Source organism: Aeromonas sp. QDB39, from assembly GCF_027707585.1.
Lineage (GTDB): Bacteria > Pseudomonadota > Gammaproteobacteria > Enterobacterales > Aeromonadaceae > Aeromonas > Aeromonas hydrophila.
In genome coordinates, this window is sequence record NZ_JAPCIV010000016.1 from 57,477 (window position 1) to 115,147 (window position 57,671).

Here is a 57,671-nt window from a genome sequence, read left to right on the forward strand (position 1 = left end):
GTAGACCAGCTTGCCCTCATCATCCCAGTAAGGCTCGATGGAGATGACATCCCGGGCCGGGATATCGGGATAGCGGGCCGAGTCGAGGAAGCGGGCGATCTCCCACTGCACATACATGGGCACCGGCTTTTGCCGATAGAGGGCCGCGCAGCAGGCGGCCAGCGCCTCGTTCATGGGGCCGGGCTCGGCCAGTTCATCCGGGTTGCCCGAGGCGTTGGGGCGGTTGCCAAAGGCAAAGGCGATGACGCAGTGGGCCTGGTCGATGGCGACCCGGGACGGGGTCATGTTGAAGCAGGCCTCCTCGATGAAGGGGGCCAGCTGGCGGGCCGTCTGCTCGTCGTGCAGCTCGGCGCTCAAGCGGTCGGTCAGGGTGGTGCGAAAATCCCCCGCACTCCCCTGGCTGTCATTGCTGCTGTTGCAGCCGGCGAGGGTGGCGACCAGGGGGGTACTCAACAGCCCCAGGGTGACTCTGCGTCTGTGCTTGTCCATAACGACTCCTTTGTTGATGTCCAGGGCAGAAAATCAACCCGTTGGAGTCCATACCGTACGGAAAAAACAGGGGGATAAAAGTCAGAAAGGGAGGCAGAGGGGCGCAACGTGCAGCACCTCACACTTCCCGGGCCATTCGCAAGCAAGCCCTTTTGATTCAATTGCTTGGCGTATCAGAAAAACAGGGAGCAGGGGGAAACCCGCCTGCGCCCCGTCACTGCCGCACCATCAGCCGCGGATATGGTCGATAAAGGCGTCGATCTGTTCGCGGCCGCAGGCCGGGTTCATGAAGACCGCCTTCTCCCCGGCGATGTAGGAGTACTTGCCGCGAGCGTCATAGTCGGAGTGAGCGATGGCCTCCACCCAGTTGGTGTAGAGCCCCACCTTGCCGCGCCCGGTAAACAGGCTGCGGTGGTAGTCGGTGTTGCGCTGCAAGCGCGCCTTGTAGGCCGCATCCGGGCTGCGCGCCAGCTCGAAGGCGAACTCGGCGTCGGGGTCCTGCACCCACTCGGGGTTGTAGATCTTGAAGCCCACGCTCGGCCCCTGGTTCTCTTGGGCCACCAGCTTGACGTTGCCGAGCTGGCTTAACCGGAAACGGAAGTAGTTGGCGTTTTGCAGGCAGTGGGCCAGCACGGTGCGATAGCCCTCCACCCCCAGGTAGTTGAGCGCCGCATAGGCACCGAACAGGCCGCTCGCCCCGCGGGAGCACTCGATGGTGGACTGCAGGTGGGTCTGGCCCTGAATGTCCCGCTCAAAATAGGAGAAGTTCTCCGGGTCGTTCTCCATCGCCTTGAGGTCATCCTGCTCCTTGATCATCACCAGGCTGGAGGTATAGGGCACATAGCCCCACTTCTGGAAGTCGACGGTGAAGGAGTCGGCGTATTTGAGCTCGGCAAAGCGGCTCACGTTGCGCTCGATCCCCGCCAGGGTGGCGCTGTTGATGGCCAGCGGGTTGGCGGCAAAGTCGTAGTCCAGGAAGAAGATCATCGACCAGCCGATGGCGGCATCCACGTGGATGTGCGGCTTGACCGCCACCTCGAACCGCTCGCAGAGCCGATCCCGCAGCTCGACCACGGGTTTCACCTGGTCCACCCCGAAGGTATCGGTAGTACCCATGGTGAGCATGATGGTGGGCACCACGTGCTTGAGAGCGAAGCAGGCGGTCAGGGTACGTTCCAGGTGGTCGAGATCGATGTCGTTGTTCTCGCCGACCTGGATGCGGATGGTCTTGTTCTCGATGTCGACCCCGAGCAGGGAGAGGTTGGTGATGTTGGAGTAGTGGCCGCCCTGGGAGTTGATGATGCGGTAATCCTGATAGTGGCCGAGCCCCTTGTGCTTGGCCTCCGGCAGGCTCTTGCGGATGCCGAGCAGGTAGCCATAGAGGTTACAGAAGGTCCCCCCCTGGGTGAAGATGCCGGTGGCGCGGGCCGGATCGTAACCCGCCAGCAGCGCTATCTGGCGCACCACCTTCTTCTCCAGCTCCTCGGCCACCCCGGCATACTCGGAGTAGACCAGATTGGGGTTGGCGAGGATCCCCATCTGGGCGCCGTAGATGGCGGGATCCGCCGACATGGTGATGACGTTCTCGACGCTGGAGGGGTTCTCCCAGTCTTTGGACAGGGCGCCGGCAAACAGCAGCTCGGCCATGGGCTCGCCCGGGGTGCGCATGGTGGCCGGCACCGGCATGGTCTCGCACAAGTCGGCGAGGCGGGCGCGGCCATCAGGCCAGGCATTGAGCCGCGCCGCCGGGGCCAGACCGCGGGCGCGAAACTCGTTGAGGGTGGCAAAACCGGGTTCACGGAAGACCGGCCAGAGATCGGGGTTGCGCGAGAAGAAGTTGGCTTTGACTGTGGCAAAACGACGTTCGAATTCGGGGTGGATGGCGTTGACGCCTTCATCTTTCAAATAGACCAAGTCACTCATTTTTATACCATTAGTACAGCAAATGTGCAGTCCTTATACCCCCGGGTCGCCGTTTGAAACAGCGACAATATCTAATGGCCTCCCCTACTTTTTGTCATGCATGAGGGCGGACGGCGGCTGGCAAAAAGGCGCCTTTCGGGCGCCTCTTTTGATTTTGTGATCCACCCGCCCCATCGGCGAGAAAAGCGTCAGCGCAGCGCCGCCAGCAACCAGCGAGAGAGCTCCTCCAGCTCGGTCTCCCGGGCCGCAAACTCGCTGCGCCACTGGCGCAGCAGGTCGTCGAGGGCATCGGCGCGGTAGGCCGTGCCGGGCAGCCGCGCGGCCAGCGCATCGAGCGGTGCCGGATCCAGGCTGTCGCTGAAGATCTGCGCCCGCCCGATCACCCCTTTCTCCACGTCAAAATGCAGCTCCACCCCGCCCCAGCCGAAGCGCTCGTCCAGCTGATGGCTAAAGGCGGGGGCATGGCCGAAGTTCCACTCCCAGCTGTGCTGGCGGGCGAAGGTGTCGGCAAAGCCGGGCAGATCGGGCATCTGCTCGGGAGAGATATGCTCGGGCTGCACCCGTTCGCCGTAGTGGCTGAAGAAGGCCTCCTGCAGCGCCTCGCTCACCTGTTGGTGATCGATGCCCGGCAGCAGCTCGCAGAGGTTGGCCACCCGGCTGCGCACCGAGCTGATGCCCTTGGCCGCCAGCTTCTTGGGGTCGGGATTGAGGTAGTTGGCGAGCCGGCCGAGGTCGGCGTCCAGCAGCAGGGTGCCGTGGTGAAAGCCGCGATCATGGGTCTCCCGATAGGCCGAGCCCGACACCTTGCGCTCCCCGTCCTGAGTCGCCACCAGCAGATCGTTGCGCCCGGAGGCGAAAGCCTCGACCCCGAGCCGCGTGAGCGCGTCCAGCACGATGGCGGTGGAGATGCTCTTGTCATACTCCGGCTTGCCCGCCATGAAGGTGAAGCAGCTGTTGCCAAGGTCGTGAAACACGGCGCCGCCGCCGCTGCTGCGCCTGGCCAGGGTAACCCCGTCCTCCTCCATGCGGCGGGTGTTGCACTCCTTCCAGGGATTCTGGGCCCGGCCGATCACCACGGTATTGGCGTTGCGCCACAGGAACAGCACCCGCTGGTTCGGATCCATCTGGCGGAAGATGCACTCCTCCACCGCCAGGTTGAACAGGGGGTCGTGAGAGTCGGACAGCAACAAACTCAATCGGGACATGAGAAGGCCTCATCGGGATGGAAGAGTCGCTATCATAACACCGGGGTCGACAGGATCCGGCCCCCCTTCTGCCTGTTTCGGCTCGTTACTGACTGATAACGCAACAAATGAAAGATCGACACAATCTGACAGCAACATAAATGTATCCGTTGATACGGCGACACAGGCTGACGCATTGCGCTGAAAATTAAGTAATCACTCACTGATATTGAGGTAAACGGCTGGCAAATACGATTAAAATGCGACCGTTTTTATTGGTCATATGGCTCCGTAATTATTCGCATAATTGCCAAAAATACCGAGCAGGAAAGCCAAATGTGATGAGTGACACAGAAATCTTTTTTTCTGTCACACATCCCCCATTCCAGCGCCCTTTCGCCCCCTTGCGGGCAACAAGGAATTGTTTGACTCTAGGACTGACCCCCGTCTCCCGAGAGGAATGAGTATGAGTGTCGTAAATTCCTCCCTTCATCGCCTGCTCCGGTATCTGCCCATGCTTGGTTCAGCGATGTTTTGCACCCTTTTCTCCCTGCCATCCAAGGCGGTGGACAAGATAGTGGTGCAACTGCCCTGGCAACATCAGTTCCAGTTTGCCGGTTATTACGCGGCCCAGGCCAGAGGCTTCTATCGAGATGCCGGGCTGGATGTCACCTTGCGACCCGCCGTCACCGGCACCAATGTGGTCAACGAGGTGATGTCGGGCAATGCCCAGTACGGGGTCAGCGGCAGCGATCTGCTGCTGGCGCGCGCCAGTGGCCAGCCGGTCGTGGTGCTGGCTTCCATGCTGCAGCATTCCCCGCTGGTGCTGCTCACCCTGGAGCGGCCCGACATTCGCCAACCGGCGGATCTGGCAGGCAAACGGCTGATGCTGGAGCCCGGCTCCCAGGAGCTGCAGATCTACCTCAATCGCCATGCCCCGCCGGGCAGCTGGAGCAAGCTGCCCTATGAACAGGGGCTGAAGGCGCTGCTCGCCGGCCAGGTGGACGCCATCAGTGCCTACAGCACCACCGAGCCCTTCTATCTGGCCCGGATGGGGATCCCCTATCGGGTGTTCTCCCCCCGCAGCATCGACTTCGATTTCTACGGTGACAACCTGTTCACCTCGGAGCGCGAGCTGAACAACCGGCCGGAGCGGGTCTACGCCTTTCAGCAGGCGAGCCTCAAGGGGTGGCGCTATGCCATGGAAAACCCGGCCGAGATGATCAACTGGATCATGGAACAGTACCCAAGCGGTTATGGCCGCGAGCAGCTGGAGTTCGAAGCCAGTGCCACCCGGGAGCTGATGCAGCCAGATCTGGTCGAGCCCGGCTACATGCAGCCGGAGCGCTGGCAGCAGATCGCCAGAAGTTACCTCGAAGCTGGCCTGCTCTCGGCCCTGCCAGACCTCGAGCACTTCCTCTACAACCCGGATCGGGAGCGGATCCGCCAGCAGCGCCAGCTGCTCGACAAGAGCGTGGCGGTGGCCATGCTGGTGACCTTCTCCCTGCTGACCCTGCTCGGCATCTTCTGCTACCTCTACCTGCGCCTGCGCCAGGAGGCGCGCGACCGCCAGCGGCTCACCCGCGAGCTGGCCCAGAGCGAGCAGCACTACCGCTTCGTGGCGGAGAACAGCGCTGACGTCATCTGGACCATGGACACCGCCACCCTGCGCTTTCGCTACGTCAGCCCTGCCATTCTGCCGCTCAGCGGTTACGAGGCGATCGACGTGCTGACCCTCCCCATCAGGCAGCTTATTCCGGAAACATCCAGAAAACAGCTGCGCGCCGAGCTGAGCGGTTCCCTCGCCGCCTGGCAACGCGGCGACCACGAGCAGACCCGCTGCGTCATTCGTACCCAGCTGCGTCACAAAGAGGGACATCTGGTGGCCACCGAAACGGTCACCACCCTGCACGGCAACGAGCAGGGGGAGCCGGAGGCGATTCTGGGGGTGACCCGCGACATCACCGAGCGGGCCGCCCGCGAGGAGATGATGCGCCGGCTCGCCTTCTATTATCCCCTCACCAACCTGCCCAACCGCCGGCTGCTGCAGCAACGGTTGAAGGAGGCCATGGAGAGCGAAGCGCAGCTGGCTCTGCTGTTCATCGATCTCGACCACTTCAAGCCGATCAACGACACCTTCGGCCACGAGACCGGCGACGTGCTGCTCAACATGGTGGCGGAACGGATGCGCCACTGCGTGCGGGAGCGGGATCTGGTGGCACGGCTGGGAGGGGACGAATTCGTGATCCTGCTGCCCGACACCGGGGACGAGGCGCTGGCGGTGGCCGACCATCTGCACCAGAGCCTGCGCCATCCGTTTCGCATCGACGAGGAGCAGGAGCTGCGCATCTCCAGCAGCATAGGGGTGGCCCTCTATCCGGAGCACGGTACCGACCCCAAGACCCTGATGCACCACGCCGATCAGGCCATGTACCAGGCCAAGGGCAGAGGGCGGGGCCGGGTCTGTCTGTTCACCGCCGGGCTCGATCCGGAGCAGGGCTCGCTGGTGTGGCAGAGCAGCCACGAATGCGGCCATCCCCGCATCGATGCCGAGCATCGTCAGCTGTTCGTGCTGACCAACCGGCTGCTGGAACACATGAAGGATCACCAGGAGCACCCGGCCCTGTTCCTGGAGTGCATGGAGAGCCTGTTCGACGTGGCCCGCCACCACTTCGCCTTTGAAGAGCAGATGCTGGCCGAACTCGGCTACCCGGAGCTGGCCAGCCACCAGCAAGACCACCAGCTGTTGCTGCAAAAAGCCAGCCAGCTGATGACCGCCGCCAGGGCGGGCACCTTGGGCAACGACGAGTTGCTCAACTTCATCATTCAGGAGCTGGTTGTCGGCCACATGAGCCAGGCCGATCGGCGCTACTTCCCGCTGATGAAAGGACGCTGACCCAGCGCCCCAGCCACCTGAACGAGTGAAACGAGAAGGGCCACCGAGGTGGCCCTTCTGTCATTGTGTGCCCGGCTGGTCTGCCGCGATCGCGACCCCAGGGCGCGACATCAGGCTGTAGTAGAGCAGCGGGATCACCACCAGGGTGAGCAGGGTGGAGACCAGGATCCCGAAAATCAGGCTGATGGCCAGCCCGTTGAAGATGGGATCATCGAGGATGAACAGGGCCCCGATCATGGCCGCCAGCGCGGTCAGCAGGATGGGTTTGGCCCGCACCTGTGCCGCTTCGATCACCGCCTGTTCGAACACCACGCCGCTCGCCCGCTGCTGCTCAATAAAGTCCACCAGCAGGATGCTGTTGCGTACGATGATCCCGGCGAGCGCGATCATCCCGATCATCGAGGTGGCGGTAAACTGGGCCCCCAGCAGGGCGTGGCCCGGCATCACCCCGATGAGGGTGAGCGGAATGGACGCCATGATGATGAGCGGCACCAGATAGGAGCGGAACTGGGCCACCACCAGCAGGTAGATGAGGATCATCCCCACCCCGTAGGCTAGCCCCATGTCGCGGAAGGTCTCATAGGTGATTTTCCACTCCCCGTCCCACAACAGCGCCACCTCTCCCAGCTTGTCGGGCTGCTGTACGTAATACTGGGGCAGCTCGATATCGGCGCCAGCGCTAAACATGCCGTAGAGCGGGCTGTCGGTATGGCCGCCCATGTCGGCCACCACCATCACCATGGGCTGCATGTTCTTGTGCATGATATAGCCGGGGGCCAGCTCGTCACGGCGGCTCACCAGCTCGGACACCCGGATGAGCTGGCCGCTCTGGCTGCGCACCTTGAGGGCCAGCACGCCCGCCAGATCCCGCTTGTCGCCGGGGGCCAGTTCGATGCGCACTGGCACCGGATACTTGGCGCCGTGCCCCTGCAGCCAGCTGGCATCCTGATAGCCCACCCCGCCATTGAGGGTGTTCACCAGCTCCCCGAGATCGACCCCGAAGCGGGCCGCCTTGCTGCGGTCCACCACCAGCCGCCACTTGGGTTGTGGGTCGGTCAGATAGATATCCACATCCACCAGATCCTCGGTGGCCACAAAGCGGGCCTGTACGGCGCGAGCGGCTGCCTCACGGGCGGCCTGAGTCGGGCCATACACTTCCGCAACGATGGGTGACCAGACCGGCGGGCCGGGCGGCACCTCCACCACTTTCAGGTTGCCCCCTGCCGCACTGGCGATGGCCTGCAGCGGCGCCCACACCGACTGGGCAATCTGGTGGCTGCTGCGATGGCGCTCATGCTTGTCCACCAGATTGACCTGAATATCCCCCACATTGGCGCCGCTGCGAATGAAGTAGTGACGCACCAGCCCGTTGAAGTTGATGGGGGCCGCGGTGCCGGCGTAGATCTGGTAATCCTTCACCTCGGGCACCTTGGCAAGCTCCCGCCCGACCGCCAGCAGGGTGCGCTCGGTCTGCTCCAGGGTCGCCCCCTCCGGCATGTCGAGCACCAGCTGGAATTCCGACTTGTTGTCGAAGGGGAGCATCTTGAGCACTACCCACTGCACCATGGGCATGGCGGCGGCGCCCGCGACCAGCAGCAGGATGGCCAGCCAGAGCTTGTGTCTCGCTCTCCTGGCGCCAGCGCCCATCAGGAAAGGGGTCATCAGCCGCTGAAAGAGGCCGGCCTTGGCCTCACCGTGGGCAACATGTCCCTCCTTCTTGAGCAGGTGGCTCGCCAGCCAGGGGGAAAAGATAAAGGCCACCAGCAGGGAGATCAGCATCCCCATGCTGGCATTGATGGGGATGGGGCTCATGTAGGGGCCCATCAGGCCGCTGACAAAGGCCATCGGCAGCAGGGCCGCGATCACCGTCAGGGTCGCCAGTATGGTCGGCCCGCCTACCTCGTCCACCGCTCCCGGAATAAGATCATTGAGGGCTCCCTTGCCCAGTCCGCGATGGCGGTGGATGTTCTCCACCACCACGATGGCGTCATCCACCAGAATGCCGATGGAGAAGATCAGCGCAAACAACGACACCCGGTTGAGGGTAAAACCCCACGCCCAGCTGGCAAACAGGGTCAGCGCCAGGGTGATGACGATGGCAACGCCCACTACCAGCGCCTCGCGCCAGCCCATGCTCACCAGCACCAGCAGCAGCACCGCCGTGGTGGCAAAAATCAGCTTGCCGATCAGGGTGTTGGATTTGGTCTCGGCGGTAACGCCGTAGTCACGGGTCACCGTCACCTCGACCCCAGCAGGAATGAGTCGATTCTTGAGGCTCTCGACCCGCGCCTCAACCCGCTTGGCCACCTCGACCGCGTTCTGGCCGGGCTGCTTGCCGATGGCCAGGGTCACCGCCGGATAACTGGCTTGCCCCTGCCCCATCCAGCTGCGCTGCACCGGGGTCTCCTCCCCAAGCGACACGCTCGCCACATCACCGAGATAGACCGGCTTGTCCCCCTGCAGCCCCACCACCAGCTCGCGGGCTTCTTGTTCACTTTGCAGGAACTGCCCCACCTGCACCTTGATCTCCCGGTTGTCCTGCACCACGGCCTGCTCGCTACCCACCTGATTGGCGGCGGCAAGCCGCTGGCTCAGCTCGCCCCAGCTGATGCCGTGGGCGCTGAGGGCCGCCGGATCCGGCATCACCCGCAGCACGGCACGCTGGCTGCCCAGGCTATAGATGTCGCGGGTACCGGGCAGTCGCTTGAACTCGGTCTCCAGCTCGTGGGCAACCCGGGTCAGCTCGGCGGCGCCCAGTTGCTTTTGCCACTCCTTGCTCCAGAGCGTCAGACTGACGATGGGGACATCGTCGATCCCCCGGGGTTTTACCAGTGGCTGGCCGACCCCGATCCCCTGTGGCAGCCAATCGCGGTTGGAGTCGAGCTGGTTGTTGAGATCGACGATGGCCTGTTCGCGGCTCACCCCTACCTTGAACACCACCACCAGCAGGGCGCCATCGGGGCGAGAGAACGAGTAGAGGGTATCGACCCCCTTGATCTGGGAGACCACCTGCTCGGCAGGGGTGGTGACGAGAGACTCCACCTCTGCCGGCGTGGCGCCCGGGAAGGGGATATAGACATCGGCGAAGGTGACATCGATCTGCGGCTCCTCCTCCTTGGGGGTCACCAGCACCGCAAACAGACCGAGCAGCAGCCCCACCAGCGCCAGCAGCGGGGTGATGGCCGAGCCCTGAAACAGCGCCGCCAGCCGACCGGCAGGCCCCATCCTCTCCTTGTTGCCGTTCAGCTCGCTACTCATGGGCCACCGCCTGCTGGCGAGCCCAGCCATCCGCCGCTACCTGATCGCCACTCTGGACACCCGCCAGAATGTCGCACTGCGCCCCCTGACAGTGACCCACCCGCACCGGCGTCAGCGCCCAGCCATCCCCCTGTTTGAGGTAGAGACCGCTGAACTCACCCTGCCTGAGCAGGGCCTGCTCCGGCACCTGCAACTGCTGACGCTCACCCTGCTTGAGCTGCACCTTGAGCCACATGCCGGGCAGCACACCCGCGGTTTGCGGTGGCAGGTCGAGGCGCAGCCTGAAGGCATGGCTCTGGCTGTCGGCATAGTTGAAGCGGGTCAGTTTGAGGGGGGTAACGGTGTTGCCATCCGGCAGCAGCACCTGCACATCCGCTGGCTGACTGGCGAGTGCGAGCGCAGATTGGGGCAGATCTACCTCCACCCGCAGCGCATCAAGGGAAAAGCCGGAGAGCAGCGGCGTGCCGGGTGCCACCGTCTCCCCCAACTCCACCAGCCGCTTGGTCACCACCCCGGCGTAGGGGGCCAGAATGCGGGTATAGCCGTAGGCCTCGCGGGCCTGAGTGAGGGCTGCGTCGGCAGCGTTTACCTCGGCGCGAGCGGCGCGATCGGTCGCCTGGGCATTGTCGAGCTGGGCGCGGGTGATCACCCCTTTGGCGATCAGCGCCTGAAAGCGGGCAAGCTGGCGCTCTGCCTCCACCTGCTGGGCCTGTGCCCGCGCCAGTCGCGCCTGGGCACCCGTGACGGCGGCAAACTGCTCCTTGCCGCTGATCTCCAGCAGGGGCTGCCCGGCGACGACTTCATCGTTCACATCCACCAGCATGCGGGAGACCCGGCCGCTGGTCTGGGCCGCCACCGTCCCCTGATGGATGGCACTGACGGTGCCATCCAGGGTAAGCCAGTCGGTCACCTGACGGGGAACCAGGGTCAGGGTCGCATCACCAGTCGCCTCGGCAGACCATGTCATCGGAGAGACAAGAGCGGAGGTCATGGCCAGCATGGTGGCCCCCAGCACGCGGATCTGTTCCATGATATTCCTCCTTCCCCGACAGCAGGGGCAATCCGTTCAGGCCGAGCGGGGGTGGCAGCGCTTCTCCCGCACCTTCACCCAAACCCGATCAACAAGCAAAATCCCGGCCACCATGGCAGCGACAAACAACAGTACCATGGGCTGGCCGCTGGAAATGAGACTCAAGCCTGGCCCCGGGCAGATCCCCGCCAGCCCCCAGCCAATGCCGAACAGGGCCGAACCCCCGATGAGGCGGCGGTCCAGTTTGGGGGCCGGTACGCTGGCCATGGGTTCCCCCAGCAGGCTGCGCTTGAGCGGTTTGACCAGCAGGAAGTAACCCGGCATGAACGCCAGCAGTGCCCCGCCCATGACGAACGCCAGACTGGGATCCCAGTGACCCGCCAGGTCGAGAAACCCGATGACCCGGGCCGGATCTATCATGCCGGAGATGGCAAGACCCAGACCAAACAGCAGACCCGCGAGCAAACTTGTCAACAATGCCATGATGATCAACCTGTTATAAAACGTGGTGGGTGAGAAAGACGGTGATGAAGCCGGCCGCCATAAAGGTGAGAGTGGCGACGATGGAGCGCAGGGAGAGACGCCCCATGCCGCAGATGCCGTGGCCGCTGGTGCAACCATTGCCAAGGCGGGTGCCGATGCCGACCAGCAGCCCGGCCAGCAGCACCAGCGGCCAGCCGGGCAGCGTGCTGAATGCCGGCATGCTGGCCCAACCCAGGCTCAGCGCCAGCCAGGCCCCCGCCCCCAATCCCAGCAAGAAGAGCAGCCGCCAGGGCGCCCTGTGTTGCAGCGCACCGGCCAGAATGCCGCTGATCCCGGCCACCCGGCCGTTGAACAACATCAGGATCAGGGCCGCGAGCCCCACCAGCATGCCGCCGCCCAGAGAGAGCAACCATTGGCTTTCCATCATCGAGATTCCTTATTTTCTGAGTGACAAAAATGGGTTTGCAGCGCCGCCAGCACATCGACGGCCGCCTCGCTCACCAGCGAGTAGTAGATCTGCTGGGAGACCTTGCGCGAGCGGATAAGGCCCTGGCGCTTCAATACCGACAGTTGCTGGGAGAAGGCGGATTGGCCGAGCTGGCTGTGGGCCAGCAACTCCCCGACCCCCTTCTCCCCCTCCACCAGCTGGCAGAGCACCAGCAGCCGCTCGGGATGAGCCAGCGCCTTGAGCAGGGAGGCGGCGGCTGTCGCGTGTCTGTTCATTTCGTTGAATTGGCTCATGGGAGTAAATTAGCAATTGTTGATATTTAGTTCTATTGTATAAAGCGACACTAAATTAGCAATGTCTAAATTAAATAGGGAGAAGGTCATGACGGTAGATAACGGAGTCAGAGTCGTCGCGGGCTGCATGTTGCTGCTCTCGCTGCTGCTCACCGCCTGGGTACACCCTGGCTTTGTCTGGCTGAGCGTCTTTGTCGGGGTCAATCTGATCCAGAGCGCCTTCACCGGTTTCTGTCCGGCCGCGATGCTCCTCAAGCGGCTGGGGCTGAAATAGCGTGACGGGTAACGAGGGGGAGAGCAGAAGGTGGAACGAGGGCGGTGAGGGTGCTCACCGCGCTTTCATCGTCCTGGCGGTAGCCAGCCGACCCCGATTATTGACAAACTTGTATCTAAATGTTGCTGAAAGGGTGATGAGGCTTTACCTCACCGCTCTGGATGAGTACCATCAGGCCGTCAATCAACAGCGGAGACCATCAGTGGGCAACTCATCAAGTGACAGTTGTAGACCGACCCTCGTCGTCGGTACCCGGGTCGCGAGCTAGCCGCAGGTCTTCCTCTGCCGCATGCTCGCAGCCCTGCGAGAAGCGGAAATCCACTCCCCTCTTCTCTTTTTTACACTTGACGTCAGGTGACCTGGCTTTGCCATGACACCTTGCCTGCATAGTTTCTGCTTCCCACAAGGAGGCTGCTATGCGTTTTATTTCAACTTTGTCCGTATCCAACCGGGCTCACCCCCTGCTGAGCAGACTGGGCCGCGGCTTGCTGCCGCTCTGGTTGCGCGGCAAACGGCGCCAGCACCACTACCGGCTGCAGATCCGTTGCGAGGATCGGGCCGACATGGAGCAGGTGCTGGATCTGGTGAACCACACCCTGCAGCCGGCGGGCCTGCAACCCCTGCAGTCCCTGCGACCCGGCCGCAGCGGCGGGCGGGAGCTGGTGCTCAACCTGCACTGCACCCCGCCCCAGCGTCGCTATCTGGTGCAGTTCGTGCATCAGGTGGGGGTACATCACCCGGTTCGCTGGGAGCTGCATCCCCGCCGCGACCCCGAACTCGTGCTCAATTGATCGTGCACGACTGATATCCGGGGCCAGCCATGCTGGCCCCTTTCAATCCGTTTCACCGCCCTGCCCGCCATCCTGGATGGACGGGCCGGGCGCCTCGTGCGTGTTTTTCGTCAATTCATGGCCTGCACGCACGGGGCCGTTGGCGGGGGGACCGTCCCCTCGCCCGCCTTCAGAAAGGCCATCGGCAACAGAAGGAGTACGCCATGAGAATGTGGCAGCAATTCGACATGATCTCTCTGCTCGACACCCTGGCCAGCCTGCTGCTGGCCTTCGTGCTGGGCAGCCTGGTGGGGCTGGAGCGCCAGTATCGCCAGCGCACCGCGGGCCTGCGCACCAACGTGCTGGTGGCGGTGGGCGCGGCCCTGTTCGTCAACCTGGCCCAGCGCATCTATGACCTGCACGGCGGTACCTATGGGGTGGTGCACGTGGTGGCCTACATCGTCTCCGGTATCGGCTTTCTCGGCGCCGGCGTCATAATGCGCGAGTCCGGCAACATCCGCGGCATCAACACCGCGGCCACCCTGTGGGGCGTGGCGGCGGTTGGCGCCGCCAGCGGGGCCGGACTGGCCATGGAGGCGATCCTCGGCGCCTTGTTCGTGCTGGCCGCCAACACCCTGCTGCGCCCGCTGGTCAACCAGATCAACCGCCGTCCGGTGGACAACACCGACACCGAGGTGACCTACCGGGTCACCGCCCTCACCCAGCGCGAGTACCAGAAGGAGGTGCTGCACTGGCTGGAAGAGATGCTGGAGCAGGCCAACTATCCCTTGAGCGAACTCGACATCGAGCCCTTCGGCGAGCGGGATCTGGAAATTTCGGCGGTGCTGCTGGCCACCTCCATCGATGGCGACGAGCTCGACGCCCTGATGGTGAAGCTCGGCATCCACCCCCACATCAAGCAGGTGTTCTGGCGCGCCAGTACCACCGACTGACACCAGACTCTGCCATTGAAAAAGCAAAAGCCCCGCCATTGCCGGCGGGGCTTTTGCTTTTCAGCATGCGGGGAGATCAGGCGACCCGGGCAGCCCGCTGACTGCGCCAGCGAATACGCGGATTGATCACCTGAGCTGTCTGGGGCGGCGGGTTGCCCGCAATAAGCTTTTGCATCAGTTCGAAGGTCGCCCGAGCCAGGGCCGGGCAATCTTGGGCCACCGAGTCGATGTGCATGGGGATGCAGTCGAGCAGGTCGTGATCGTCGAAGGTGCACAGCCGCATGCCCGTCTCCATCAGCCCCGCCTCGTTGAGGTAGCGCAGCACCCCCTCCAGCAGGGTGAAGGAGGCAGTGAAGAGCCCCTTGGGCGGCGCACCGAGCTCGGCCACCAGCTCGGCCATCAACTGATAGCCCGAGCTTGGCTGGTAGTCGCGGTGGCGCACCCGGGTCGGGTCCGCCTCCAGCCCGGCGCGGTGCAGCCCCAGCTGATAGCCCGCCAGCCGGTGGCGGCTGGGGGAGAGATCCAGCAGGCCGCCGAAGTAGTAGATCTCCTCGCCGCACTGGCCGGCCATCTCCTGCACCAGCTCGGCGGTGGCCTTGCAGGCATCGGAGATCACCATGGGCAGACGCGACTCGCCGATGTGACGGTCGAGCTGCACCACCGGCAGGCGGTCGTGAATGCGGGCATAGATATCGTCGCTATGGCCGCTGGAGGCGACAATCAACCCGTCCACCTGGCGGCTGATGAGGTTGTCCACCACCCGCTGCTCCAGGGTGGGGTCATCCTCGGAGCAGGCGATGAGCAGCTGGATCCCGGTCTCCCGGCAGTGCGCCTCGAGGGCGCGGGCGATACTGGCAAAGCCGAAGTTGGTAAGGTCGGGGATCACCAGCCCCCAGGTGTAACTGCGGGTCTCGCGCAGAGCGCGGGCATGAAAGCTCGGCTGGTAGTGGCACTCGTCCGCCACCGCCTGGATCCGCTTGCGGGTGTCGTCGGCGATGCGGTACTCCGCACTCTTGCCGTTGAGCACCAGACTGGCGGTCGCCTTGGACACCCCCACCAACTCGGCTATCTGAGCAATTGTGATCCGTTTCTTCTTCTCCACCTGGCCTCCCGGCAAACTGACACCGGGCTATTGTACTAGGCAGGCCGCCAGCGGCCAGTGATCGAGGCAAATTTTGCCGCCCGCGACCGGTTTGCCCGGCGCAAGCTGCGGCCCCGGTCCCGGGAAGTAGCGCGCCGACAGGGTATGGCGGCCGCCATCGACGAAACACTCGAGGCTGGATCGATCGCACAAGACGGTGATGCTGCCGCCCTGCCAGGGGCAGCATCGCTCCTCCCACTCTCCGCTCTGCCAGTTCAGGCGGCGCAGCACCAGGCGCCCCGGCCGCCAGCACAGCTCGGCCACGGCGCCAAACCAGAGGCTCCCCTCGCCGCACAGCGCCAGATCGAGCCAGGCCGAATCGATGGCCAGCCCCGGAAACTCACCGAGCTCCCCCTCAAAGCGGGTCTGCTCCCCCTTCAGTGCCGCCAGCTCAGCCACCGGCCGCTGGCTGAGCCAGTCGCCTTGCCAGAACAGCTCCCGCGGGCAGCTCATCTGGTGCAGCCAGCCATAGGGAATGGTGGGCTGACTCATCTCGTTCTCTTCGGGCAGTCCCAGCCAGCCGAACAGCAAGCGCCGCCCCTGGTTGTCCTGAGTGGTCTGCGGCGCATAGAACTCGAAGCCCCGGTCCAACTCGTGGAAAGCCCCGTGGGCGAAGCGCTCGCCGTCGAAGTCACCCGCCAGCCAGCCGCACTGGTAGAGGTTGCGATAATCCTCTCCCCGGGGGGCAATCCCCTGCGGACAGCTGATCAGCACATGACGATCTGCCAGGGGGAAGAGGTCCGGACACTCCCACATGTAACCAAACTCATCGAGCCCTCCGCGCCCACTGCCGGCGATGGGGCCCACCAGCGTCCAGGCATCCAGCGCGTCGCCGCGATAGAGCAGCACTTCGCCCTTGTCATCCAGGGTGCGGGCCCCCAGCACCATCAGCCACTGCCGGCCGTCGTGCCACACCTTGGGGTCGCGCACATGGCCGCTGTAGCCTTCAGGCAATTCCAGCACATGCCCCAGCTTGGCAAAGCCCCCCTCATCGTCGGCACGGGCCAGACACTGATAGGCGGTACGGCTGCCGTCCGGGTATTTGACGTTGCCGGTGTAGATGAGGGTCAGGCGCCCCTGCTCATCGCTCACCGCCGAGCCCGAGTAGCAGCCGTGGCTCTCATAGGTCTCGGTGGGCAGCAGCGCCACTGGTTCGTGCTGCCAGTGCAGCAGATCGGTGGAGGTGACATGACCCCAGCTTTTGTTGCGGTGCTCGCAACCGAGCGGGTTCCACTGATAGAAGAGGTGGTAGCGCCCGCCGTGCTCGATAAAGCCGTTGGGATCGTTGAGCAGCCCCACCGGGGCTGCCAGGTGCCAGCGCGGCCGATGGGGATCGGCCGCCGCCTTGAGCTGTCCGGCCAGCAACGACCGGACAATCTGGTTGAGAAGATCGCTTTCCTTCATCACTCCACCTTGTACTTGAGCAGGTAGGAGGCGGCGAAGGCGGCGCCAAAGGCGATCACCAGCCCGACGATGTAGTGGATGAGGCTCATGGGCTGGACAATGGCCATGCCGGGAATACCGGTCAGCCCCACCGCCGTCATGCCCACCTTGGCCGCCACCGCGTAGGCGCCGCCGCAAGCCCCGCCAAACAGGCCGGCCAGGAAGGGTTTGATGTAGCGCAGGTTGACCCCGAAGATCGCCGCTTCGGTGATGCCGAGCAGGCAGGACATGGCCGCCGGCACCGTGATGGCCTTGATCTTCACATCCCGAGTCTTGAAGTAGACCGCGAGGCAAGCCCCGCCCTGGGCCACGTTGGCCATGGCCCAGATGGGCAGCAGGAAGTTGACGCCGATCTGCGGATTGGCCAGCAGCCCTGCCTCGATGGCGTGGAAGCTGTGGTGGATGCCGGTGATGACGATAAGCGAGTAAGTGCCGCCGAACACCAGCCCCGCCAGCCAGCCGGCCTGCTCATAGAGGGCGCTCAGGCCGAACGAGATGCCATCCCCCAGCACCCGCCCGGCGGGGCCGATGAAGAGCAGCGCCACGAAGCCGGTGATGATGACGGTCAAAAACGGGGTGAGGATGAGATCGAGTGCATCGGGGATGCGCTTGCGCAGCTGCTTCTCCAGGTGCGACATGAACCAGACCGCCAACAGCACTGGGAAGACGGTTCCCTGGTAGCCGATCATGGCCACGTCCAGCCCGAAGAAGTCCATGGTCTTGAAGCCACCGGCCACCCCCCAGGCGTTGGTCAGCGCCGGGTGGGTAAGAATGCCGCCGAGGGTCGCACCCAGATAGGGATTGCCGCCAAACTCCCGCGCCGCCGTAAAGCCGATGAGGATCGGCAAAATGATGAAGGCTGCCGAGCTGAACATGTCGAGCATGACGAACAGGGCACTGTCGGCGTTGACCCAGCCATAGGTGCGCACCATGCCGAGCAGCCCCATCAGCAGGCCCGAGGCGACGATGGCCGGAATGATCGGCACGAAGATATTGGAGAGGGTCCGCGCCAGCCGCTGGGCCACATTGAGCTTGGCCGTCGCCATGTCGGTCAGCTCCGCCTTGCTGGCGGTGCCGGTCCCGGTCAGCGCCACGAACTCCGCATAGACCTTGTTGACCAGGCCGGTGCCGAAGATCACCTGGATCTGGCCCGCGTTGCTGAAGCACCCCTTGACCCCCTCCAGCTTGTCGATGGCGGCCTTGTTCACCTTGCTGTCGTCCGCCAGCACCAGCCGCAGCCGGGTGGCGCAGTGGGCGGCGCTGACGATGTTCTCCCTGCCCCCGAGCAGGGGCACCAGATCCTTGGCTATCGCACTGATATTCATATTCTTCCTCTTATGACCCGCCGCGCTGGCGGGCCCTTGTCACATGAGAGTAGGGGCTGTCGAGCCGGGCTTCTAGCCGCAGCTCAACAGCCGTCTGCGCCTGATCGCAAAAATTCATCCAGTTCGGAGCAGGTCGGCAGCGCCGTCATCGCCCCCTTGGCGGTGGTGGCAAGCGCCCCGCAGCCGTGGGCCTGCGCCAGGATAGCGGGCAGCTCGGCCAGCGTCGGCAGCGACGAACGCCCAGCCAAGGCCGCCAGCAGACCAGCGACGAAGGCGTCTCCCGCCCCCGTGGTGTCGAGCGGGGTCACTTTCGGCCCTACCCACTCCAGCTGCTCGCCACCCAGACGGGCCACCACGCCAGCCGCCCCCCGGGTCACCAGCACCAGCGCCGGCCCCGCCATGGTGGCGAGCCCCGCCGCCAGATCATCCAGACCGCTCAGCAGTTGCAGCTCCTCCACCGACAGCTTGACCACGTCCGCCCGCGCGATGGCTTCGCGCACCAGCGGCAGCATCTCGGCCGGGTTGCCCCACACCTCGGGCCTCAGGTTGGGGTCGAAGCAGACCCGCCCCCCGGCCGCCTTGATGGCCGCCATGGCCTGCAGGCAACTGGTGCGCACCGGTTCGTTGGCGAGCGCGATGGAGCAGGTCAGCAGCCACTGACCGGCGTCGAAGCGGGGCAACTCATTCGGGGTGAGGAACTGGTCGGCGCTGGGACGCACCATGAAGGTGAAGCTGCGCTCCCCCTCTTCATCCAGTGCCACCAGCACGGTAGAGGTGCGATGGTCAGGATCGAGCCGCAGCGCAGCGATATCCACCCCCTCCCCGCTCAGGGTGTCGGCCATAAAGCGGCCAAACGGATCACCGCCGACCCGGCCGATAAAGGCCGCATCGCCACCAAGCCGAGCCACACCGACCGCCACATTGGCAGGCGCACCACCCGGACACTGGAGGTAGTGCCTCTCCCCTTCCGGGATCAAGTCCACCACCGCATCCCCCATTACCCACACACGATTCGTCACCTTGCTACTCCACTGCTGCATCGGATCGACTGCCAAACCCGGACTCTGTTCTGTTAGCTGGCATTATCAGCTAAACCGTTTTAGCTAACCAACAGATCCCGGCACCAGCTGCCATTTTTGTGATCGGGATAACGAACTAGAACCAGGTTTCCATCTGCACGCCAAAGTTCCACTCACCGCCGGCGGTGAAGTTGCTCTGGCCCATGGCATCGTTACTGGCGTAGTGGTCGAGCTCGGAAGACCAGTCCATCCAGGTGGCGAATACCCGCAGCTCGGGCCGCTCGAAGAAACCGGCGGTCTGCGCCTTGAAGGTGGGGGCGAAGGTGAGCTTGGTGAAGTCGCCGCTCACCGCCTGGCGACCCTTGTAGCCCTTGGGATCCAGGTCCATGTACTGCCAGGTGGCCTCGTAGACCAGCTCGACGTTCTGGCTCAGCACCTGGGCCAGCCGGCCATTGAGGGTCACCCAGCGGTATTCGTCCCCCTTCACGTAGCGATCCTTGCTCTGCTCGGCCAGCAGGGCCGGGGCGATACGCCAGCGCGGGGCAAGATCGGTGGCACCAAACACGGCGACCCGCACCGCATCGGCGTCCGGCAGCAGCTCGCTGTCGGAGCCCAGCCCCTTGAGTTCGGCACCCAGGCCATGACCATACAGCACGGCCGCCTTGGAGAAGCCGGGGTTGATGCCAAAGAAGCTGTCGGCGTGGTAGGCCAGCAGGGTGTGCGCCCCCTTGTTCGCCGCTTCACTGCCGGCGCCGCCATCGTTGATGCGGGTCTCGTTGTCCTTGGCAGAGAGGCCGTTCACCATCCACTGCCAGTTGCCAACGCGGTTGTTCATGGTGAGGATGTAGCTCTCGATGTCGGAGAGGCCGCTGGCGCTGATGTCGCCGTAGTCGCGCCCATAGAGAGAGAAGTTGGCCTTCCAGCTGTCGGCCAGCTGCACGTCGTAGACACCGCCGCCGGTACCGGCCAGGAACACCACGTCCGAGTCGAGCCAGTGGATGTCGAAGTTGTCCCGGTCAAAGCGCTTGCCCGCCCACAGCACCGCATTCTTGAAGGGGCCGTCGAAGCTCGCCAGATTGCCGATCTCGGCAAAGACCTGACGGGTGTTGAGGCTCGAATCGCTGGCGGTCCAGTCGTTGCTGGTCTCCACCCCGTCTGCCAGCATCAGCTTGTAGCGGGCCCAGCTGCCATCGGCGAAGGTCTGGGTCTTCAGCAGATTGGCCTCCATGTAGGTGTCATCCTCGTTGCCAAGGCGACCCACGGCGCCGCCCACCGAGCCGGCCGGGGTGATGTAGGGGCCGCCGCGGCCCCCGTTGCCATTGCCGTTGACCAAGAGGCCCGAGCGGGCATAGCCGTGGAACTCGAAGCCCTGGGCCCCGGCGGTCTGCTTGTCCACCTTCTCGCTCTGGGCCTTGGCCACCACGGCCGTTTCGCGGGCTTCGTTTGCCTTGCTCTGGGCCTCATCGGCCCGCGCTTCGGCGGCGGTGGCGCGCGCCTCGGCTGCCTGCACCCGCGCCTCCAGCGCCGCCAGACGGGCCTCGATACCGCCCTCCGCCGCCCACAGCGGGCTGCTCATCCCCAATCCCAGCGCTACCGCCAGCGCCAACTTGTTCTTGCACATCGTCATCGTCCTCACCTGTCATCTGTTGCCCGGTCGGGCCTGTTGTTATCGACGACGAGAGCATAGCTAAACCAGTTTAGCTAACTCAATACGTCAGCTAAACCGTTTCAGCTACAGTGTGAGCGGGATAACATTCGTACAGCAGGAATTGGCGGAAGTTGTGAGGAAGATCCCTCATCGGGATCCACTCAATAAGCGGGGATCTTGCTAAAACAGAGGCAAAAAAAGAGCCGGCACAGGGCCGGCTCTTTATATCTGGGTCGCGAAAATCAGCTGGTCAGATCGTCGAAGAAGCGTTTCACCCCTTCGAAGAAGCCTTCCGATTTCGGCTTGTGGGTCTTGGCGGCGGCGCCGCTGAAGGACTCGTCCAGCTGGCGCAGCAGCTCTTTCTGGGACTCGGTCAGCTTGACCGGGGTCTCCACCACCACCTTGCACATCAGATCCCCCACCTGGCCGGAGCGCACGGACTTCACGCCCTTGCCCCGCATGCGGAACATCTTGCCGGTCTGGGTTTCCGGGGTGACCTTGAGCTTGACCCGGCCATCCAGGGTCGGCACTTCGATCTCGCCACCCAGTGCTGCCGCGGTAAAGCTGATGGGCACTTCGCAGTAGAGGTTGTTGCCGTCACGCACGAAGATCTCGTGCTCCTTGACGTGCACCTGTACGTACAGATCGCCCGCTGGTGCGCCGGCTTCCCCCGCTTCCCCTTCGCCGGAGAGACGGATGCGATCGCCGGTGTCGACACCAGCCGGGATCTTGACCGACAGAGTCTTGGTCTTCTGGTAGCGACCCTCGCCATGGCACTTGCGGCACGGATCCTTGATGATCTTGCCGCGACCGTGGCAGTGCGGGCACGCCTGCTGCACCGCGAAGAAGCCCTGACGCATCTGCACCTGGCCGGAGCCGTGGCAGGTAGGGCAGGTCTGGGCCGAGCTGCCGGTGTGGGCACCGGAGCCGTTACAGACTTCACAGTGGACCAGGGTCGGCACCTTGATCTCCTTGGAGACCCCGCGTACCGCCTCTTCCAGCGTCAGCTCCATGGTGTAGCGCAGGTCGGAGCCACGGGCCGGGCCACGACGGCCGCCGCCACGGCTGCCACCAAAAATATCGCCAAACACGTCGCCGAAGATGTCGCCGAAATCGGCGCCGCCGCCAAAGCCGCCGTGGCCACCGCCACCCTGGCTCTGATCCACGCCGGCGTGACCGTACTGGTCATAGCGGGCACGCAGATTGGCATCGGTCAGGATCTCGTAAGCTTCCTTGACCTCTTTGAACTTCTCTTCGGCCCCGGCATCGCCCTGATTGCGGTCAGGGTGATACTTCATGGCCAGACGCTTGTACGCCTTCTTGATCTCGCGTTCGTCGGCATCCTTGGATACCCCGAGCACTTCGTAGAAATCGCGCTTCGACATACTTATCCTGTTGCTATATCAGCAGTTACGCAGACGGGCGTTGGTCACCCAACGCCCGTAAATTCATTGACTAAGCCGATGGGCGAAGCCTGCTTCGCCCATCTGGGTCGGGCTTACTTCTTGTCGTCTTTCACTTCTTCGAACTCGGCGTCGACCACGTCGTCGTCAGCCTTGGCGGAAGAAGAGGACTGACCGGCATCAGCACCGGCGGCACCTTGCGCCTGAGCCTGCTGCTGGGCAATTTCCATCAGCTTCTGGGACGCTTCCAGCAGAGCCTGCTGTTTGGCTTCGATGGCAGCCTTGTCGTCACCCTTGATGGCGCTTTCCAGCTCGCTCAGCGCAGCTTCGATCTTGGTCTTGTCGTCGGCAGGCAGGGCTTCACCGGCTTCGGTGATCTGCTTGCGGACAGAGTGGACCAGACCATCAGCCTGGTTGCGGGTCTGTACCAGCTCTTCGAACTTCTTGTCCTCGGCCGCGTTGGCTTCGGCTTCGCGTACCATGCGTTCGATCTCGTCATCAGACAGACCAGAGGAGGCCTGGATGGTGATCTTCTGCTCCTTGTTGGTCTCCTTGTCTTTGGCGGAGACGTGCAGGATACCGTTGGCGTCGATGTCGAAGGTCACTTCGATCTGCGGCAGACCGCGCGGTGCCGGACGGATGCCTTCCAGGTTGAACTGGCCCAGAGACTTGTTGTCGCTGGCGCGCTTGCGCTCACCCTGCAGCACGTGAATGGTCACGGCAGACTGGTTGTCTTCGGCAGTGGAGAACACCTGGGACTTCTTGGTCGGAATGGTGGTGTTCTTCTCGATCAACGCAGTCATCACGCTACCCATGGTTTCGATACCCAGGGAGAGCGGGGTCACGTCCAGCAGCAGTACGTCGGTCTTGTCACCGGACAGTACGGCACCCTGGATGGCAGCACCCATGGCCACGGCTTCGTCCGGGTTGACGTCTTTGCGCGGCTCTTTGCCGAAGAAGTCGGCAACGGCCTTCTGCACCATCGGCATGCGGGTCTGACCGCCTACCAGGATGACGTCGTCGATCTCGCCAACGGCCAGACCGGAGTCTTTCAGAGCGACACGGACCGGCTCCAGGGAGTCTTTCACCATGTCTTCCACCAGGGATTCCAGCTTGGCGCGGGTCACCTTGATGTTCATGTGCTTCGGACCGGTGGCATCTGCAGTGATGTACGGCAGGTTGACGTCGGTCTGCTGGGCGGAAGAGAGCTCGATCTTGGCTTTCTCGGCTGCGTCTTTCAGACGTTGCAGGGCCAGCTGATCCTTGCGCAGGTCGATGCCCTGCTCACGCTTGAACTCTTCAACCAGGTAGTTGATGACGCGGTTGTCGAAGTCTTCACCACCCAGGTGGGTGTTACCGTTGGTCGCCAGTACTTCGAAGGTGGTCTCGCCTTCGACTTCGTCGATCTCGATGATGGAGATGTCGAAAGTACCGCCACCCAGGTCATAGACGGCAACCTTGCGCTCGCCCTTGACCTTGTTCACGCCGTAGGCGAAAGCCGCTGCAGTCGGTTCGTTGATGATGCGTTTTACATCCAGACCGGCGATGCGACCGGCATCCTTGGTAGCCTGACGCTGGGCGTCGTTGAAGTAGGCCGGCACTGTGATGACGGCTTCGGTCACCGGCTCGCCCAGATAATCTTCGGCGGTCTTCTTCATTTTCTTCAGCACTTCGGCAGAGATCTGCGGCGGTGCCATTTTCTTGCCTTTGACTTCTACCCAGGCGTCACCGTTGTCAGCCTTGGCGATGGTGTACGGCATGATCTCCAGATCGCGCTGTACTTCGTCATCTTCGAAACGACGGCCGATCAGACGCTTGATGGCGAACAGCGTGTTCTTCGGGTTGGTGATGGCTTGGCGCTTGGCCGGCTGACCAACCAGGATTTCGCCGTCATCGGCATAGGCAATGATGGACGGAGTAGTACGGTCGCCTTCCGCGTTCTCGATCACGCGAGCATGGTCGCCATCCAGAATAGCGACGCAGGAGTTGGTAGTACCCAGGTCAATACCGATGATTTTACCCATTTGACGAATCTCCAAATACTTTGAATAAACTGGCGAGGGGCTCGCCTTAATGCGTTAACGGCTAGGTGGGGGCTGCCAATCTGGCTTTCAAGCTCCCGGCATCAAATTTTTTGTGCCGCCGTGGCCTTGCATCCTATATGGGGTCGCAAGCCGCCGCTTCAAGCCCCGCCCTGAAAAAACCTGCCTTCATTCATTGCCATTGGCAGGATGAAGACCGGCCATCTGTGCCCCCGGCAACCACGCGGCCGGGGCACTTGCCAATAAAAAGCCCGCCGAGCGGCGGGCTCAGCACAGCGATGGGGCTCAGGCCGGGGCCTTGGAAACCATCACCATGGCCGGACGAATGACGCGGCCGTTGAGCTCGTAACCCTTCTGCATCACCGCAATGACGGTGTTGGGGGCAAGCTCGGCGTTTTCGATCATGCTCATCGCCTGATGGGCATTGGGGTCGAACGGCTGATTGAGCGGGTCCAGCGGATTGAGGCCGAACTTGCCGACCGAGCTCTGCATGGACTTCAGGGTCAGCTCGACCCCTTCAATCATCGGCTTGAGCGCCTCGTTTTCCTTGTCGGCCAGCTCGATGGCACGCTCCAGGTTGTCCAGTACCGGCAGCAGCTCGGCGGCGAACTTCTCCAGCGCGAACTTGTGGGCCTTCTCCACGTCCTGGGCCGCACGGCGACGCAGGTTTTCCATCTCGGCGACGGCACGAATGGCACGCTCGCGCTCCTCGAGGGAGGCTTGCTGGGCGGCATCCAGTTGTGCCTCAAGCTCGGCAATGCGGGCCTGCTCGGCTGTCACTTCACTGTCTACATCGGTCGGCTCGACTGGCTGGGCTTCCACTTGCTCCATCGCTTCAACCTTTTGTTCTTCGTGGTTCATGACATCTCCAATTCCGGGGTTACTTATTGAGGGCCCGACCACCCGGTTGAGCGACCGGACGGCAATGGGCCGACTATGTTGGCGCTATTATGGGGATGGATCCCCGGCTTTCAAGGGGAAAAGGGCGCCATTATCGCCAAGAGCGTGCGGTGGCGGACAATTTGGGGCTTTTTCCCGGCATCCGCTGCGGCCGGACCAGCCGGTGGCAGACAAATCCCCCCCAAAGCGCGGTATACTCCCCCCAATACTCATCCCAGACCCGACAGACTATGGATTCTCCGTTCAAAACCATCGCCCTGATTGGCAAACCCCACCACGAAGGGGCCAACCAGACCCTGACCGGCCTGCATCAATACCTGACCACCCGCGGTTTTCGGGTCCTGGTGGAGAGCCGGGTGGCCCATGCCCTCGGCATCATGGACGAGAACGTGATGGACCTGGTGCAGCTGGGCCAGCAGGCGGATCTCGCCATCGTGGTCGGCGGTGACGGCAACATGCTGGGGGCCGCACGGGTACTGTCGCGCTTCGACGTGGCGGTGATCGGGGTGAACCGGGGCAATCTCGGTTTTCTCACCGATCTCTCGCCGCAGGATTACCTGCTGCCGCTGGAGCAGGTGCTGTGCGGCCACTACAAGAGCGAGCACCGCTTCCTGCTGGAGGCGGCGGTCTATCGCCACGGCGAGCGCAAGTCCAACAATCTGGCGGTCAACGAGGCGGTGCTGCACCCGGGCAAGATTGCCCACATGATCGAGTTCGAGGTCTACATCGATGGCAGCTTCATGTACAGCCAGCGCTCGGACGGCATCATAGTGGCCACCCCCACCGGCTCCACCGCCTACTCATTGTCGGCGGGGGGCGCCATCCTCACCCCCAAGCTCAATGCCATCACGCTGGTGCCCATGTTCCCGCACACCCTGAGCAGCCGTCCCATTGTGCTGGACGCCGACAGCGAAGTGCGGCTGCTGGTCTCACCGGACAATCAGGACGACGCCATGCAGGTGAGCTGCGACGGTCAGGTGACCCTGGCGGTCCACCCGGGGGACGAGATCCTCATCAAGAAGAGCAGCCACAAGCTGCATCTGGTGCATCCGCTCGACTACAGCTACTTCCACGTGCTGCGCAACAAGCTCGGCTGGGGCAGCAAGCTGTTCTGACCCACGCTTGACGTTCCTGCACATCCTGTCGCAGGTCGACTCTTTACTGTATGGAAAACCAGTATATACTGGATGCATACACAGTAATGTTGGCCCATACAGGATGAGACCATGCTGACCCAGCTGACCGTCAACAACTTCGCCATCGTCAAGTTTCTCGAACTCGATCTGCAACCGGGCATGACCTGCATCACGGGTGAGACCGGGGCCGGTAAATCCATCGCCATCGACGCCCTGGGCCTGTGCCTGGGGGAACGGGCCGAGGCCGGCATGGTACGACCGGACAGCGACAAGAGCGAGGTCAGCGCCCGCTTCCTGCTGGACGGCAACCCGGCCGCCCGCGCCTGGCTTGCCACCAACGAGCTGGAAAACGAAGGAGAGTGTATCGTGCGGCGGGTCATCTCCGCCGAGGGGCGCTCACGCAGCTACATCAACGGCGTGCCCGTCCCCCTCACCCAGCTCAAGAACCTGGGTCAGCTGCTGGTCAACGTCCATGGCCAGCATGCCCACCAGATGTTGCTCAAACCCGACTACCAGCTCGCCCTGCTCGATGGCTACGCCGGCCACCATCTGCTGCTCGATGAGGTGCGTCGCCACTACCAGCAGTGGCGCCAGCTGCAGAACGAACTCAACCGGCTCAAGGCCGAGCAGCAGCAGCGGGAGGCCCGTCGCCAGCTCATCGAATATCAGGTGCAGGAGCTGGACGAGTTCGCCCTGCAGCCGGGGGAGTTTGAAGAGATTGAAGAGGAGCACCAGCGCCTGGCCAACGGCACCGAACTGATGCAGGAGTGCGGCGCCTGTCTCGACCTGCTCTATGACAACGAAGAGACCACCATCGCCGGCCTGCTGCAGACCGTCGTCGATCGGGCCGAGAGCCTGGTCGCCATGGATAGCCGGCTAGGCGACGTGCTCGGCATGCTTAACGAGGCGCTGATCGGGGTGCAGGAGAGCCACAGCGAGCTGCGCAATTATCTGGACAGGCTGGAGCTGGATCCCGAGCGTTTCAACGAGCTGGAAGCCCGCCTCTCCAAGGCCATCAATCTGGCCCGCAAGCACCACGTCAAACCGGCCGAGCTGGCCCTGCACCACCAGGAGCTGGCCGCAGATCTGGCCCGCCTCAACTCCGACGAGGAGCGCCTGGAGGGGATGGAAGACGAGCTGGCCGAGGCCCGCCTGGCCTTTGTGCAAGCCGCAGAGGCCCTGAGCCAGAGTCGCCAGCGCTACGCCGAGGAGCTCGGCGCCAAGGTGAGTGCCAGCATGCACGAGCTGGCGATGCCGGATGGCCGCTTCGCCATCGAGGTACGCCCCGATGCCCAGAGCAGCCTCTCGCCCCTTGGCATCGATCGGGTGGAGTTCATGGTCACCACCAACCCGGGCCAGCCCATCCAGCCGCTCGGCAAGGTGGCCTCCGGCGGTGAGCTGTCGCGCATCAGCCTGGCCATCGTGGTCATCAGCGCCCGCAAGGTCTCCACCCCCACCCTGATCTTCGACGAGGTGGACGTGGGGATCAGCGGCCCGACTGCCGCCGTGGTGGGGCGCCTGCTGCGCCAGCTGGGTGAATCCACCCAGGTGATGGTGGTCACCCACCTGCCACAGGTGGCAGGCAAGGGCCATCAGCACATGGTGGTCAGCAAGCACACCGACGGCAAGACCACGGAAACCCAGATGCAGGCGCTGGATCAAGGGGCCCGTCTCAACGAGCTGGCCCGCCTGCTGGGGGGAGACCAGATCACCGACAATACCCTGGCCAACGCCCGCGAACTGCTGGCCTGCTGAGACAAAGGCCAGCCATCTGCACGCGGGGCCCACGGTGAGGATCAGGGACCCCGCGTCACCCCGCCTGCTGGTGACGGCGGTTTGCGGCTGAGCAACTGGTGCATCATCACCATGCTGCCGTTGCCGCATCCTGAAGGGTCACCCCTGGTGCTTTGCACGGCAGGGCCTGCCTAACCGGGTTGGAACATCTTTGCCACTAACCAACCCGATGCCACGGCCTCACCCCTTTGCTTGTCCGCCTTCGCCTCTCCAACTCCTGCGGCATGAACCTTGCGGCGATTAGCGAGCCCGCCGGCGCTTGCCACGCGGCTATCTCCTCCCGCTTGTCTCCCTGTCCAGGCTTGCCTCCCTTCCAGTCCTAATCTGCTACCCTGGTCTGTCTCCCTGTCCTGCCCCCAGACAATTCAGCAGCAGGAGTGGGCCCCCCTTTGACCACAGGATTTCACCCGCCGCAGAGCGGCCTGCGCCGGTTGCCATGAGCGGGGACGGCGCATAGAGTGAAACCAGAGCGGGGGCCAGCCCCCTGTTTTCCCATTTGCCCCGCATACCTGATCTTGCCTCAGGTACGTCATCAACCGCAGGAATGGCACCATGCTCCACGTGTTTGGTCACAAGAATCCCGACAGCGACAGTATCTGTACCGCTCTGGTTGCCGCCGACTGGCTCAATCGTCAGGGCCGGGCGGCCCAGGCCTATGCCCTCGGTGAGCCCATTGCGGAAACCCGCTTCATTCTGGAAACCGCCGGCGTTGCCGCCCCGCCTCTGCTGCAGGGCAGCGTGGCCAACAAGGAGGTGTTCCTGGTGGATTTCAGCGAGCTGGAGCAGGGCCCAGAAGGGCTGGCTGAGGCGGACGTGCAGGGCCTCATCGATCACCATCGCATCGGTACCCTCATCACCCGGGGCCCGCTCGATGCCTGGATCCGGGCCGTCGGGTGCAGCGCCACCGTGCTGCTGGAGCTGATGGGCTATGACACCCTCTCCCGCGCCCAGGCTCGCCTGCTGCTGGGGGCCATCATCAGCGATACCTTCAGCCTCACCTCGCCCACCACCACGGCCCGCGACCGCGCCGCCGTCCATGCCCTGCTGCCGCTGGCCGAACTGGCGCTGGAACCCTTTGCCCAGACCCTGCTGGAACGCCGCACCCAGCTCGGTGACGCCCCCATGACCGAGCTGCTGGCCGCCGACGAGAAGGCCTACCAGATCGCCGGCTACCAGCTCTATGTCAGCCAGATCTGCGTGATGGATCCCGCCCAGCTGCACAGCCGCCAGGCCGAGCTGGAACAAGCCATGCAAGAGCGGCTGATGCAGGACGAGCTGGATGCCTATGTGTTGATGCTGACCGATCTCGCCCAGGGGGGCAGCCAGCTCTACTTCGCCAGCAACGGTATTCTGCCCGAGCAGCCGACGCATCTGGTTGGCGCCGTCAGCCGCAAGAAGGAGGGGCTGCCCTGGCTGACCCGCTATCTCTCCGGCGAGCAGATCTGACCCCAGGCGGCGGGTCGGCCTCTGCCGACTCGCCGCCCACTCCTCTTTTCAACCCCCTCACCACCTGCCTCACCGGCCCATTCACGGTGCTTTCCGACCAGGCAACTCATGCTTTGCTCACACTTTTACCGCCTCGTACCCCATTTTCCCGCCAAAACCCGGTTTTCCTTCATTTTCCATTCAACTCAATCTGTTATGATGATGTAAACGAACATGGCCTGGCGATGCATCACCGACACGAGGTGACGCCTGCCGCACAGAGAGCCAGGTTCGTGCTATGCGACACATAGCGGGCACACAGTGGTATGGGACAGGTCGTTTGTCCCGGGTGACCCGCGCCATGCCAAGGGAGAACTGCTTATGACCTCAACCAATATTGTGCTGTTGCTGGAAGGCAAGGATTACGAGCAGGAGACGCTGGCCAAAGCGAGTCAATTGGCACAAGCCATGGGGGGCGAGCTGACCCTGTTGCACCTGACCCACAGCAGCAAGATGCGCCGCAAGAGCCTGTCGCTGTCGGAAGAGGAGCGCAGCGCTCAGGGCACGCTGGATGCCAAGGCCATCATCAGCGAGCTCATCACCACCCTGCAGCACCCGGTGGATTACCAGTGTCTGGTGGTCGATGACGTGGTGCCCGACCTGAAACGCTGGCTGGCCGCCAACCCGACCGATCTGCTGCTGGTCGGCAGCCGCCACCACTGGATGGAAGGCTCCCTGGCCCGCCTGCTCATCTACAAGCTGCCGATCGACATCCAGATCTGCCACGAGCCCTACAGCGAGCAGCTCAAAGCCGTCGGTTGATGACCGGGGTGCCCACCCGTGAGGTGGGCACCCTGTTGCCAGCTCCCTTTCGGGGTCCTTCTTACCCCGCCATCCCCTGCTTGTCCTCCTCATAGCCCCGGCCTAATGACAAGGCTATCTACATGTTTCCTTACATATTCATCGCTGTTTTTTAAGCCTCGTTTGCTGCAGGATATTGCCCTTGCACGCCTTCGTTCGCTTCTTTCAGGTGAAACATGAACATAACTCCCCAGCAGAGAAAAATTGCCCTGCTCGCCCTCGTCCTCTTGCTCGCCATCGGCTGGCTGATCTGGCCGAGCAAGACGCCCGAGCCGGTGCTGACCGCCCAAGTGACCCGTCAGGATGTGGAGCAGACCGTGCTGGCCAGCGGGGTACTGCAGGCCATCGAGCAGGTGGACGTCGGTGCCCAGGTCTCCGGCCAGGTCACCTATCTCGCGGTGGAGGCGGGCCAGAAGGTCAAGCAGGGGGATTTGCTGGCCGAGATAGACCCGCTCATCGCCCAGAACAACCTCAAGACCGCCGAGGCGGATCTCGCCAGTCGCCGCGCCCAGCTCAAGATCAAGCAGGCCCAGCTCAAGCAGAACGAGCTGAGCTGGCGCCGTCAGCAGCAGATGTTCAGGCAGGAGGCGAGCTCGCGCGCCGATCTGGAGAGCGCCGAAGCCCTCCTGGCCGTGACCAAAGCCGAGCTGCAAAGCGCCCAGGCCGAGGTCGAGAATGCCCAGATCAAGGTGGAGCGCACCAAGACCGAGCTCGGCTACAACCGCATTCAGGCCCCCATGGATGGCACCGTCGTCAGCATTGTGACACGTCAGGGGCAGACCCTGGCCGCCAGCCAGACGGTGCCGACCCTGCTCAAGCTCGCCAACCTGGAGACCATGACGGTCAAGGCGCAGATCTCGGAAGCGGACGTCACCCGGGTCAAGGCCGGCATGCCGGTCTACTTCACCCTGATGGGAGACCCGGATACCCGCTACCACGGCACCCTGCGCACCGTCGAGCTGGCCCCCACCAACATCAACGAACAGGCCACCAGCACCACGGCCACCAGCAACGCCGCCGTCTACTACTACGCCCTGTTCGACGTGCCAAACCCGGATCACACCCTGCGGGTCGCCATGACCACCCAGGTCACCATAGTGCTCGGCGAGCGCAAGCAGGTGCTGACCATTCCGCAGACCGCCCTTGGCAAGAAGCTCGGGGAGAACGAGTACGAGGTCACCCTGCTCAAGGAGGGCGATCAGAAGGAGACCCGCCGCATCAAGACCGGCATGAAGGACGACATCAAGATCGAAGTGGTCAGCGGCCTGAGCGAGCAGGAGAAGGTCAACCTGGGTCAGGGCAAGCCGGCCAGCAACAATGACGTGGAGATCATGCTGTGAGCGAGCCGCTGATCCAGCTCAAAGGGATAGAGCGCCGCTATCAGAGCGGGGAGCAGGAGGTTACCGTCCTGCATCCGCTGGATCTGACCATAGAGGCGGGGGAAATGATCGCCATCGTCGGCGCCTCCGGCTCCGGCAAGTCGACCCTGATGAACCTGCTGGGCTGCCTCGATCGGCCGAGCAGTGGCCAGTACCTGTTCCGCGGTCAGGATACCGCGACCCTGGATGCCCTCTCCCTCGCCCGGTTGCGCTGCCACCACTTCGGCTTCATCTTTCAGCGCTACCACCTGCTGCCGCACCTCAATGCCGCCGCCAACGTGGAGATCCCGGCCGTCTACGCCGGTACGCCACGGGCCGAGCGCCAGGCCCGCTCCCAGGCGCTGCTCACCCGGCTGGGGCTCAGCGATCGCAGCCATCACACCCCGAGCCAGCTCTCCGGCGGCCAGCAGCAGCGGGTCAGTATCGCCCGGGCGCTGGCCAACGGTGGCGAAGTGATCCTGGCAGACGAACCGACCGGGGCCCTCGACAGCCAGAGCGGCAAGGAGGTGATGGCCATTCTCAAGGAGCTCCACGCCCAGGGCCACACCATCATACTGGTGACCCACGACATGGAGGTGGCCAGCCACGCCGACCGGATCATCACCCTGAAAGATGGCCGGGTGCAGGAGGACAGCGGCCGCAAGCCGGCGGCCGTCCCCGTGACCCCGACCGCCGCCCCTGCCAGCAAGGAAGGGGCAGGCCACGACTGGGATCGCTACCGGGAAGCGGCGCGCATGGCGCTGCACGCCATGCTGGCCCACCGCATGCGCACCTTCCTCACCATGCTTGGCATCATCATCGGCATCGCCGCCGTGGTGAGCGTGGTGGCGCTCGGCCAGGGGGCCCGCGCCAAGGTGATAGATCAGATCAACGCCATGGGCACCAACACCATCGACATCTTCCCCGGCAAGGATTGGGGGGACGAGAAGGCGGCCAGCATCCAGACCCTCAACAAGCGGGATCTCGACGCCCTGCTCGGTCAGCCCTATCTGGAAGGGGCCAGTCCCCAGATAGCCGCCCCCGGTCAGCTGCGTTATCGCAACAAGACCAGCAGCGGTAGCATAGTGGGGGTCGGCAACGACTTCTTCCGGGTCAAGGGGATGAAGCTCACCAACGGCCGGTTGTTCGACGAGCGTGACATCCAGAACCGGGCGGCGGTGGCGGTAGTGGACGGCAAGACCATCGAGAGCCTGCTCGGCAAGCAGGATCCCGTCGGCCAGGTGGTACTGGTCGGCACCCTGCCGGTGCGCATCATCGGCGTGGTGGAAGAGGAGACCGGATTTGGCCGCAGCAGCCAGTCGGTGAACGTCTGGCTGCCCTACAGCGCCGTGATGAGCCGTCTCATCTCCCAGAACCACTTCAGCCAGCTCACCATCCGGGTCAAGGACGGGGTGCAACCGGCGCTGGCCGAACAGGCCGCCATCGAGCTGCTGACCCAGCGCCACGGGGTGAAGGACTTCTTCACCTTCAGCAGCGACAGCATCATCAAGTCGGTGGAGAAAACCACCGCCACCATGACGCTGCTGGTCTCCGCCATCGCGGTGATCTCCCTCATCGTCGGCGGCGTCGGGGTGATGAACATCATGCTGGTGTCGGTGGTGGAGCGAACCCGCGAGATCGGCATCCGCATCGCGGTCGGTGCCCGCCAGTCGGACATACTGCAGCAGTTTCTGATCGAGGCGGTGATGGTGAGCCTGCTGGGCGGCATGCTCGGGGTCGGCGTCTCCCTCTTCATAGGCCTGCTCTTCTCCCTGTTCGTGGAGAGCATCCAGATGCACTTCTCGCTCTTTTCCATCCTGATGGCGTTTGGCTGTTCCTCGCTCATCGGGATCCTGTTTGGCTACCTGCCCGCCCGCAATGCCGCCCGGCTCGACCCGGTCGAGGCGCTGGCGAGGGAATGACGATGTACCACTTATCCAAACTGGGGCTCTGCCTCACCCTGGCGCTCGGTCTCGGCGCCTGCAGCCAGCAGAGCAGCTATCAGCGGCAAGAGCTGGCGCTGGCCGGCCACTGGCAACAGCCGGACGACGGCCTCACCCGGCAGCAGGCCGGCCCCTGGTGGCAAGGCTTCCACGACCCCGAGCTGGATCGGCTGATCGAGGCCGTGCTGGCCGCCAACCCGGACATGCAGGTAGCCGGTCTGCGCCTGCGCAGTGCCCTGCTCGGCGCCGATCTGGCCGATACCAACCTGACCCCCTCGGTCAATGCCGGCATCAGCGGCAATGGCACCAAGGACCTGAACAGCGGCAAGGCCAGCGGCAGCATGGGTCCCTCCCTCACCCTCGGCTACGAGGTGGATCTGTGGGGCCGGCTCGCCTCGATACGGGATCAGGCGAGCTGGGAGGCCGAGGCCTCCGCCCAGGATCTGGCGGCCACCCGTCTGATGCTGATTGGCAAGGCGCTGGAGCAGTACTGGCAGCTGGCCTATCTCGGCTCGGCCATCACCCTCGGCCAGCAGCAGCTCGCCAACTATGAGCGCGCCGAGCAGCTGACCCAGGCCAAGTACCGGGCCGGCGCCGTGACCCGGCTCGACCTGGTGCAGGCCAGCCAGCAGAAAGCCGGCAAGCAGGCGGAGCTCAGCTCGCTCCTGATGCAGCAGGAGCAGGCCCGCAATGCCTTGCGGCTGTTGCTCGGTCGCAGTAGCGGCCCGCTGGCATTCGAACCCAAGGCGCTGCCGACGGCCCCCATCCCCACGCTGGCGGTCGGCATTCCGGCCGATGTGCTGGCGCGGCGCCCCGACGTGCGCGCCGCCGAGCTGCGCCTGCGCAAGACCCTGGCGAAGGGGGACGAGATCCGCACCGGTTTCTACCCCACCCTGAGCCTGACCGGCGGGGCCAGCAGCAGCTCGGACACCCTGACCCAGGTGCTGCAAAACCCGGTGGGTACCCTGAGCGCCACGCTGGCGCTGCCCTTCCTCGAATACAACAAGACCCGGCTCGCCATCGCAGGCTCCCAGCTCGATTACCAGATAGCCGAAGCGGAGTTTCGCAAGCAGCTCTACAGCGCGCTGGTGGAGGTGGAAGATGGTCTGGCCGCCCGCCACCACGGCGAGCAGCGCCTGAACTACCTGGCTGAGCAGCTGGACTTTGCCAAGGAGGCGGAGCGGCTGGCCAGAGCCCGCTACCAGGCTGGCGCCACCGGGGTGCAACCCTGGCTGGATGAGCAGAACCGGCTGTGGGATGCCGAGCTCGCCCTGCTCGGCCAGCAGAAGGAGCAGCTCAACACCATGGCCAGGATCTACAAAGCGCTGGGGGGCAGCGATCGCAGCTGACCAGTCTTGTCTCATGCCCTCGCACCGTGCGAGGGCATCAGGCATCACCCATACTGCTCCCCTTGTGTGCCTTTTTCCCTCGGCCAGGGTCTGACTGCTGGCACACAAACCAATTGATAATAATTTTCATTTAATGAAGAATGGGCGCCATTATCAGTCAGGAGTATGCCCATGTCCCAGTCCGTCCCGGTCAATCGTCCCCGTCTGCTCACGGTCAAGCACATTCAGGATGTGAGCCCGCACCTGCGCCGGATCTGCCTGACCAGCCCGGAGCTCGCTGACTACCCCTTCACCTGTGGCGGCGCCCATATCAAGATCATGCTGCCCCAGCCGGGCCAGGCCCATGCCGTACTGCCCACCCCCACCCCGCAGGGGCCGCGCTGGGAAGATCCGAGCCAGCGCCCCATCATGCGCACCTTCACCATTCGCGCATTTCGCCGCGAGGCGCTGGAGCTGGATATCGACTTCGCCCTGCACGGCGATGGCGGCCCCGCCAGCCGCTTTGCCAACGAGGTCAAGCCAGGCGACCTGCTGGCCATCTCGGGCCCAGGTGGTCCGGACCCCATGCTGCAGCCTGCCAGCCACTACTACATGGTGGGGGATCTCACCGCACTGCCTGCCATCAGCGCCATGGCCGAGGTGATGCCCGCCGATGCCCGCGGCCACATCGCCCTGCTGGTGCCCTATCAGGAAGATGTGCAGGATCTGTCGCTGCCCGCCGGGGTAACCCTGCGCTGGTTTGTCGGTTCCCCCGAAGAGACGGCGCCGCTGGTGGAGTACTTCACCGCCCTGCCGCTGGAGGAGCAACAGAGCTACTTCTGGTTCGGCGGGGAAGAGGGATTGGTGGTCCCCATGCGCCGCCACGTACGGCGCACGCTCGAGGTGGATCGCACCCGGGTCTACGCCGTGCCCTACTGGCGCCACGGCAAGGATGAAGAGGCCTATCACCATGCGCGTCACGACGTGATGGACAGCTGAATCAGCTGATTTTGTCCTAAAATATCAAGCTCATGGTCTACCGGCCATGGGCTTGATTGCCATTGGTGCAATGCCACCCGCCTGCTCTCCCCCCCATTCTGGTATGCCGCTCGGTTGTGCTTGCATTTGCGGCCGACAACAAGATAATGATAATCACTCTCAACAATAACAGGTGATGACGCCCCATTGCAGCTCCCTCGTCCGGGTCCCGGTGTGGAGTGCACGTCATTCACTCCATTTGCACAGCAAGGTAATCCAGATGGCAGTCTTGAACTCGGTAATGCGCGCCTTCGCGGTGGAGGCTCTCCCCACTCCTGCCGACCTGTTGGCACTTCACTCCTGTCCCGCCGACCTGGCAACCCGGATCGATCAGCACCGTCAGCAGGTTCGCCAGATCCTGAGCGGGGATGACGATCGCCTGCTGGTGGTCATCGGTCCCTGCTCCATTCACGATCCCCTCGCCGCCCTCGATTACGCCCGGCGGCTGGCGGTGCTGGCCCACGACTATCGGGATCGGCTGCAGATTGTGATGCGCACCTATTTCGAGAAGCCCCGCACCACGGTGGGCTGGAAGGGCCTGGTGTTCGATCCCCATCTGGACGGCAGCAACGACATAGGTCATGGCCTGCAGCTGGCACGCCAGCTGCTGCTCGACATCAACCGGCTGGGGCTGGCCACCGCCACCGAGTTTCTCGATACCACCAGCTTCCTCTACCTGGCCGATCTCATCAGCTGGGGAGCGATCGGCGCCCGTACCACGGAGTCACAAGTGCACCGGCAGCTGGCCTCGGCCCTGCCCTGTCCCATCGGTTTCAAGAACGGTACCGATGGCAACATCCGGGTGGCCATCGATGCCATCCAGGCCAGCGAAGCCTCCCACCTGTTTACCGCCCCCGGCAGCCAGGGCGGCATGGTGGTGATCAAGAGTGAGGGCAACCCGGCCGGCCACATCATCTTGCGCGGCGGCACCCGCCCCAATTATCACCAGAGCGACGTGGAAGAGGCGGCCGAGCGACTGGCACGGCAGGGGCTCACGCCCCGGCTGATGGTAGATTGCAGCCACGGCAACAGCCAGAAACTGCACAAGAACCAGATCCGGGTGGCAGGAGAGCTCTGCCGCCAGCTGGGGGAAGGCAGCGACACCATCGCCGCCGTTATGGTCGAGAGCTTCCTGCAGGGGGGCAGCCAGAAACCGGCGCCGCTGACCGAGCTGGTATATGGCCAGTCGGTCACCGATGCTTGTCTGTGCTGGGACGATACCCAGACCCTGCTCGCCATGCTGGCAGAGGCCGTCGAGACACGGCGCCTGCACCCTGGTCGGGCACAACCGGACACCGCCCGCTGGCATGCCCAGTTGGCAAGTTGAACGACCATCAGCAATAAGGCTCCCATAACGGGAGCCTTATTATTTTGCCGATATTCCCACCCTGTCGATTGCTCGGGTCTACCGATTAAATGACCAGCTCACTCTTTTTCCATGCAAAGTACACTGACATTCGGATCCGGCTGGAATTAATAATAAGTTGGCTCAGGTATTACCCACTGCAGGCCGCAAACCAGCAGTCTCCCCCGGTCAGGGTGGATAACCACGCGGTAAAATCCGGCGAGTTATGGAGCAAAAAAGAGACACGCCTTGCGACTGGCTTAATGCGTTTCCCATTGCCACATCGTCAGCCAGCTAATACCTGACGGGCTATATGAGTCCAGATATGGCTGACATTTCGATGATCACGTGACAACAAAAGCGCGCACAGGGAGCCATCGGTACGACCATATCCAATTAATCATTCCATCATGGGGCGACCAATTGACGTGCAGAGTGCCGGTCTGAATGCGACACAACAAGGTCGTATCAGGGCAGTTGGGGAATTGACAGAAGATATTTTTGGTGAGCACAAATAATAATGCCGCCTCATGGGCGGCATCATTCATGACTGATCCCGTGGATCAGATCAGGAAATCATTCAGATCCTTGCCCAGTGCCACTTGCTCGGCAATGGCTTTCGGCATGCGGCCTTGACCAGTCCAGGTTTTCTCCTGGCCATCTTCCTGGTACTTGTACTTGGCAGGACGCGGGGCGCGCTTGCTCTTGGTCGCACCAGCAGCGGCAGCCGGGGCGGCGGTGCTGTTCAGCAGCTCACGGGGATCGATACCGGCCTGCTGCAGCATTTCAGTGAACTCGCTCAGCTTGCGCTGACGCTCTTCCTGTTCGGCACGCTCTTGTTCAACAGACTCGGCACGCTCGTTATATACCAGCTCGAACTTTTCTTTTGCTTCTTGCAGCTGTTCAAACGGCAATTCACGGATGGCAGCGCGCAGGCTGCGAATGTTCAGCAGAACTTTCAGAAACTCGTTCATTACTTCCTCACAGAATTATTTTTGTTTGTCACAGGGATAACACAGCTTGAGAATAGCACGGCTGTTTGATGACAACATAATGATTTTATAGCCGCGGTCACTTTCTTAACAAAAAAGTGCGGCTGAATATACCGCTGACTTTATTCAGCCATTCCCCATTACGTCACACCAGCTCATCTTTTGCCATGCAATTCCCCATACCGGGTATGGCAAATAGCACAGATGTGCCCCGTTATATTTTCCATCACAGTTGCGACCGCTATTTTTACAATTGGCCACGGTTGTTAAAACCTGACTCACCCACATGAGACTCAAGGTAGACGATTGACACTATATATTACCGGCAGCCGCCACTGCCGGGGATCCCTCTCAGACCGCCTGATGGAATAGACCCAGGGATCTTGCCTGCTATTCCAGGATCAACCGCCGCCAGGGGCCGGTGATCTCGCAGTGGCCGGTTTCTGCCGTATTCTGCCATCCCAGTCGATGATAAAAGGCCAGCGCCGCCGTGTTGTGGGTCGCCACCTTGAGTGAGGCGGGCTTTTGAAAAGAGGCCAACCCGTGACTCAGCAGGGCCCGCCCCACCCCCTGCCCATGCCAGTCGGCCGAGACATACAGGTGGTGAACGAAGCTTTCATCTCCCCAGATGGAGACAAATCCGCAAGGCGCTCCCCCCTGCTCGGCTACCCAGATCTGCTCGCCCCGGGTCTGCTCGTCAAAATCTTCCAGCCGAAAATGCGCGGGATCGACCCAGTGAAACGTCTGCCGCCGCCCTTTGAGAAACAGCTGCGCCAGCTGGGGAATATCCGTCTCTTGCATGACTCTGATCATCAAAGCGTCCTTGTCATTGTGACTGCCTGACCCCACTCTCAATGGAACACAGGCACCATGTCAAATCGCACGGGCATAATAGTCTCTCGGCGATGGCAGGGGTGTGACACACCTCTGTCCATTTCATAAGCCATGGGACTATACTGCCTGAGTCCCATGTATGGATGGTTTGAGGCTCGCTGATTTATGGATAACAAGCAGATAGAAGGCAACATCTTTGTTCCGGCCCATATCGACGATGTCTGGCGCGCCTGGACAACCGAGAGTGGCCTGCGCAGTTTTCTGGCGCCGGAGTGCCTGATGGTGCCCGAACCGAATGGTCCCTTCGAAATCTATTTCAGACCCGATGCCCCGCTGGGTGAACGTGGCAGCGAAGGTTGCCGGGTGATGGCCGTCATGCCCCACGACCTGCTCAGCTTCAGCTGGAATTTCCCGCCCTCCCTGCCCCACATCCGCCTGCAGAAGACCCAGGTCAGCCTGCGGTTCGTGCCGGAAGGCCAGGGCACCCGGCTCTACTTCCTGCAAACCGGCTGGGCCAACGACCCGGACTGGGATCAGGGCTACGCCTATTTTCGCGAAGAGTGGCTGGAAACCAGCCTGCCCCGCCTGCAATACCGCTTCACCCACGGCCCCATCGACTGGAACAACCCGCCGGACAAGCAGCAACTGAAATCCCTGGCTCAATAAGAGCCCATATAAAGAAGAACACCGCCAACTGGCGGTGTTTCTTTTTTCATGGAGATCAGACTCGGCGCACGCTGACTCACACCCCCAGCCGGTCGCGCAGGGTATACCAGGCGGCGCCGGCGGCGGTGAAGGGGATGCGGAACAGGCGGCCACCCGGGAAGGGGTAGTGCGGCAGTTTGGCAAAGGCATCGAAGCGCTCAGCCTGACCGCTCAACACCTCGGAGAGCAGCTTGCCCGCCAGATGGGTACAGGTGACGCCATGGCCGCTGTAGCCCTGCATGTAGTAGATGTTGGAGCCGATACGGCCAAACTGCGGCAGGCGCGACAGGGTCAGCAGGAAGTTGCCGGTCCAGGTGTACTCCACCTTGACGTCCGCCAGTTGCGGGAAGGTTTTCAGCATCTTGGGGATGATCAGCCGCTCGATGTCCGCCGGATCCCGCGCCCCATAGACCACGCCACCGCCATAGATCAGCCGATGATCGCCGGAGGTACGGTAGTAGTCGAGCAGATAGTTGCAATCTTCCAGGCAGTAGTTTTGCGGCAGCAGCGAGCGGGCCCGCTCCTCTCCCAGCACCTCGGTGGCGATAACCTGAGTGCCGCAAGGCATGCTCTTGCCGGCGAGCTCAGGCACCAGATTGCCGAGATAGGCGTTGCCGGCCACCACCACGAAGCGCGCCTTTACCGCCCCCTTGGCGGTCTTGACCAACGCAGGCGTGCCCGGGGTGATGCTGATGACGGCGGACTGTTCGAAGATCTTGCCCCCCTGCAAGCGGATGGCCTCCGCCTCCCCCAGCGCCAGGTTGAGGGGGTGGATGTGGCCGCCGCTCTTGTCGAGCAGGGCGCCGACGTAGCGATCGCTCGCCACCACCTCGCGCACGCCGTCGGCATCGAGCAGCTCCAGCTTGTCGTTGCCCCACTTCTCCCAGCGCGCCTGCTGCGCCTTGAGCTCGTGCAGCTGCTTCTCGGTCTCGGCGGCGAACACCCCGCCCTCCTGCAGATCACACTGGATGTTGTAGCGCTTGATCCGCTCGCGGATGATCTGGCCCCCCTCAAACAGCATGGAACCGAGCAGCCTGGCCTGATCCGGCGGGCAGTTCGCTTCTATGGTGTCGATGTCGCGGCTGTAGGAGTTGACGATCTGGCCGCCGTTGCGACCGCTGGCGCCAAAACCCACCCGGGCCGCCTCCAGCACCACCACCGAATAGCCCTTTTCCACCAGGTGCAGCGCGCTGGAGAGGCCGGTATAACCCGCCCCGATGACGCAGACGTCACACTCCAGCTGTTCGGTCAACGTCGGATAGGGCGCGTGTTTGTTGGCACTGGCTGCGTAGTAACTGTTTACATGTTCGGTCATGATCCCTGTTTCCTTACCGGTTCTTTTCCCAAACGAGACGATGTCTCGGCACTAGAAGTTGGCCGGGGTGTGGGCGCTGACGATGCGGCAGACCTGCCCCGACGGATTGCTGAAACTGTGGGGCTCGCCCGTGTCGATCACGTAGCTGTCCCCGGCGCTGAGCGGATAGGTCTGGCCCGCCACCGTCAGGATCACAGATCCCTCCAGCACGGTGCCCACCTCCTCCCCCAGATGCGTGACCTGGCCGCCGGTATCGGTACCGGGGGCGTAGGTCTCCAACATGAAGCCGAGCTGGCGGCGGTTGTTGCCGTTGTGCACCAGCTTCATGGAGACCCCCTGGCTGCCCAGCTCGATCAGCTGCTCGGCCTTGATCACCACGCTCGGCGTACCGCCCTCCTCTTCCGCGAAGAAGCGCGACAGCGGCAGCTCATAGACGCTGAGCAGCTTTTGCAAAGAGGCCACCGAGGGGCTCACCTTGTCCTGCTCTATCATGCAGATGGCGCCATGGGTCAGCCCGCTCAGCTCGGCCACCCGCCGCTGGGAGAGCCCGAGCCGCCGGCGGGTCGCCGCCAGACGCTCGCCCATGCTCTGCGCCACCCCCTTGTCCGTCATGGGGTTGTCGGTCATGGACTGCCAGCGCGTCTCGCCCTGTGGTTGCTGCATTCGGCCACCTCCCTGTGTGCCTGTCAGGTGCCAGCTGGGCACCCGGTTAAAATAGCGAGTCAATCCCACCGGCCTGTTTGTTATCCTGCACAGTGCATGCCGTTCATTATTTTGCACACCCTGCACCGCAAAAACCGGTAAAATCGCTCCAACAGCTCCATTTCTAGCACGCGAGACACAGTTTACTCAAATATATTTAACACTTGAAAAACATTTCAGCTCAATTTATGGTCTTCCTGTGCTTATTATTCTATACGGTGGCGGCACAGGATGAGCCGGCCCCCTGACCCACAATCGAGGCTTGCTATCTATGTCAGCATCACAACCCGCACTCTCCCTGATCAAATCCCTTGCCTATATAGATGGCCGCTGGTGTGAAGCCGGCGGCGGACGCCGGTTCGAGGTGCACAACCCGGCCACCGGTCAGGTCATTACCCAGGTGCCCGACATGGACGAGGGCGACACCCGCCGCGCCATCGCCGCCGCCTACGCGGCCCAGCCCGGCTGGGCCGCGCTCACCGCCAAGGAGCGCAGCAATCGGCTCTACGCCTGGTTCGAGCTCATCATGGCCAACCAGGAGGAGCTGGCCCGCATCATGACCTGCGAGCAGGGCAAGCCGCTGGCCGAGGCCAAGGGCGAAGTGGCCTATGGCGCCAGCTTCATCCAGTGGTTCGCGGAAGAGGGCAAACGCGCCTACGGCCGCACCATTCCGGGTTTCTCCAGCGATCGCCGGCTGGCCACCATCAAGCAGCCGGTCGGGGTGGTCGCCGCCATCACCCCCTGGAACTTCCCCATCGCCATGATCACCCGCAAGGCGGGCCCGGCGCTGGCCGCCGGTTGCACCATCGTCATCAAGCCGGCTGCCGAGACGCCGCTCTGCGCGCTGGCGCTGGCAGCGCTGGCGGAGCAGGCAGGCATCCCGGCCGGGGTCATCAACATCGTCACCAGCCATCAGGCCGCGGCGGTGGGCAACGAGCTGTGCAACAACAAGACGGTGCGCAAGCTCTCCTTCACCGGCTCCACCCGCATCGGCAAGCTGTTGATGCGCCAGTGCGCCGACACCATGAAGAAGCTGTCGCTGGAGCTCGGCGGCAACGCCCCCTTCATCGTGTTTGACGACGCCGACCTCGACGCCGCCATCGCCGGGGCGCTCGCCTCCAAATACCGCAACGCCGGCCAGACCTGCGTCTGCGCCAACCGTATCCTGGTGCAGGCCGGCATCTACGACGCCTTCGCCGAGAAGCTCACCGCCGCAGTCAAGGCCTTCAAGGTGGGCGACGGCATGAGCGAGGGCACCCAGATAGGCCCGCTCATCAACCCGGCCGCCGCCAGCAAGGTGGCCGAGCTGGTCAAGCAGGCCACCGCCGCCGGCGCCGAGCTGCTGCTGGGGGGCGAAGCCCACCCCGCCGGCCCGCTCTTCTACCAGCCCACCATTCTGGGCAAGGTCGACAAAACCAACCCCATCCTGCAGGAGGAGATCTTCGGCCCGGTGGCGCCCTTGGTGCGCTTCGACACCGAGGCCGAGGCCATCGCCCTGGCCAACGACACTCCTTATGGTCTGGCCGCCTACTTCTATGGGCGCGACATCGCCCGCGTCTGGCGGGTGGCCGAGCAGCTCGAATACGGCATGGTCGGCATCAACGAGGGGATCATCTCGACCGAATTGGCCCCCTTTGGCGGCATCAAGGAGTCGGGCCTCGGTCGTGAAGGGGCAGCCGAGGGGCTGGAGGAGTACCTCGAGACCAAATACCTCTGCTTCGGCGGCATCCGCTAGGCAGCCACATCTTGCGCCGGCGGCCGGGCCTGCAACAGGGGCCCGCCACCCGCCGGCGCAGCCATATCAGTTCACAAGGACGAAGTGAGTGCTCCCAAGGGGCCTCGCCACATTGAGACAGGGGCCCCCGGCCCCTCAGGGAGGAAAGATGAGTCAGTCAGCATCAAACAAGGCGTGGCAAGCACGCCGCGAAGCGGCCGTGGTCAACGGCGTCGGCACCCTGCTGCCGGTGTTTATCGAGCGGGCGCAAAATGCCGAGCTGTGGGATGTGGAGGGCAACCGCTACATCGATTTTGCTTCCGGCATCGCCGTGCTCAACACCGGCCACAACCACCCGAAAGTGGTGGCGGCGGTACGCGCGCAGCTGGAAAAATTCAGCCACACCTGCTTCCAGGTTACCCCCTACCCCGGCTATATCGAGCTGGCGGAAAAATTGAATGCCCTGGTGCCCGGCCCCACCCCGAAACGCACCCTGTTTCTCTCCACCGGCGCCGAGGCGGTGGAGAACGCCATCAAGATCGCCCGCGCCCACACCGGTCGCAGCGGCACCATCGCCTTCAAGGGGGGCTTTCACGGCCGCACCATGATGGGGATGGCGCTCACCGGCAAGGTGGTGCCCTACAAAACCGGCTTCGGTCCCTTCCCGGGAGAGGTCTATCACCTGCCCTTCCCGAGCGACTATCTGGGGGTGAGCGAGGCCGATGCGCTGGCTGCGCTGGATCTCTGCTTCAGCTCGGATATCGAGCCGGCCCGGGTGGCCGCCATCATCATCGAGCCGGTGCAGGGTGAAGGGGGCTTCTACCCCGCCTCCGCCAGCTTCATGCAGCGCCTGCGCCAGCTGTGCGATCAGCACGGCATCCTGCTCATCTGCGACGAGATCCAGAGCGGTTTCTGTCGCACCGGCAAGACCTTCGCCACCGAATATGCCGGCATCGAGCCGGACATCATGACCCTGGCCAAGAGCCTGGCCGGCGGCTTCCCGCTCTCCGCCGTGGTGGGCAAGGCGGAGGTGATGAACGCCGCCAAGCCGGGTGGTCTGGGCGGCACCTATGCCGGCTCTCCCATCGCCTGCGCCGCCGCCCTGGCGGTGCTGGAGGTGATCGAAGAGGAGCAGCTCAACCAACGGGCCCAGGCTCAGGGCGAGCAGATCAAGGCCCGCCTGCAGCAGCTGGCGGAGCGCTTTGACTGCATCGGCGACATCCGCGGCCCCGGCGCCATGGTGGCCATGGAGCTGGTCAAGCAGCGCGATGCGGCCAGCCCGGATGCCGACCTCACCAAGCGGCTGGTGGCCGAGGCGGGCAAGCGTGGACTGGTGCTGCTGGCCTGCGGTGTGCGCGCCAACGTCATCCGCTTCCTGGCGCCGCTGACGGCCTCGCCGGCCCTCATCGACGAGGGGCTGGATCTGCTCGAACAGGCCCTGCTGGCAGCCCAGGACTGATCAGAACCGCAACATCCGCTCATCAGTGCAAAAAAATGCGTTTTTGCCCCCTTGATATGCTTGTCAAGGGGGCAACACGAATGCACAATGCGCCGCCGCAACAAAGGACCGACCACTTGCTGAGTCAGGTTCTTTTTTTGCGGCAAACAAATCCACAACGAGGCCGGAACCGACCGGAAATGATAGCGAGATGGGTTGCCATCTCACGACACCCGCTTCTCTAGTGAGGAACACCATGGGGTATTTCACTGCTTTCCTGCCGGCCCACGCCGGTCTGCGCCGCGTCTCTGGCGCCCCCTATGCCCAGGTTGATACCGTCAGCCTGATCCCTTCGGCCCGGATTGAGGGGAAAGCACAATGAATGCCCAACCCGTCGGCCTGAAAAAAAGCCTCAAACTGTGGCACGTGGTCATCATGGGGCTGGCTTACCTGACCCCCATGGCCGTGTTCGACACCTTCGGCATCGTCACCGAGATCACCGAAGGCCATGTGCCCACCGCCTACCTGTTCGCCCTCATCGGCATGCTGTTCACCGCCATGAGCTACGGCCACCTGGTACGCAAGTTTCCCTCGGCAGGCTCCGCCTATACCTATGCCCAGAAGGTGTTTCACCCTTACGTGGGTTTCATGGTGGGCTGGGTCTCTCTGCTCGACTACATGTTCATGCCGATGATCAACATGTTGCTGGCCAAGATCTACATGGAGGCCCTGTTCCCGAGCGTGGAACCCTGGACCTACATCCTCGGTCTGGCCACCGTCATGACCCTGCTCAACCTGCGCGGCATCAAGCTGGTGGCCAACTTCAACAGCCTGATCGTCATCATGCAGTTCAGCATCATCGCCGTCTTCATCGGCCTCATCGCCTGGGGTGTCTACCATGGCGAGGGGCTCGGCACGGTGGCGAGCAGCCGTCCCTTCTTCTCCGAGCACATGAATGTGGCCCCTCTGCTGACCGGCGCCTCCATTCTCTGCCTGTCGTTCCTCGGTTTTGACGCCATCACTACCCTGAGCGAAGAGACCCCGGACGCCTCCCGGGTGATCCCCCGCGCCATCGTGCTGACGGCGCTGATCGGCGGCGTGCTGTTCATCTCCGTCTCCTACTTCCTGCAGCTGTTCTTCCCGGACATCTCCCGCTTCCAGCAGCCGGATGCGGTGCTGCCAGAGATCGCCCTCTATGTGGGCGGCAAGCTGTTCCAGGCGGTGGTACTGGTCTGCACCACAGTGGCGGTGCTGGCCTCCGGGCTCGCCTCCCACGCCGGCGTGTCGCGCCTGCTCTACGTGATGGGGCGGGATCGCGCCCTGCCGAGCCGCTTCTTCGCCTACGTTCACCCGACCTGGCAGACCCCGGCCCTGAACGTGCTGCTGGTGGGGGTACTGGCCCTCTCGGCGGTGTCGTTCGACCTGGAGATGGCACTGGCGCTGATCAACTTCGGTGCCCTGGTGGCCTTCACCTTCGTCAACCTGGCGGTGATCGCCCACTTCTACGTCAAGCTCGGTCACAACAAGACGCTGCGGGACCATCTGGTGTTCCTGCTGCTGCCCCTGTGCGGGGCCGCCTGCATCGGCGTGCTCTGGCTCAACCTGGAGCCGGCCTCCTTCGAACTGGGGCTGATTTGGGCCGCACTCGGCGCCCTCTATCTGCTGCTGCGCCTCACCGTGTTCCGGGTCCAGCTGCGCCGGCCCGAAACCGACGCCTCTTAAGCCTTCTTTGCGTTCACAGCGCCCGCCCTCTGCGGGCGCTTTTTTTTACCCCTGTCAGCCCTGCGCAACAGCCATGTTCGCGCGTGACCTGCGTCGCTGCAGCCCCCGTCAACACTGGCTGCCAGCCCGGTGGCGCAGCCTGACCTGACCCAGGTCAACAAAATCCCCCAACGGGGGCTTTTTTGCTTGTGTCCTCCCCCCCCTGAGGGCACAATACGCCGCCCCTGAGAGCCGATGTTTTTTGCAGCATCGGTTCTTCGTTTTTTAGGGGAAAACCACATTCACCAAGAGGCCGGACTTTGTACCGGAATTGATATCGAGATTGCCAGGCAATCTCCCGACGTTGTGAGGAAAAACATGGGGCATTTCACTGCTTTCCTGCCGGTGCCCGCCGGCGTACGCCACCCGTCTGTGCCGCAGACCGGCGTCCCCTGTGTCCAGCGACGCGCTGCGTCCCTGATCCCGTCCCCCTTCGCCAACCTGGCGATCGCAGAGGAGAAAGCGTGATGGCCGGTGCCAAGCTGCTCAAGACGCTCACCCTCTTCCAGGTAGTGGTGATGGGTCTGGCTTACCTCACACCCATGGCGGTATTCGATACCTTTGCCATCGTCGGTGACATTACCGAAGGCCGCGTCGCCACCGCCTATCTGCTGGCGCTCGGCGGCATCCTGCTGACCGCCTTCAGCTATGGCCATCTGGTGCGCCGCTTCCCCTCGGCGGGCTCGGCTTATACCTATGCCCAGAAGGTGTTCAACCCCTACATCGGTTTCATGGTCGGCTGGTCCTCCCTGCTCGACTACATGTTCATGCCGATGATCAACATCCTGCTGGCCAAGATCTACCTGACCGCCATGTTCCCCGGCGTCGAGCCCTGGATCTTCATCTTCGGTCTGGTGACCGTGATGACCTTCCTCAACCTTCGCGGCATCAACCTGGTGGCCAACTTCAACGGCGTCATCGTCTTCATCCAGCTCGCCATCATCACCGTCTTCCTCGGTCTGATGGGCTGGGGCATCTATCACGGTGAAGGGGCGGCGACCCTGCTGAGCAGCCGGCCGTTCCACTTCGAGTCGGCCGGCATGGTGCCGCTGTTTACCGGCGCCACCATCCTCTGCTTCTCGTTCCTGGGCTTTGACGGCTTGAGCTCGCTCTCCGAAGAGACCCCCAACGCCGGCAAGGTGATCCCGCGCGCCATCGTGCTGACCGCGCTGATCGGCGGCATCATCTTCGTGGCCGTCTCCTACTTCCTGCAGCTCTACTTCCCGGACCTGGCCCGCTTCAAGGAGCCGGACGCCGTGCTGCCGGAGATCGCCCTCTACGTCGGCGGCACCCTGTTCCAGAGCGTGGTGCTGGTGTGCACCACGGTAGCCGTGCTGGCCTCCGGCATGGCCGCCCACGCCGGCGTATCGCGCATCCTCTACGTGATGGGGCGTGACCGGATGATCCCGGAGCGGGTGTTCGGCTACATCCACCCGAAATTCCGCACCCCGGCCATCAACGTGCTGATGGTGGGCGCCCTGGCGCTCTCCGCGGTGTCGTTCGATCTGGACATGGCGCTGGCGCTGGTGAACTTCGGTGCCCTGGTGGCCTTCACCTTCGTCAACCTGTCGGTCATCGGCCAGTTCTGGGTGCGCGAGAAGCGCAACAAGAGCCTCAAGGAGCACCTGCTGTTCCTGGTGCTGCCACTGCTGGGCGCCGCCACCATAGGCGCGCTCTGGATCAACCTGGAGCAGAGCTCGCTGGAGCTGGGCCTGATCTGGGCCGGCCTTGGCGTCACCTACCTGTTCCTGCGCCTCGCGGTGTTCCGCATCCCCTTCCGTCAGTACGAAGAGGCGGCCGACACCCAGTAAGGGCGACGAGCAGACGCACAAATGCAGAAGGGGAGCCATGGCTCCCCTTCTTGCTGTGCACGCCGCGCTCGCGGCCCCGCCCAAAGCAGGCAGGCTGATCAGCCCTGATTGATCACCGCGGTAGCGGCCGCCTTGAGCGGATCCTTGGCCACCGCCTTCACATCCTGCTGGGTCTGCTTGAGCTGCTGGCCGGCCTGATTGACCTTCTGCTGGGTCCCCTGCAGCTGGCTCTTGCCCTCTTTGAGGCCGGCGGTTTTCTGGTCCAGCACGTCCGTGGTGTTCTTCTTCACCTCGGCCTTGGCCTTCTCTTTCTGCTGGCGCACCAGCTTGTCGGTATCGCAGTTGCCCTTGACCCCCAGGGTCGCGTTGAGCGCCTCGTTCTTCACCGCCTTGTCGAGGTTGCACTCGGATTTGAACACGCTCGCCTGCGCACCGGCAGACAGCAGACCCAGGGACAGACACAGCACCCATGCACGCATAACAACATCACTCTCGTTGAGGGAAGGAAAGGGGGCAGCATAGCGCCCTGACTCCCGGCTGCAAGCCGCGCGGGGGATCTGTGGCCAAACCGGCCGGGATCCCGGCCAGCTCCGACACCTCTTGTCCAATGGGACCCGCCGTCCATGTCATCAAAGCATCACAAAAGTGTCACTTTGTCATATTTCTGTCATGGAGCCTTGGTCTAATGCGCCCGTCCATTTTCACGCAGACTGTCCCAAGAGGCTTCATGCACAGCACCCCATCTTTCGCACAACAGCAGACCCGTCGTACCGGCCCACTGTTCAACTGGCTCGCTGTCATCACTCTGATCTACCTGATCCTGGTTGCCGTCGGCGCCGTCTCCCACGGCTTCAAGGGCTTCTCTGGCGGCGCCGAGGGCGCGGCCCAGATCTTCGCCTTCGCCAGCAACCCCTTCGTCGCCCTGCTGCTCGGCATCCTGGCGACCGCGCTGGTGCAATCCTCCAGCACGGTCACCTCGGTCATCGTCGGCCTGGTGGCCGGCGGCCTGCCCATCGGCATGGCCATCCCCATGGTGATGGGCGCCAACCTTGGCACCACCATCACCAACACCATCGTCTCCCTCGGCCATATCCGGGATCGGGGCGAGTTTCGCCGCGCCTTTGCCGCTGCCACCGTGCACGACTTCTTCAACCTGCTGGCGGTGTTCATCTTCCTGCCGCTGGAACTGATGTTCGGCCTGCTGCAAAAGAGCGCCGAGGCGCTGGCCGACCTGCTGGCGGGCTCCGCCGACATGTCGATGCAGGGAATGGACTTCATGAAGCCGCTGCTCTCCCCGGCCCTCACCTTCATCGACGGCCTGGTCGCCTTCCTGCCGGGCAAAGGGCCCGCCATCGCCACCATCTGCATCGGCATCCTGCTGATCCTCGGCTGCGTCACCTGGCTCGGCAAGATGCTGCAGCGGGTGCTGGTAGGCCGTGCCAGGGATCTGCTGCACCGTGCGCTGGGCCGCGGTCCGCTGACCGGCATCGCCTCCGGCACCCTGGTCACCGTGATGGTGCAGTCCTCTTCCACCACCACCAGCCTGATGATCCCGCTGGCCGGCGGCGGCGTGTTCAGCACCCGTCAGCTCTACCCCTTCACCCTGGGCGCCAACATCGGCACCACCATCACTGCCCTGCTGGCCGCCACCGCCATCAGCGGCGCCGGGGCCAAGCTGGCGCTGACCATCGCCCTGGTGCACGTGCTGTTCAACCTGTTCGCCGTGGTGCTCATCTACGGGGTGCCCTTCCTGCGCGAGCTGCCGGTCAAGGCGGCCGAGGGGCTGGCCAGGATTGGCAGCGAGAACAAGCTGCTGGCGCTTGGTTACGTGGCGGGCCTCTTCTTTGCCCTGCCCGCCCTGATGATGGTGGCCGCCAAGTAACGACAGGGGCCGGGGGATGCGCTGCGTCCCTCGGCCCCGGCTCTGGCTCTGGCTCAGGCTTTGCCCGTCCAGTCACATCTTGCCGCCCGCCGGCTCGCCCTCGCCCCCCGGCTGGGATAAGATGCCGCTCTCACTGCCCTCTCGGCATTTCACGACATAGGGATACCCGATGAAATTCGTTTTGATCGCGCTGCTGGTTGCCGGCGTCGCCTACTACTTCTACTCGAGCAGCAACAACAAGAAGCAGGCCGTGGAAAACGTGCGCAAGGGCGCCGAGTTCCTCGCCGCCAACAAGGAAAAACCCCTGGTGACCACCACTGCCTCCGGCCTGCAGTATGAAGTGCTGACCCCGGGCACCGGCACCGTTCACCCTACCGCCACCAGCAAGGTGAAGGTGCACTACGAGGGCAAGCTGCTGGATGGCACCGTCTTCGACAGCTCGGTCGCCCGCGGCGAGCCCATCGAGTTTGGCCTCAACCAGGTGATCGCCGGCTGGACCGAAGGGGTGCAGCTGATGGTGGAAGGGGAGAAGACCCGCTTCTACATCCCCGCCAACCTGGCCTACGGCGATCGCGCCGCCGGCAAGATCCCGCCGGGATCCGTTTTGATCTTCGACGTGGAGCTGCTCGGTATTCAGTAAACCAGCCAGATCCCACCCAGCGCCCGTGCTGATCTTCGACGTGGAACTGCTGGGTATTCAGTAAGTTGTTGATGGCAGGCCTGTCGCCTGTTTGATCCCCCAAGGCCGGCCACTACGCCGGCCTTGTTATTGGTGACCCCCTCTTTCCCACCCATCACTATCAACCAATAGTGAACAGTGCTTATTCATCAAGCTGGATTGTTAACTTCATTGTCGGGGCAGATAATGACCATATCGTCAGTGGCATGTCGCCCTGGCCCACAGTTTTCGGTGCGCCGCGCACCGGCACAACGCATATGGAGTCTGTCATGTCTATCGCCCCCGTCTGGTTCATCTCCCATGGCGCCCCGGATCTGGTTCTGCGCGACCAGCCGGCGACCCATTTCCTCAAAAATTTGCGCCTTGGCGATCTCAAGGGGCTGGTGGTCATCTCGGCCCACTGGTTTACCCGCAGCGAACTGCAGATCAACGTCGAGCCCAATCCGGCCTTGATGTACGACTTCTACGGCTTCCCCGAGCCGCTCTACCACATCCGCTGGCCGGCCAACAGCCCGCTCTGGCTGCAGGAGGCGGTGAGCGATCAGCTGCTGCTGGCGGGCCTGCCCGCCGAGCCGGTGCGCCGCGAGCTGGATCACGGGGTCTGGTCGCCGCTCTCGCTGATGGATCCCGCCAGCAGCGTCCCGCTGGTGCAGCTCTCCATCCCGGCCAGCTTCACCCCGCGCCAGCTGTGGCAACTGGGGGAGGCGCTGCAGCAGCTGCGCGCCCAGGGGATCGGCATCCTGGCCTCCGGCGCCATCACCCACAACCTGCGGGCACTGGGGCCGGAGAACTCGCCGGTGCCGGGCTGGGCCCGCAGCTTCGTCAACTGGCTGGAGCTGACCATGAGCGAGGGCGACCGGGTGGCGCTGGAAGATTACCGGGCACGGGCGCCGGGGGCGGTGGAATCCCATCCCCACGACGATCACCTGCGCCCGCTGTTCGTGGCACTCGGCGCCGCCGGCCAGGACAAGCCGGTCAAGCTGCACGACAGCTGGGATGGCGGCAGCCTCTACATGGGATCCTACCGCTTCGGTTGAGCCCTGGCAGTGCCAGACAACGCAAGATGGCGGGTCGCTTCCCGCCATTTTTTATGGCGCCCACACTGACAAACTGCTGAATAAAGGTTCATTGTCCGCCGCTCTTCGGTAGAATCGCCGCTTTCGATCACCATCTGACCAGCGGGAGGGGTACAAGCCGGCAATGAACCTTATTCGACCCCTGCTGCTGCTCTGCCTGCTGTTTCCCCTCTGCGCCCAGGCGCTCACCCTGCACAGCCGTCACTACCTGCAGAGCAGCCCGCCCCCCACCCAGGCGGCCGAACAGCAATGGCTGGCCCGGCACCCATTGCTGCGCGTCGGTGTGCTGCGCCACGACTACCGCCCGTTCGCCATGACCGGGCCGGACGAGCACTTCGAGGGGATCTCCGCCGACTATCTCGACATCGTCGCCAAGACCCTGCAAAAGCCGGTCGAACTGCGGGTATTCGACGACAAGCGCAGCGCTCTGGCGGCGCTGCGGTCGGGGGAGCTTGACCTTGTCAATCTCGGCAACCTCAGCCTGAGCGGCCCCGACCAGGCGGGCATCGCCCTCAGCCAGCGCTATTTCAGCAGTGCCCCCGTCTTCTCGGCGCTCGCCGCCGAACAGGGCCCGCTGCTGCTGCCGGGCCAGCGGGTCGCCACCGTGCAGGGTTATGTGGACGAGGCCGCCTTCAAGCGCTACTACCCGGATCTGGTGCTGGTCAACTACCCCTCCAACGTGGCGGCCTTCGATGCGGTCTTCTTCGGCCGCGAGCCGCTGCTGCTAAGCGATCCCCACTCCCTGCACTACCTCAACAGCGAGCGCTTCGACAAGATCCGGCAGCGCAGCCAGGCGCAGCCCGCCATCGCGGCGGACGGCTTTCGCTTTGCGGTCTCGGCCGACAGCCCCCGGCTGCTGGCGCTGCTCAATCACGCCCTGGCGGGGGTGAGCGACATCACCCACAGCCTCATCCTCAGCCAGTGGAACGGCCCCATCCGCGACATCGTCGAGCGCCCCAGCGAGCTCTACAGCGCAGAGGAGCGCGCCTGGCTGGCGACGGCCGGCCCAGTCAGGGTGTGGCTGATGGACGATCTCTACCCCTACGGGGTGCGCGACTACGACAACCAGCTCACCGGCATGTCGGTGGAGATGCTGGAGAAGATCAGCCGGCGCTCCGGCCTGCGCTTCGAGTTCGTCAGTTATGGCTCGGAGCTCGCGCGCAACGAGGCCCTGCTCAGGGGCGAGCTGGATCTCATCGGCGCCATCTCCCGCCCGGTGGCCGATAGCTACCGGCTGCGCCCCTCCCTGCCCTATGCCACCGACGACATCTATGTGCTGGTGGCCCGCAAGGGGGATGCCTTGAGCGGCGATCTGGCGCAGCTCGCCGGCAAGCGGGTGGGCAGCACCCACTACAACCCTATCGCCCGGCGGCTCGACAACAGCCGGGTGAGCTATCTGGAGAGCGCCGACGAGGCGATGGCCGCGGTCGACGACGGCCGGCTCGACGCCGCCATCGTGCCGCTCTATTTTGCCCAGCATGCGGTGGAGTGCGGCCGCCTCAGCCAGATCCGCATCGCCGGTCCCGCCGACAACCAGCCCATCCGGATGGGCTTTGCCAGCCTGCCGGGCAACCGGATGCTGATGGATATCATCGACAAGACCATCCTCTCCATCGCCCCCAACGAGCTGGCCACCATGAGCTACCAGTGGCGCAACCGCAAGCTGCCGGCCCCCACCTTCATGGAGCGCAACGCCCCCTACTTCTACCTGCTGCTGGCTGGCCTGTTCGCCATCGCCCTGCTGCTGCTCTATCGCAACCGCATGCTCAACCGGCTGGCCCGCTCGGAGCAGGCCTCCCGCCGCCAGCTGGAGGAGCACGTGCGCTTCATCGAGGCCCTCGGCGAGAGCCTGCCCCACCCCATCGTCGTGCGCGACAAGGGCGGCAAGGTGATCCTCTGCAACAGCAAGTACCTGGCCATCCTCAACGCCCCCATCGAGCGGGTGCTCGGCACCTCGTTTGCCGAGGGGCTCAAGGGGCTGCTGGGCGCCGAGGCCATCACCACCCTGGAGCAGGATTTTCAGCAGGTGCTGCAAAGCGGCAGCCCCATACTGTCGGATCGCATCTTCAGCCAGCGCGGCCCGCGCCAGTTCGTCTACCACTGGATGGTGCCCTACTTTGACTACCGCGGCGCCATCAGCGGGGTGATCAACGGCTGGATCGACATCACCGAGCGCAAGACCATGGAGGAGGCACTGCGCCGCGCCAAGGAGCAGGCCGACCGCGCTAGCCGCGCCAAGAGCGACTTTCTGGCCACCATGAGCCACGAGATCCGCACCCCCATGAATGCCATCCTCGGCATGCTGGAGCTGGCAAGCCAGGATCCCGCCCTCGCCCCCTACACCGGCGAGCAGCTGCGCATCGCCTCCGAATCCGCCAACGGCCTGCTGGATCTCATCGGCGACGTACTAGACATCTCCAGCATCGAGTCGGGCCAGCTGACCCTGGCCCCCGAGCCGTGCGAGCTGGCGCCGCTGCTGCAATCGGTGGCCCGCGCCTTTGCGGGCATGGCCGAGCAGAAGGGGCTCAGCTACCGGGTCGAGCTGGATCCCCTGCCACGGGTGCTGATCGACGGGCCGCGCCTGCGCCAGATCGTCTTCAACCTGCTCGGCAACGCCATCAAGTTCACCGAGCAGGGGGAAGTGAGCCTGCAGGCCAGCCTCGCGGGGAGCGCGGAGCAACCCCAGCTGCACCTGCTTATTCGCGACAGCGGGGTGGGCATCGCCCCCGACAAGCTGCCCGGGCTGTTCAACCCCTTCTACCGCGCCCACGACCCCTACCAGTTCGCCGGCACGGGTCTTGGCCTCAACATCGCCCGCATGCTGTGCCAGCTGATGGGGGGCAAGATAGCGGTCAGCAGCGAGCTTGGCGCCGGCACCGAGCTCAGGATCCGGCTGCCGCTCACCCCGCTGGCACCAGAACCAGCATGCGAACCCTTGCCTGCACCGCGCGATGTCACGTCGGCCATAGAGCACTCACCCAAGCGGCCATTCCCCCCTGCCGCCGGCCGGCTGCGGGTACTGGTGGTGGACGACAACCACGCCAACCAGGTGCTGCTGCGCCAGCAGCTCAAGCACCTGGGCCACGAGGTGAGCGTGCGCGGCAACGGCGCCGAGGCGCTGCGGGCCCTCCAGAATCAGGACTTCGATCTCATCATCACCGACTGCCAGATGCCGCTGATGGATGGCTTCGAGCTGACCCGCCGCCTGCGTGCCCGCGGCCACACTCTGCCAATCTGGGGCTTTACCGCCCACGCCACAGCGCGCGAGCGGGAGCGCTGCCTGGCCGCCGGCATGGACGAGTGCCTCTACAAGCCCATCGGCCTGGCCCGGCTGCGCACGGCCCTCGCCAGCCTCGAGCAGAGCGGCGCCAATGCGCTGAGCCCGGTCTGATTATCTGGGCCGGATGGCGCGGGCTGTGCTCCCGCCCTATCCGCGCCAGCCGTGTCCGCCCCAATTCTGTCAGCCCGATCTCCGTCACACCCTCGCATGCTCACGCCGGCCCTCAGCGTCTTCGGGCTGGAGTCTGCCAGCGGCAGGGTGTGTAATAGACGTTTGTGTTTGGCGACGACCCGGAACCCCATGCAACTCAAACCCCTTCTCAAGGGGCGCTTTCAGCCCCACTGGCAAGCCGGCCACGATCTCATCGAGCAGGTGGTCAGCTCCTGCATCACGGAGCGGCGTCTCATCCCCGAGGGGGAGCCCCTGATGCGCCAGGGCGAACCGCTGCGGGATCTGGTGCTGGTGAAGAGCGGCCGCATCGCCATGGGCCACACCGCCATGAATGGCCGCCGCTTTCAGCTCGGCACCCTGGAGTGCGACCACCAGCTCTTTGGCGAGATGGAGTTCTTCACCGGCTACCGCTGCCAGCTCGACATCATCGCCGAGGAGCCGCTGGAAGTGGCCCGCATCGACGGTGAGCAGCTGGAGCAGGCACTGGTCGCCCACCCCAGGGTGGCGCTCTTCTTTGCCACCGCCATTGCCATCGACTATCAGGACACGGTGGATATCTTCACCTGCCGCATGCTCTACCCCATCAGCTACAACATCGCCCTCGACCTCTATCACAGCCACTGTCACCACAACCCGGTGAGCGGCTTTCGCAAGGGGTATCAGGAGGCGGAACGCTTCGGCACTACCGACCGGGTCTATCGGCGGGCGGTGAAAGAGCTGATGGATAAAGGATGGGTGGAGCGCGGCGAGGAGGGGTTGCAGATCCGCGATCTGGCGGGGCTCAGGGCCTTTCTGGAGCAGCCATAAGTCGCAGGCATCAGTCGCCGCCTGAACAGCAACAAGCGGAACAGCAACAAAAAAGAGGGGCGGTCGATACCGCCCCTCTTGCTGTTTACTCCCCCGCTCAGGCCAGACAAGGCTGGGGCCGGGCCATGCGCAGCGACGCCACCAGCATGGCGAGGATCACGCCATAGATAAGCGGGATGGCGTACATCACCGCCTGCAGACCGATCACCTGCTCGAACAGGGCGCTGATGGCCGGGCTGAACATGGCCCCCGCGCTGCCGCTGATAAGGATATAGGAGACGTTCTTGCTCGATGCCTGGCGCACAAACGACACCCCGTAGGCGATGAAGGCGTTGTAGAGGGCCGCGCAGACAAAGCCGTAACCGTAGGTGAGGTAAGGCAGCTGGCTCAGGTTGTCGGTGGTGACGATAAGCGCCGTCATCCCCATCGCCAGGGTGATGATCACCAACAGGAAGGTGCGGATCGCAATGCGGGTCACGATGGCGGTCGAGACCAGCGCACCGAGCAGGGCTGCCGTCCAGTACTGGGTGATGATGTTGCCCGCCTCCTCGAAGGGGATGCCGAACTTGTTCTTCACGAACATGGGCGCCCAGGTGAGGAAGGTGTAGAGCGCCAGCATGCCGAGAAAAAGCCCCAGCCCGCCGCTGATGATGCCGAGGTTCCACTCCGAATGCTCGTTGCCGGCGCTCTCGCCACCCGCCTCGCAGCTGCGGAAATTGGTCAGCACCGCCACCAGCATGGTCGCCAGCGCCACCACGCCCACCGCCAGATAACTCCAGCTCCACGCCATGGCGTGAGTCAAGGTGTAGGTGGTGATCAGCGGGAAGACCACCCCGGCCACGTTGAAGGTGGCATCCTGCACCACCAGCATGGTGCTCTGCATCCGCGCCTGCCAGACGCTCACCACCAGGGTCCCCGCAATGCAGAGCCCCACCCCGCCGCACAGACCGATCACCGTCATGGCCGCCATCACCACATAGAGCGAGCCGGTCAGATGGAGCGCGGCCGCCGCCAGCGCGATCAGGCCGTAGCAGATCAGCGTCATCCGCTTGAGCCCCACCTTCTCGATCAGGAAGAAGGCGGCAATGGTGCCCGCCAGCGCCCCGCCGTTGAGCAGGGAGAAGATGGAGGCCACCTGATTGACGTCGGCGCCGAACTTGGCGGCGATGGGGTCGATCAGCATGCCGAACTGGGTCGCAAAACCGGCCATCACGAAGTTGGCCAGAAAGCTGATGGCAGTGAGGGAGAGCTTATTGTTCATATTGGATCTCTCTTGGGGTCAGGGTGCGTGCAGGGTTGGGCGGGATGCGGCGCTTACAGCGCGGTGTGCAGCGCCAGCTCGATCATCTGGTTG

General features: G+C 63.7%; 48 protein-coding genes (2 of these 48 cut by a window edge). 25 read left to right on the forward strand and 23 right to left on the reverse strand.

The window, feature by feature from the left end; genetic code table 11:
* From PG899_RS11310 to PG899_RS11320, 3 genes are all read right to left on the reverse strand, one after another.
* Window positions 1-489 carry the 5' portion of a hypothetical protein gene (locus PG899_RS11310; protein WP_077097192.1) on the reverse strand. The gene continues 300 nt to the left of window position 1, outside the view, so 489 of the gene's 789 nt are visible here — the first part of the coding sequence; it begins with the start codon at window positions 487-489; its stop codon lies beyond the left edge, outside the window.
* 228 nt (window positions 490-717) lie between these two features.
* On the reverse strand, window positions 718-2,412 hold the full coding sequence (locus tag PG899_RS11315) for a pyridoxal phosphate-dependent decarboxylase family protein (protein WP_011706764.1): 1,695 nt from the start codon (window positions 2,410-2,412) through the stop codon (window positions 718-720).
* Between the two features lie 188 nt (window positions 2,413-2,600).
* Window positions 2,601-3,617, reverse strand: a complete 1,017-nt coding sequence (locus PG899_RS11320; RefSeq protein WP_077097190.1) for a lipoate--protein ligase A — start codon at window positions 3,615-3,617, stop codon at window positions 2,601-2,603.
* 445 nt (window positions 3,618-4,062) lie between these two features.
* On the opposite strand from PG899_RS11320, the gene PG899_RS11325 reads away from it, so the two are divergent.
* Complete coding sequence (locus PG899_RS11325; RefSeq protein WP_077097188.1) at window positions 4,063-6,492, forward strand: diguanylate cyclase domain-containing protein; 2,430 nt, start codon at window positions 4,063-4,065, stop codon at window positions 6,490-6,492.
* A gap of 60 nt (window positions 6,493-6,552) precedes the next feature.
* Here PG899_RS11325 and PG899_RS11330 read toward each other — a convergent pair whose 3' ends face one another.
* The 5 genes from PG899_RS11330 to PG899_RS11350 are packed head-to-tail and all read right to left on the reverse strand — an operon-like array spanning window position 6,553 to window position 12,004.
* Window positions 6,553-9,750, reverse strand: coding sequence for an efflux RND transporter permease subunit (locus tag PG899_RS11330; RefSeq protein WP_077097186.1), 3,198 nt, complete (start codon window positions 9,748-9,750; stop codon window positions 6,553-6,555).
* On the reverse strand, window positions 9,743-10,780 hold the full coding sequence (locus PG899_RS11335) for an efflux RND transporter periplasmic adaptor subunit (RefSeq protein WP_077097184.1): 1,038 nt from the start codon (window positions 10,778-10,780) through the stop codon (window positions 9,743-9,745). The genes PG899_RS11330 and PG899_RS11335 overlap by 8 nt, the downstream gene beginning before the upstream one ends.
* 36 nt (window positions 10,781-10,816) lie before the next feature.
* A complete protein-coding gene (locus PG899_RS11340) occupies window positions 10,817-11,263 on the reverse strand; it encodes a YeeE/YedE family protein (protein WP_045789350.1) in 447 nt (148 codons plus the stop codon).
* A 13-nt stretch (window positions 11,264-11,276) separates the two neighbouring features.
* A complete protein-coding gene (locus tag PG899_RS11345; protein WP_162517969.1) occupies window positions 11,277-11,690 on the reverse strand; it encodes a YeeE/YedE family protein in 414 nt (137 codons plus the stop codon).
* Window positions 11,687-12,004 carry an ArsR/SmtB family transcription factor gene (locus PG899_RS11350; RefSeq protein ID WP_077097182.1) on the reverse strand — a complete coding sequence of 106 codons (318 nt, stop codon included), beginning with the start codon at window positions 12,002-12,004 and terminating at the stop codon, window positions 11,687-11,689. Before PG899_RS11350 ends, PG899_RS11345 begins: the two co-directional genes overlap by 4 nt.
* Before the next feature lie 88 nt (window positions 12,005-12,092).
* On the opposite strand from PG899_RS11350, the gene PG899_RS11355 reads away from it, so the two are divergent.
* From PG899_RS11355 to PG899_RS11365, 3 genes are all read left to right on the forward strand, one after another.
* Window positions 12,093-12,278, forward strand: a complete 186-nt coding sequence (locus tag PG899_RS11355) for a YgaP family membrane protein (protein WP_039213421.1) — start codon at window positions 12,093-12,095, stop codon at window positions 12,276-12,278.
* Window positions 12,279-12,694: 416 nt separating this feature from the next.
* Entirely contained in the window at window positions 12,695-13,069 is a 375-nt protein-coding gene (locus tag PG899_RS11360) for a hypothetical protein (protein ID WP_270697373.1), read from the forward strand.
* Window positions 13,070-13,272: 203 nt separating this feature from the next.
* A complete protein-coding gene (locus PG899_RS11365; RefSeq protein WP_024945078.1) occupies window positions 13,273-14,001 on the forward strand; it encodes an MgtC/SapB family protein in 729 nt (242 codons plus the stop codon).
* A 76-nt stretch (window positions 14,002-14,077) separates the two neighbouring features.
* Here PG899_RS11365 and PG899_RS11370 read toward each other — a convergent pair whose 3' ends face one another.
* The 8 genes from PG899_RS11370 to grpE all read right to left on the reverse strand — a co-directional run bounded on the left by PG899_RS11370 (window position 14,078) and on the right by grpE (window position 24,883).
* On the reverse strand, window positions 14,078-15,103 hold the full coding sequence (locus PG899_RS11370) for a substrate-binding domain-containing protein (protein WP_077097177.1): 1,026 nt from the start codon (window positions 15,101-15,103) through the stop codon (window positions 14,078-14,080).
* A gap of 27 nt (window positions 15,104-15,130) precedes the next feature.
* Window positions 15,131-16,546, reverse strand: a complete 1,416-nt coding sequence (locus PG899_RS11375) for a glycoside hydrolase family 32 protein (RefSeq protein WP_077097176.1) — start codon at window positions 16,544-16,546, stop codon at window positions 15,131-15,133.
* Window positions 16,546-17,910, reverse strand: a complete 1,365-nt coding sequence (locus tag PG899_RS11380) for a sucrose-specific PTS transporter subunit IIBC (protein ID WP_077097174.1) — start codon at window positions 17,908-17,910, stop codon at window positions 16,546-16,548. The genes PG899_RS11375 and PG899_RS11380 overlap by 1 nt, the downstream gene beginning before the upstream one ends.
* An 83-nt stretch (window positions 17,911-17,993) precedes the next feature.
* The gene (locus tag PG899_RS11385) at window positions 17,994-18,950 is read right to left on the reverse strand and encodes an aminoimidazole riboside kinase (RefSeq protein WP_270697379.1); all 957 of its coding nucleotides are present in this window, start codon (window positions 18,948-18,950) and stop codon (window positions 17,994-17,996) included.
* Between the two features lie 115 nt (window positions 18,951-19,065).
* Complete coding sequence (locus PG899_RS11390) at window positions 19,066-20,556, reverse strand: carbohydrate porin (RefSeq protein ID WP_077097635.1); 1,491 nt, start codon at window positions 20,554-20,556, stop codon at window positions 19,066-19,068.
* Between the two features lie 263 nt (window positions 20,557-20,819).
* Window positions 20,820-21,962 (reverse strand): molecular chaperone DnaJ, encoded by a 1,143-nt coding sequence (gene dnaJ, locus PG899_RS11395; RefSeq protein ID WP_011706780.1) that lies wholly within the window; start codon window positions 21,960-21,962, stop codon window positions 20,820-20,822.
* Window positions 21,963-22,075: 113 nt separating this feature from the next.
* Window positions 22,076-24,004, reverse strand: a complete 1,929-nt coding sequence (dnaK, locus tag PG899_RS11400) for a molecular chaperone DnaK (protein WP_077097633.1) — start codon at window positions 24,002-24,004, stop codon at window positions 22,076-22,078.
* Between the two features lie 303 nt (window positions 24,005-24,307).
* Window positions 24,308-24,883 carry a nucleotide exchange factor GrpE gene (gene grpE / locus PG899_RS11405; protein WP_011706782.1) on the reverse strand — a complete coding sequence of 192 codons (576 nt, stop codon included), beginning with the start codon at window positions 24,881-24,883 and terminating at the stop codon, window positions 24,308-24,310.
* A 269-nt stretch (window positions 24,884-25,152) separates the two neighbouring features.
* On the opposite strand from grpE, the gene nadK reads away from it, so the two are divergent.
* The 9 genes from nadK (at window position 25,153) to PG899_RS11450 (ending at window position 37,132) form a co-directional block, all read left to right on the forward strand.
* A complete protein-coding gene (gene nadK, locus PG899_RS11410) occupies window positions 25,153-26,037 on the forward strand; it encodes an NAD(+) kinase (protein WP_005303013.1) in 885 nt (294 codons plus the stop codon).
* 111 nt (window positions 26,038-26,148) lie between these two features.
* Window positions 26,149-27,813 carry a DNA repair protein RecN gene (gene recN, locus PG899_RS11415; RefSeq protein ID WP_011706784.1) on the forward strand — a complete coding sequence of 555 codons (1,665 nt, stop codon included), beginning with the start codon at window positions 26,149-26,151 and terminating at the stop codon, window positions 27,811-27,813.
* A 591-nt stretch (window positions 27,814-28,404) separates the two neighbouring features.
* Window positions 28,405-29,298, forward strand: a complete 894-nt coding sequence (locus PG899_RS11420; RefSeq protein WP_077097629.1) for a DHHA2 domain-containing protein — start codon at window positions 28,405-28,407, stop codon at window positions 29,296-29,298.
* Window positions 29,299-29,658: 360 nt separating this feature from the next.
* Window positions 29,659-30,099, forward strand: a complete 441-nt coding sequence (locus tag PG899_RS11425) for a universal stress protein (protein ID WP_011706786.1) — start codon at window positions 29,659-29,661, stop codon at window positions 30,097-30,099.
* A 215-nt stretch (window positions 30,100-30,314) separates the two neighbouring features.
* On the forward strand, window positions 30,315-31,478 hold the full coding sequence (gene macA, locus PG899_RS11430; RefSeq protein WP_270697374.1) for a macrolide transporter subunit MacA: 1,164 nt from the start codon (window positions 30,315-30,317) through the stop codon (window positions 31,476-31,478).
* Window positions 31,475-33,418, forward strand: a complete 1,944-nt coding sequence (locus PG899_RS11435) for a MacB family efflux pump subunit (protein WP_024945087.1) — start codon at window positions 31,475-31,477, stop codon at window positions 33,416-33,418. The genes macA and PG899_RS11435 overlap by 4 nt, the downstream gene beginning before the upstream one ends.
* Complete coding sequence (locus PG899_RS11440) at window positions 33,415-34,788, forward strand: efflux transporter outer membrane subunit (RefSeq protein WP_024945088.1); 1,374 nt, start codon at window positions 33,415-33,417, stop codon at window positions 34,786-34,788. Before PG899_RS11435 ends, PG899_RS11440 begins: the two co-directional genes overlap by 4 nt.
* Window positions 34,789-34,959: 171 nt before the next feature.
* The gene (locus PG899_RS11445; RefSeq protein WP_024945089.1) at window positions 34,960-35,766 is read left to right on the forward strand and encodes a siderophore-interacting protein; all 807 of its coding nucleotides are present in this window, start codon (window positions 34,960-34,962) and stop codon (window positions 35,764-35,766) included.
* A 259-nt stretch (window positions 35,767-36,025) separates the two neighbouring features.
* Entirely contained in the window at window positions 36,026-37,132 is a 1,107-nt protein-coding gene (locus PG899_RS11450; RefSeq protein WP_024945090.1) for a 3-deoxy-7-phosphoheptulonate synthase, read from the forward strand.
* 581 nt (window positions 37,133-37,713) lie between these two features.
* Here the strand turns inward: PG899_RS11450 and PG899_RS11455 are convergent.
* Window positions 37,714-38,124 (reverse strand): H-NS family histone-like protein, encoded by a 411-nt coding sequence (locus PG899_RS11455; protein WP_024945091.1) that lies wholly within the window; start codon window positions 38,122-38,124, stop codon window positions 37,714-37,716.
* A gap of 408 nt (window positions 38,125-38,532) precedes the next feature.
* Window positions 38,533-38,955, reverse strand: a complete 423-nt coding sequence (locus PG899_RS11460) for a GNAT family N-acetyltransferase (RefSeq protein ID WP_041213686.1) — start codon at window positions 38,953-38,955, stop codon at window positions 38,533-38,535.
* Window positions 38,956-39,141: 186 nt separating this feature from the next.
* Here PG899_RS11460 and PG899_RS11465 point away from each other — a divergent pair, with 186 nt between their 5' ends.
* Window positions 39,142-39,642: an SRPBCC family protein gene (locus tag PG899_RS11465; RefSeq protein ID WP_011706794.1), complete on the forward strand. Its 501-nt coding sequence runs from the start codon at window positions 39,142-39,144 to the stop codon at window positions 39,640-39,642.
* 76 nt (window positions 39,643-39,718) lie between these two features.
* Here PG899_RS11465 and PG899_RS11470 read toward each other — a convergent pair whose 3' ends face one another.
* Complete coding sequence (locus PG899_RS11470) at window positions 39,719-40,996, reverse strand: NAD(P)/FAD-dependent oxidoreductase (protein ID WP_024945092.1); 1,278 nt, start codon at window positions 40,994-40,996, stop codon at window positions 39,719-39,721.
* 51 nt (window positions 40,997-41,047) lie between these two features.
* Complete coding sequence (gene puuR, locus PG899_RS11475) at window positions 41,048-41,659, reverse strand: HTH-type transcriptional regulator PuuR (RefSeq protein WP_024945093.1); 612 nt, start codon at window positions 41,657-41,659, stop codon at window positions 41,048-41,050.
* Window positions 41,660-41,969: 310 nt separating this feature from the next.
* Here puuR and PG899_RS11480 point away from each other — a divergent pair, with 310 nt between their 5' ends.
* The 6 genes from PG899_RS11480 to PG899_RS11505 all read left to right on the forward strand — a co-directional run bounded on the left by PG899_RS11480 (window position 41,970) and on the right by PG899_RS11505 (window position 48,422).
* Complete coding sequence (locus tag PG899_RS11480; protein ID WP_043159660.1) at window positions 41,970-43,433, forward strand: NAD-dependent succinate-semialdehyde dehydrogenase; 1,464 nt, start codon at window positions 41,970-41,972, stop codon at window positions 43,431-43,433.
* A 148-nt stretch (window positions 43,434-43,581) separates the two neighbouring features.
* On the forward strand, window positions 43,582-44,871 hold the full coding sequence (gene gabT, locus PG899_RS11485; RefSeq protein ID WP_113994788.1) for a 4-aminobutyrate--2-oxoglutarate transaminase: 1,290 nt from the start codon (window positions 43,582-43,584) through the stop codon (window positions 44,869-44,871).
* 235 nt (window positions 44,872-45,106) lie between these two features.
* Complete coding sequence (locus tag PG899_RS11490; RefSeq protein WP_254902341.1) at window positions 45,107-45,232, forward strand: hypothetical protein; 126 nt, start codon at window positions 45,107-45,109, stop codon at window positions 45,230-45,232.
* Window positions 45,229-46,572 carry an APC family permease gene (locus PG899_RS11495; RefSeq protein WP_011706801.1) on the forward strand — a complete coding sequence of 448 codons (1,344 nt, stop codon included), beginning with the start codon at window positions 45,229-45,231 and terminating at the stop codon, window positions 46,570-46,572. Before PG899_RS11490 ends, PG899_RS11495 begins: the two co-directional genes overlap by 4 nt.
* A gap of 357 nt (window positions 46,573-46,929) precedes the next feature.
* Window positions 46,930-47,079, forward strand: coding sequence for a hypothetical protein (locus tag PG899_RS11500; RefSeq protein ID WP_162847489.1), 150 nt, complete (start codon window positions 46,930-46,932; stop codon window positions 47,077-47,079).
* Complete coding sequence (locus PG899_RS11505) at window positions 47,079-48,422, forward strand: APC family permease (protein WP_011706802.1); 1,344 nt, start codon at window positions 47,079-47,081, stop codon at window positions 48,420-48,422. The genes PG899_RS11500 and PG899_RS11505 overlap by 1 nt, the downstream gene beginning before the upstream one ends.
* Window positions 48,423-48,520: 98 nt before the next feature.
* Here the strand turns inward: PG899_RS11505 and PG899_RS11510 are convergent, their stop codons facing one another.
* On the reverse strand, window positions 48,521-48,901 hold the full coding sequence (locus PG899_RS11510) for a hypothetical protein (RefSeq protein ID WP_016351481.1): 381 nt from the start codon (window positions 48,899-48,901) through the stop codon (window positions 48,521-48,523).
* Window positions 48,902-49,149: 248 nt separating this feature from the next.
* Here PG899_RS11510 and PG899_RS11515 point away from each other — a divergent pair, with 248 nt between their 5' ends.
* The 5 genes from PG899_RS11515 (at window position 49,150) to PG899_RS11535 (ending at window position 56,317) form a co-directional block, all read left to right on the forward strand.
* On the forward strand, window positions 49,150-50,304 hold the full coding sequence (locus PG899_RS11515; RefSeq protein ID WP_113994786.1) for a Na/Pi cotransporter family protein: 1,155 nt from the start codon (window positions 49,150-49,152) through the stop codon (window positions 50,302-50,304).
* A gap of 169 nt (window positions 50,305-50,473) precedes the next feature.
* Entirely contained in the window at window positions 50,474-50,944 is a 471-nt protein-coding gene (locus PG899_RS11520; RefSeq protein WP_016351483.1) for an FKBP-type peptidyl-prolyl cis-trans isomerase, read from the forward strand.
* Between the two features lie 308 nt (window positions 50,945-51,252).
* Complete coding sequence (locus tag PG899_RS11525) at window positions 51,253-52,020, forward strand: DODA-type extradiol aromatic ring-opening family dioxygenase (RefSeq protein WP_113994785.1); 768 nt, start codon at window positions 51,253-51,255, stop codon at window positions 52,018-52,020.
* Window positions 52,021-52,183: 163 nt separating this feature from the next.
* Window positions 52,184-55,450: a response regulator gene (locus PG899_RS11530; RefSeq protein WP_270697376.1), complete on the forward strand. Its 3,267-nt coding sequence runs from the start codon at window positions 52,184-52,186 to the stop codon at window positions 55,448-55,450.
* A gap of 189 nt (window positions 55,451-55,639) precedes the next feature.
* Window positions 55,640-56,317: a Crp/Fnr family transcriptional regulator gene (locus tag PG899_RS11535; protein ID WP_113994783.1), complete on the forward strand. Its 678-nt coding sequence runs from the start codon at window positions 55,640-55,642 to the stop codon at window positions 56,315-56,317.
* Between the two features lie 97 nt (window positions 56,318-56,414).
* Here the strand turns inward: PG899_RS11535 and tsgA are convergent, their stop codons facing one another.
* Window positions 56,415-57,578, reverse strand: coding sequence for an MFS transporter TsgA (gene tsgA / locus PG899_RS11540; RefSeq protein ID WP_042051188.1), 1,164 nt, complete (start codon window positions 57,576-57,578; stop codon window positions 56,415-56,417).
* Between the two features lie 53 nt (window positions 57,579-57,631).
* Window positions 57,632-57,671, reverse strand: the 3' portion of a protein-coding gene (gene deoD / locus PG899_RS11545) for a purine-nucleoside phosphorylase (protein WP_043121491.1). The gene runs 662 nt beyond the window's last position; the window shows 40 of its 702 coding nt (coding positions 663-702); the start codon falls outside the window, past its right edge; the stop codon is at window positions 57,632-57,634.

Coding starts and splice junctions, on each gene's coding strand:
- grpE (WP_011706782.1), bottom strand. CDS start 24,883: ATGAACCACGAAGAACAAAAGGTTGAAGCGATGGAGCAAGTGGAAGCC.
- PG899_RS11465 (WP_011706794.1), top strand. CDS start 39,142: ATGGATAACAAGCAGATAGAAGGCAACATCTTTGTTCCGGCCCATATC.
- PG899_RS11440 (WP_024945088.1), top strand. CDS start 33,415: ATGACGATGTACCACTTATCCAAACTGGGGCTCTGCCTCACCCTGGCG.
- PG899_RS11325 (WP_077097188.1), top strand. CDS start 4,063: ATGAGTGTCGTAAATTCCTCCCTTCATCGCCTGCTCCGGTATCTGCCC.
- PG899_RS11355 (WP_039213421.1), top strand. CDS start 12,093: ATGACGGTAGATAACGGAGTCAGAGTCGTCGCGGGCTGCATGTTGCTG.
- PG899_RS11425 (WP_011706786.1), top strand. CDS start 29,659: ATGACCTCAACCAATATTGTGCTGTTGCTGGAAGGCAAGGATTACGAG.
- PG899_RS11380 (WP_077097174.1), bottom strand. CDS start 17,910: ATGAATATCAGTGCGATAGCCAAGGATCTGGTGCCCCTGCTCGGGGGC.
- PG899_RS11330 (WP_077097186.1), bottom strand. CDS start 9,750: ATGAGTAGCGAGCTGAACGGCAACAAGGAGAGGATGGGGCCTGCCGGT.
- PG899_RS11390 (WP_077097635.1), bottom strand. CDS start 20,556: ATGACGATGTGCAAGAACAAGTTGGCGCTGGCGGTAGCGCTGGGATTG.
- nadK (WP_005303013.1), top strand. CDS start 25,153: ATGGATTCTCCGTTCAAAACCATCGCCCTGATTGGCAAACCCCACCAC.
- PG899_RS11320 (WP_077097190.1), bottom strand. CDS start 3,617: ATGTCCCGATTGAGTTTGTTGCTGTCCGACTCTCACGACCCCCTGTTC.
- PG899_RS11360 (WP_270697373.1), top strand. CDS start 12,695: ATGCGTTTTATTTCAACTTTGTCCGTATCCAACCGGGCTCACCCCCTG.
- PG899_RS11315 (WP_011706764.1), bottom strand. CDS start 2,412: ATGAGTGACTTGGTCTATTTGAAAGATGAAGGCGTCAACGCCATCCAC.
- PG899_RS11500 (WP_162847489.1), top strand. CDS start 46,930: ATGGGGCATTTCACTGCTTTCCTGCCGGTGCCCGCCGGCGTACGCCAC.
- PG899_RS11365 (WP_024945078.1), top strand. CDS start 13,273: ATGAGAATGTGGCAGCAATTCGACATGATCTCTCTGCTCGACACCCTG.
- dnaJ (WP_011706780.1), bottom strand. CDS start 21,962: ATGTCGAAGCGCGATTTCTACGAAGTGCTCGGGGTATCCAAGGATGCC.
- PG899_RS11345 (WP_162517969.1), bottom strand. CDS start 11,690: ATGATGGAAAGCCAATGGTTGCTCTCTCTGGGCGGCGGCATGCTGGTG.
- PG899_RS11455 (WP_024945091.1), bottom strand. CDS start 38,124: ATGAACGAGTTTCTGAAAGTTCTGCTGAACATTCGCAGCCTGCGCGCT.
- gabT (WP_113994788.1), top strand. CDS start 43,582: ATGAGTCAGTCAGCATCAAACAAGGCGTGGCAAGCACGCCGCGAAGCG.
- PG899_RS11445 (WP_024945089.1), top strand. CDS start 34,960: ATGTCCCAGTCCGTCCCGGTCAATCGTCCCCGTCTGCTCACGGTCAAG.
- recN (WP_011706784.1), top strand. CDS start 26,149: ATGCTGACCCAGCTGACCGTCAACAACTTCGCCATCGTCAAGTTTCTC.
- PG899_RS11375 (WP_077097176.1), bottom strand. CDS start 16,546: ATGAAGGAAAGCGATCTTCTCAACCAGATTGTCCGGTCGTTGCTGGCC.
- PG899_RS11525 (WP_113994785.1), top strand. CDS start 51,253: ATGTCTATCGCCCCCGTCTGGTTCATCTCCCATGGCGCCCCGGATCTG.
- PG899_RS11420 (WP_077097629.1), top strand. CDS start 28,405: ATGCTCCACGTGTTTGGTCACAAGAATCCCGACAGCGACAGTATCTGT.
- puuR (WP_024945093.1), bottom strand. CDS start 41,659: ATGCAGCAACCACAGGGCGAGACGCGCTGGCAGTCCATGACCGACAAC.
- PG899_RS11385 (WP_270697379.1), bottom strand. CDS start 18,950: ATGCAGCAGTGGAGTAGCAAGGTGACGAATCGTGTGTGGGTAATGGGG.
- PG899_RS11515 (WP_113994786.1), top strand. CDS start 49,150: ATGCACAGCACCCCATCTTTCGCACAACAGCAGACCCGTCGTACCGGC.
- PG899_RS11535 (WP_113994783.1), top strand. CDS start 55,640: ATGCAACTCAAACCCCTTCTCAAGGGGCGCTTTCAGCCCCACTGGCAA.
- PG899_RS11510 (WP_016351481.1), bottom strand. CDS start 48,901: ATGCGTGCATGGGTGCTGTGTCTGTCCCTGGGTCTGCTGTCTGCCGGT.
- PG899_RS11520 (WP_016351483.1), top strand. CDS start 50,474: ATGAAATTCGTTTTGATCGCGCTGCTGGTTGCCGGCGTCGCCTACTAC.
- PG899_RS11450 (WP_024945090.1), top strand. CDS start 36,026: ATGGCAGTCTTGAACTCGGTAATGCGCGCCTTCGCGGTGGAGGCTCTC.
- PG899_RS11505 (WP_011706802.1), top strand. CDS start 47,079: ATGGCCGGTGCCAAGCTGCTCAAGACGCTCACCCTCTTCCAGGTAGTG.
- PG899_RS11350 (WP_077097182.1), bottom strand. CDS start 12,004: ATGAGCCAATTCAACGAAATGAACAGACACGCGACAGCCGCCGCCTCC.
- PG899_RS11530 (WP_270697376.1), top strand. CDS start 52,184: ATGAACCTTATTCGACCCCTGCTGCTGCTCTGCCTGCTGTTTCCCCTC.
- PG899_RS11340 (WP_045789350.1), bottom strand. CDS start 11,263: ATGGCATTGTTGACAAGTTTGCTCGCGGGTCTGCTGTTTGGTCTGGGT.
- PG899_RS11335 (WP_077097184.1), bottom strand. CDS start 10,780: ATGGAACAGATCCGCGTGCTGGGGGCCACCATGCTGGCCATGACCTCC.
- PG899_RS11460 (WP_041213686.1), bottom strand. CDS start 38,955: ATGATCAGAGTCATGCAAGAGACGGATATTCCCCAGCTGGCGCAGCTG.
- PG899_RS11470 (WP_024945092.1), bottom strand. CDS start 40,996: ATGACCGAACATGTAAACAGTTACTACGCAGCCAGTGCCAACAAACAC.
- tsgA (WP_042051188.1), bottom strand. CDS start 57,578: ATGAACAATAAGCTCTCCCTCACTGCCATCAGCTTTCTGGCCAACTTC.
- dnaK (WP_077097633.1), bottom strand. CDS start 24,004: ATGGGTAAAATCATCGGTATTGACCTGGGTACTACCAACTCCTGCGTC.
- PG899_RS11490 (WP_254902341.1), top strand. CDS start 45,107: ATGGGGTATTTCACTGCTTTCCTGCCGGCCCACGCCGGTCTGCGCCGC.
- PG899_RS11495 (WP_011706801.1), top strand. CDS start 45,229: ATGAATGCCCAACCCGTCGGCCTGAAAAAAAGCCTCAAACTGTGGCAC.
- PG899_RS11480 (WP_043159660.1), top strand. CDS start 41,970: ATGTCAGCATCACAACCCGCACTCTCCCTGATCAAATCCCTTGCCTAT.
- macA (WP_270697374.1), top strand. CDS start 30,315: ATGAACATAACTCCCCAGCAGAGAAAAATTGCCCTGCTCGCCCTCGTC.